This window comes from Niallia yueguangensis (assembly GCF_052663115.1).
Genome location: NZ_JBQTCX010000017.1, coordinates 1 through 57,671, shown reverse-complemented (window position 1 = coordinate 57,671; position 57,671 = coordinate 1). Strand labels below are relative to the sequence as shown.

General features: G+C 35.1%; 50 protein-coding genes, 1 pseudogene and 1 riboswitch. Of the genes and pseudogenes, 15 read left to right on the top strand and 36 right to left on the bottom strand.

What is annotated here, in order from left to right:
• Positions 1 to 406: 406 nt before the first annotated feature.
• Together ACTYA4_RS15465 and ACTYA4_RS15460 are read right to left on the bottom strand one after the other, a co-directional pair.
• Positions 407 to 1,990, bottom strand: a complete 1,584-nt coding sequence (locus tag ACTYA4_RS15465) for a peptide chain release factor 3 (protein WP_445505712.1) — start codon at positions 1,988 to 1,990, stop codon at positions 407 to 409.
• Between the two features lie 496 nt (positions 1,991 to 2,486).
• The gene (locus ACTYA4_RS15460) at positions 2,487 to 3,197 is read right to left on the bottom strand and encodes an NAD-dependent protein deacylase (RefSeq protein WP_443483051.1); all 711 of its coding nucleotides are present in this window, start codon (positions 3,195 to 3,197) and stop codon (positions 2,487 to 2,489) included.
• Positions 3,198 to 3,456: 259 nt separating this feature from the next.
• On the opposite strand from ACTYA4_RS15460, the gene ACTYA4_RS15455 reads away from it, so the two are divergent.
• Together ACTYA4_RS15455 and ACTYA4_RS15450 are read left to right on the top strand one after the other, a co-directional pair.
• Positions 3,457 to 3,747, top strand: coding sequence for a thiamine-binding protein (locus tag ACTYA4_RS15455; protein ID WP_443483052.1), 291 nt, complete (start codon positions 3,457 to 3,459; stop codon positions 3,745 to 3,747).
• Positions 3,748 to 3,756: 9 nt separating this feature from the next.
• The gene (locus tag ACTYA4_RS15450) at positions 3,757 to 4,524 is read left to right on the top strand and encodes a TatD family hydrolase (protein ID WP_443483053.1); all 768 of its coding nucleotides are present in this window, start codon (positions 3,757 to 3,759) and stop codon (positions 4,522 to 4,524) included.
• Between the two features lie 252 nt (positions 4,525 to 4,776).
• Here the strand turns inward: ACTYA4_RS15450 and ACTYA4_RS15445 are convergent, their stop codons facing one another.
• From ACTYA4_RS15445 to ACTYA4_RS15435, 3 genes are all read right to left on the bottom strand, one after another.
• Complete coding sequence (locus ACTYA4_RS15445; RefSeq protein ID WP_443483054.1) at positions 4,777 to 4,911, bottom strand: YjcZ family sporulation protein; 135 nt, start codon at positions 4,909 to 4,911, stop codon at positions 4,777 to 4,779.
• A gap of 40 nt (positions 4,912 to 4,951) precedes the next feature.
• Positions 4,952 to 5,050 carry a YjcZ family sporulation protein gene (locus tag ACTYA4_RS15440; protein ID WP_101177663.1) on the bottom strand — a complete coding sequence of 33 codons (99 nt, stop codon included), beginning with the start codon at positions 5,048 to 5,050 and terminating at the stop codon, positions 4,952 to 4,954.
• A 301-nt stretch (positions 5,051 to 5,351) separates the two neighbouring features.
• On the bottom strand, positions 5,352 to 5,894 hold the full coding sequence (locus ACTYA4_RS15435; protein WP_443483055.1) for a GbsR/MarR family transcriptional regulator: 543 nt from the start codon (positions 5,892 to 5,894) through the stop codon (positions 5,352 to 5,354).
• 280 nt (positions 5,895 to 6,174) lie between these two features.
• On the opposite strand from ACTYA4_RS15435, the gene proV reads away from it, so the two are divergent.
• From proV to ACTYA4_RS15420, 3 genes are read left to right on the top strand one after another with little or no spacing between them, the layout of a single operon-like run.
• Positions 6,175 to 7,416, top strand: a complete 1,242-nt coding sequence (gene proV, locus ACTYA4_RS15430; RefSeq protein WP_443483056.1) for a glycine betaine/L-proline ABC transporter ATP-binding protein ProV — start codon at positions 6,175 to 6,177, stop codon at positions 7,414 to 7,416.
• Positions 7,416 to 8,264, top strand: a complete 849-nt coding sequence (locus ACTYA4_RS15425; protein WP_443483057.1) for an ABC transporter permease — start codon at positions 7,416 to 7,418, stop codon at positions 8,262 to 8,264. The genes proV and ACTYA4_RS15425 overlap by 1 nt, the downstream gene beginning before the upstream one ends.
• Position 8,265: 1 nt before the next feature.
• Positions 8,266 to 9,141, top strand: coding sequence for a glycine betaine ABC transporter substrate-binding protein (locus tag ACTYA4_RS15420; protein ID WP_443483058.1), 876 nt, complete (start codon positions 8,266 to 8,268; stop codon positions 9,139 to 9,141).
• A 266-nt stretch (positions 9,142 to 9,407) separates the two neighbouring features.
• Here the strand turns inward: ACTYA4_RS15420 and floT are convergent.
• Both floT and ACTYA4_RS15410 read right to left on the bottom strand, forming a co-directional pair.
• Positions 9,408 to 10,924, bottom strand: a pseudogene (floT, locus tag ACTYA4_RS15415) (flotillin lipid rafts scaffold protein FloT).
• A gap of 20 nt (positions 10,925 to 10,944) precedes the next feature.
• A complete protein-coding gene (locus tag ACTYA4_RS15410) occupies positions 10,945 to 11,460 on the bottom strand; it encodes an NfeD family protein (protein ID WP_443483060.1) in 516 nt (171 codons plus the stop codon).
• 275 nt (positions 11,461 to 11,735) lie between these two features.
• Between ACTYA4_RS15410 and ACTYA4_RS15405 the strand changes: the two genes are divergently transcribed.
• The gene (locus ACTYA4_RS15405; protein ID WP_443483061.1) at positions 11,736 to 12,041 is read left to right on the top strand and encodes a hypothetical protein; all 306 of its coding nucleotides are present in this window, start codon (positions 11,736 to 11,738) and stop codon (positions 12,039 to 12,041) included.
• A 335-nt stretch (positions 12,042 to 12,376) separates the two neighbouring features.
• Here ACTYA4_RS15405 and ACTYA4_RS15400 read toward each other — a convergent pair whose 3' ends face one another.
• The 4 genes from ACTYA4_RS15400 to ACTYA4_RS15385 form a co-directional block, all read right to left on the bottom strand.
• Positions 12,377 to 13,153: an ABC transporter ATP-binding protein gene (locus ACTYA4_RS15400; RefSeq protein WP_443483062.1), complete on the bottom strand. Its 777-nt coding sequence runs from the start codon at positions 13,151 to 13,153 to the stop codon at positions 12,377 to 12,379.
• 133 nt (positions 13,154 to 13,286) lie between these two features.
• On the bottom strand, positions 13,287 to 13,553 hold the full coding sequence (locus ACTYA4_RS15395; RefSeq protein ID WP_443483063.1) for a phosphocarrier protein HPr: 267 nt from the start codon (positions 13,551 to 13,553) through the stop codon (positions 13,287 to 13,289).
• Positions 13,554 to 13,688: 135 nt separating this feature from the next.
• Positions 13,689 to 14,423, bottom strand: coding sequence for a gamma-glutamyl-gamma-aminobutyrate hydrolase family protein (locus ACTYA4_RS15390; RefSeq protein ID WP_445505711.1), 735 nt, complete (start codon positions 14,421 to 14,423; stop codon positions 13,689 to 13,691).
• An 808-nt stretch (positions 14,424 to 15,231) separates the two neighbouring features.
• Complete coding sequence (locus ACTYA4_RS15385; RefSeq protein ID WP_443483065.1) at positions 15,232 to 16,791, bottom strand: bifunctional metallophosphatase/5'-nucleotidase; 1,560 nt, start codon at positions 16,789 to 16,791, stop codon at positions 15,232 to 15,234.
• A gap of 330 nt (positions 16,792 to 17,121) precedes the next feature.
• Between ACTYA4_RS15385 and ACTYA4_RS15380 the strand changes: the two genes are divergently transcribed.
• From ACTYA4_RS15380 to ACTYA4_RS15360, 5 genes are all read left to right on the top strand, one after another.
• Positions 17,122 to 18,048, top strand: coding sequence for a phosphate/phosphite/phosphonate ABC transporter substrate-binding protein (locus tag ACTYA4_RS15380; protein ID WP_443483066.1), 927 nt, complete (start codon positions 17,122 to 17,124; stop codon positions 18,046 to 18,048).
• Positions 18,049 to 18,277: 229 nt separating this feature from the next.
• Positions 18,278 to 19,048 carry a phosphonate ABC transporter ATP-binding protein gene (gene phnC / locus ACTYA4_RS15375; protein ID WP_445505710.1) on the top strand — a complete coding sequence of 257 codons (771 nt, stop codon included), beginning with the start codon at positions 18,278 to 18,280 and terminating at the stop codon, positions 19,046 to 19,048.
• A complete protein-coding gene (gene phnE, locus ACTYA4_RS15370; protein ID WP_443483068.1) occupies positions 19,045 to 19,851 on the top strand; it encodes a phosphonate ABC transporter, permease protein PhnE in 807 nt (268 codons plus the stop codon). The genes phnC and phnE (ACTYA4_RS15370) overlap by 4 nt, the downstream gene beginning before the upstream one ends.
• The gene (gene phnE / locus ACTYA4_RS15365; RefSeq protein WP_443483069.1) at positions 19,848 to 20,651 is read left to right on the top strand and encodes a phosphonate ABC transporter, permease protein PhnE; all 804 of its coding nucleotides are present in this window, start codon (positions 19,848 to 19,850) and stop codon (positions 20,649 to 20,651) included. Before phnE (ACTYA4_RS15370) ends, phnE (ACTYA4_RS15365) begins: the two co-directional genes overlap by 4 nt.
• A 216-nt stretch (positions 20,652 to 20,867) precedes the next feature.
• Positions 20,868 to 21,830: a D-2-hydroxyacid dehydrogenase gene (locus ACTYA4_RS15360; RefSeq protein ID WP_443483070.1), complete on the top strand. Its 963-nt coding sequence runs from the start codon at positions 20,868 to 20,870 to the stop codon at positions 21,828 to 21,830.
• A 50-nt stretch (positions 21,831 to 21,880) separates the two neighbouring features.
• Here the strand turns inward: ACTYA4_RS15360 and ACTYA4_RS15355 are convergent, their stop codons facing one another.
• From ACTYA4_RS15355 to ACTYA4_RS15340, 4 genes are all read right to left on the bottom strand, one after another.
• Positions 21,881 to 22,732: a metal ABC transporter permease gene (locus ACTYA4_RS15355; RefSeq protein ID WP_443483071.1), complete on the bottom strand. Its 852-nt coding sequence runs from the start codon at positions 22,730 to 22,732 to the stop codon at positions 21,881 to 21,883.
• On the bottom strand, positions 22,678 to 23,385 hold the full coding sequence (locus ACTYA4_RS15350) for a metal ABC transporter ATP-binding protein (protein WP_443483072.1): 708 nt from the start codon (positions 23,383 to 23,385) through the stop codon (positions 22,678 to 22,680). The genes ACTYA4_RS15355 and ACTYA4_RS15350 overlap by 55 nt, the downstream gene beginning before the upstream one ends.
• A gap of 337 nt (positions 23,386 to 23,722) precedes the next feature.
• Positions 23,723 to 24,709 carry a metal ABC transporter substrate-binding protein gene (locus ACTYA4_RS15345; RefSeq protein ID WP_443483073.1) on the bottom strand — a complete coding sequence of 329 codons (987 nt, stop codon included), beginning with the start codon at positions 24,707 to 24,709 and terminating at the stop codon, positions 23,723 to 23,725.
• A 335-nt stretch (positions 24,710 to 25,044) separates the two neighbouring features.
• Positions 25,045 to 26,310, bottom strand: coding sequence for a coiled-coil domain-containing protein (locus ACTYA4_RS15340; protein WP_443483074.1), 1,266 nt, complete (start codon positions 26,308 to 26,310; stop codon positions 25,045 to 25,047).
• Positions 26,311 to 26,851: 541 nt separating this feature from the next.
• On the opposite strand from ACTYA4_RS15340, the gene ACTYA4_RS15335 reads away from it, so the two are divergent.
• Positions 26,852 to 27,973 carry an NAD(P)/FAD-dependent oxidoreductase gene (locus ACTYA4_RS15335; RefSeq protein WP_443483075.1) on the top strand — a complete coding sequence of 374 codons (1,122 nt, stop codon included), beginning with the start codon at positions 26,852 to 26,854 and terminating at the stop codon, positions 27,971 to 27,973.
• An 815-nt stretch (positions 27,974 to 28,788) separates the two neighbouring features.
• On the opposite strand, the gene ACTYA4_RS15330 is transcribed toward ACTYA4_RS15335, so the two are convergent.
• From ACTYA4_RS15330 to ACTYA4_RS15315, 4 genes are all read right to left on the bottom strand, one after another.
• Positions 28,789 to 31,065, bottom strand: a complete 2,277-nt coding sequence (locus tag ACTYA4_RS15330; protein ID WP_443483076.1) for an SH3 domain-containing protein — start codon at positions 31,063 to 31,065, stop codon at positions 28,789 to 28,791.
• A 501-nt stretch (positions 31,066 to 31,566) separates the two neighbouring features.
• A complete protein-coding gene (locus ACTYA4_RS15325; RefSeq protein WP_443483480.1) occupies positions 31,567 to 32,202 on the bottom strand; it encodes an FMN-dependent NADH-azoreductase in 636 nt (211 codons plus the stop codon).
• Positions 32,203 to 32,680: 478 nt separating this feature from the next.
• A complete protein-coding gene (locus tag ACTYA4_RS15320; RefSeq protein ID WP_443483481.1) occupies positions 32,681 to 33,547 on the bottom strand; it encodes a YitT family protein in 867 nt (288 codons plus the stop codon).
• Positions 33,547 to 34,551: an asparaginase gene (locus ACTYA4_RS15315; RefSeq protein ID WP_443483482.1), complete on the bottom strand. Its 1,005-nt coding sequence runs from the start codon at positions 34,549 to 34,551 to the stop codon at positions 33,547 to 33,549. Before ACTYA4_RS15315 ends, ACTYA4_RS15320 begins: the two co-directional genes overlap by 1 nt.
• A 649-nt stretch (positions 34,552 to 35,200) precedes the next feature.
• Between ACTYA4_RS15315 and ACTYA4_RS15310 the strand changes: the two genes are divergently transcribed.
• Entirely contained in the window at positions 35,201 to 35,524 is a 324-nt protein-coding gene (locus tag ACTYA4_RS15310) for a helix-turn-helix domain-containing protein (protein WP_443483483.1), read from the top strand.
• A gap of 223 nt (positions 35,525 to 35,747) precedes the next feature.
• On the opposite strand, the gene ACTYA4_RS15305 is transcribed toward ACTYA4_RS15310, so the two are convergent.
• The 14 genes from ACTYA4_RS15305 to ACTYA4_RS15240 form a co-directional block, all read right to left on the bottom strand.
• A complete protein-coding gene (locus ACTYA4_RS15305) occupies positions 35,748 to 36,233 on the bottom strand; it encodes a nitroreductase family protein (protein WP_445505709.1) in 486 nt (161 codons plus the stop codon).
• Between the two features lie 209 nt (positions 36,234 to 36,442).
• Entirely contained in the window at positions 36,443 to 38,269 is a 1,827-nt protein-coding gene (gene kimA / locus ACTYA4_RS15300; protein WP_443483485.1) for a potassium transporter KimA, read from the bottom strand.
• 132 nt (positions 38,270 to 38,401) lie between these two features.
• Positions 38,402 to 38,551: riboswitch (cyclic di-AMP (ydaO/yuaA leader) on the bottom strand.
• Between the two features lie 820 nt (positions 38,552 to 39,371).
• A complete protein-coding gene (locus ACTYA4_RS15295) occupies positions 39,372 to 40,556 on the bottom strand; it encodes an NAD(P)/FAD-dependent oxidoreductase (RefSeq protein ID WP_443483486.1) in 1,185 nt (394 codons plus the stop codon).
• Between the two features lie 267 nt (positions 40,557 to 40,823).
• Positions 40,824 to 41,249, bottom strand: coding sequence for a helical membrane plugin domain-containing protein (locus tag ACTYA4_RS15290; RefSeq protein ID WP_443483487.1), 426 nt, complete (start codon positions 41,247 to 41,249; stop codon positions 40,824 to 40,826).
• 374 nt (positions 41,250 to 41,623) lie between these two features.
• Positions 41,624 to 41,917, bottom strand: coding sequence for a Dabb family protein (locus ACTYA4_RS15285; protein ID WP_443483488.1), 294 nt, complete (start codon positions 41,915 to 41,917; stop codon positions 41,624 to 41,626).
• A gap of 335 nt (positions 41,918 to 42,252) precedes the next feature.
• Complete coding sequence (locus ACTYA4_RS15280; RefSeq protein WP_443483489.1) at positions 42,253 to 43,230, bottom strand: ring-cleaving dioxygenase; 978 nt, start codon at positions 43,228 to 43,230, stop codon at positions 42,253 to 42,255.
• A gap of 239 nt (positions 43,231 to 43,469) precedes the next feature.
• Positions 43,470 to 44,723 (bottom strand): ATP-binding protein, encoded by a 1,254-nt coding sequence (locus ACTYA4_RS15275; protein ID WP_443483490.1) that lies wholly within the window; start codon positions 44,721 to 44,723, stop codon positions 43,470 to 43,472.
• Between the two features lie 249 nt (positions 44,724 to 44,972).
• Complete coding sequence (locus ACTYA4_RS15270; protein WP_443483491.1) at positions 44,973 to 46,397, bottom strand: amino acid permease; 1,425 nt, start codon at positions 46,395 to 46,397, stop codon at positions 44,973 to 44,975.
• 164 nt (positions 46,398 to 46,561) lie between these two features.
• Positions 46,562 to 46,696 (bottom strand): hypothetical protein, encoded by a 135-nt coding sequence (locus ACTYA4_RS15265; RefSeq protein ID WP_443483492.1) that lies wholly within the window; start codon positions 46,694 to 46,696, stop codon positions 46,562 to 46,564.
• Between the two features lie 136 nt (positions 46,697 to 46,832).
• Positions 46,833 to 47,864: an NADH:flavin oxidoreductase/NADH oxidase gene (locus ACTYA4_RS15260; RefSeq protein WP_443483493.1), complete on the bottom strand. Its 1,032-nt coding sequence runs from the start codon at positions 47,862 to 47,864 to the stop codon at positions 46,833 to 46,835.
• 328 nt (positions 47,865 to 48,192) lie between these two features.
• Positions 48,193 to 48,633, bottom strand: a complete 441-nt coding sequence (locus tag ACTYA4_RS15255; protein ID WP_443483494.1) for a MarR family winged helix-turn-helix transcriptional regulator — start codon at positions 48,631 to 48,633, stop codon at positions 48,193 to 48,195.
• Positions 48,634 to 48,797: 164 nt separating this feature from the next.
• A complete protein-coding gene (locus ACTYA4_RS15250) occupies positions 48,798 to 49,583 on the bottom strand; it encodes a glucose 1-dehydrogenase (protein ID WP_443483495.1) in 786 nt (261 codons plus the stop codon).
• Between the two features lie 20 nt (positions 49,584 to 49,603).
• On the bottom strand, positions 49,604 to 50,455 hold the full coding sequence (locus ACTYA4_RS15245; protein WP_443483502.1) for a GRP family sugar transporter: 852 nt from the start codon (positions 50,453 to 50,455) through the stop codon (positions 49,604 to 49,606).
• A gap of 372 nt (positions 50,456 to 50,827) precedes the next feature.
• Complete coding sequence (locus ACTYA4_RS15240) at positions 50,828 to 51,868, bottom strand: 2,3-butanediol dehydrogenase (RefSeq protein WP_443483496.1); 1,041 nt, start codon at positions 51,866 to 51,868, stop codon at positions 50,828 to 50,830.
• Between the two features lie 233 nt (positions 51,869 to 52,101).
• Here ACTYA4_RS15240 and ACTYA4_RS15235 point away from each other — a divergent pair, with 233 nt between their 5' ends.
• On the top strand, positions 52,102 to 53,019 hold the full coding sequence (locus tag ACTYA4_RS15235) for a LysR family transcriptional regulator (RefSeq protein ID WP_443483497.1): 918 nt from the start codon (positions 52,102 to 52,104) through the stop codon (positions 53,017 to 53,019).
• A 415-nt stretch (positions 53,020 to 53,434) separates the two neighbouring features.
• On the opposite strand, the gene psiE is transcribed toward ACTYA4_RS15235, so the two are convergent.
• Both psiE and ACTYA4_RS15225 read right to left on the bottom strand, forming a co-directional pair.
• Complete coding sequence (gene psiE, locus ACTYA4_RS15230; protein WP_443483498.1) at positions 53,435 to 53,869, bottom strand: phosphate-starvation-inducible protein PsiE; 435 nt, start codon at positions 53,867 to 53,869, stop codon at positions 53,435 to 53,437.
• Positions 53,870 to 54,007: 138 nt separating this feature from the next.
• Positions 54,008 to 55,129, bottom strand: coding sequence for a TetR/AcrR family transcriptional regulator (locus ACTYA4_RS15225; protein WP_443483499.1), 1,122 nt, complete (start codon positions 55,127 to 55,129; stop codon positions 54,008 to 54,010).
• Between the two features lie 433 nt (positions 55,130 to 55,562).
• Here ACTYA4_RS15225 and dpsA point away from each other — a divergent pair, with 433 nt between their 5' ends.
• On the top strand, positions 55,563 to 56,438 hold the full coding sequence (dpsA, locus tag ACTYA4_RS15220; protein WP_445505708.1) for a dipicolinate synthase subunit DpsA: 876 nt from the start codon (positions 55,563 to 55,565) through the stop codon (positions 56,436 to 56,438).
• 74 nt (positions 56,439 to 56,512) lie between these two features.
• Here dpsA and mgrA read toward each other — a convergent pair whose 3' ends face one another.
• Positions 56,513 to 57,505: an L-glyceraldehyde 3-phosphate reductase gene (gene mgrA, locus ACTYA4_RS15215; RefSeq protein ID WP_445505707.1), complete on the bottom strand. Its 993-nt coding sequence runs from the start codon at positions 57,503 to 57,505 to the stop codon at positions 56,513 to 56,515.
• Positions 57,506 to 57,671 lie beyond the last annotated feature (166 nt).

Below are 57,671 nucleotides of genomic sequence, written 5' to 3'. Positions count from 1 at the left end.
TCTTTTATTATTCAACAAGAATTTCCGACAGTCGAAACCTTAATAAATCAACTACAACACTACAAAAACCTATAAAATCCTATAAATTATCTCGTTCTCCACACCCTATATTCGCTTAATTTTAGGATAAATATGTTAAAATAAAAAAAGAACAGAACAATTATAAATATTTTAATATAATTAAAAAAATTTAGTTTTGCAGAAAAATAGAAGCTTATCCTGCTAATTCTCAAAAGTGGACAAACTGGAGAACGGTTGGTTTTTTCTAATTGTTAGTATTTTCCCACTATACTTTACTTTCCTTTCGCAAATTTCTCCTAAAAAAGAAGCTTTCCTATAAGTCGATGACACTGACTTACAGAAAAGCTTCTTATCTTATTCACTGTTCCAGCTTGCTGAAACAAGTTTACTCATTTTCTGAATCCATTGGGTTATATAACTTCACATCTGGATTTTTATCTTGGAACCATCTTAAAGCAAAATCATTTTCGAATAAAAACGCTTTTTTCCCAAAGCGATCTTCTACTAATAAACTTCTTCCACTTGATAGGTTATCATTTACTTCTTCATCCACAGTCCAACGTGCAATTTTTGAACCTACATTCTCCATTAAAACATCTACATTGTATTCATTTTTCATGCGATGCTCAAACACTTCAAACTGTAGTTGCCCAACAGCTCCTAAAAGATAGTCTTCAGTTTTAACCGTTTTATAAAACTGAATCGCACCTTCTTGTACAAGCTGTTGAATTCCTTTATGGAAATGTTTTTGTTTTAAAACGTTTTTGGCTGTAACTCTTACAAAAAGCTCTGGCGTAAACTGCGGTAGTTTATCGTACTGATACGGAGTCTTGCTTGAGGTTAACGTATCGCCAATTTGATAGAAGCCAGGATCATATAGACCAATTATATCGCCACTTACCGCTTCATTTACGGTGCTTCGATCATCTGCCATAAATTGGGTAGATTGTGCTAATTTAATTTGCTTTCCGGTTCTTGATAATTGAACAGACATCCCTCGTTCGAATTTTCCTGAACATATTCGCAAAAAGGCGATTCTATCTCGATGTGCTGGGTTCATATTCGCTTGAATTTTAAAGATAAAACCAGAAAATTCTTCCGAAAGCGGATCAATTTTTCCAGAAGTAGAGTTTCTTGCTTGTGGTGTAGGCGCAAAATTTAAATACGTTTCTAAAAATGTTTGCACACCAAAATTACCTAACGCACTTCCAAAGAAAACGGGAGTTAAGTCGCCACTGTTGATTTTCTCTTCAGAGAACTCATTGCCGGCTTCATTTAAAAGCATAATTTCTTCTAATGTTTGATCATATAAAGAATCTTTTTTAATCGGATGTTCGCCGTCTATTTCTCCATCTTCATTTAAAGAAATATACTTATCGCCATCTTCTACACGGAATTGTTCAATTCGATTATAATAACGATCATAAATACCTAAAAATTCTTTCCCCATTCCGATTGGCCAGTTCATTGGATAAGACTCTATGCCCATTACTTCTTCCAATTCTGCCAACAATTCTAATGGCGGTTTCCCCTGACGATCTAGTTTATTAATAAAAGTAAAAATAGGAATTCCTCTCATGCGGCACACTTTAAATAACTTTAATGTTTGTGCTTCAATTCCTTTTGCAGAATCGATAATCATTACAGCACTGTCGACAGCGGTTAATGTCCGATACGTATCTTCACTAAAATCCTGATGTCCAGGTGTATCCAATATATTTACTTTTGCATTTTTATAATCAAATTGCATTACACTTGATGTAACAGAAATACCCCTTTGTTTTTCTATTTCCATCCAATCACTTGTTGCGTATTTACCTGTTTTTTTCCCTTTTACTGTTCCTGCATCACGAATGGCGCCACCAAATAATAATAATTTTTCTGTTAACGTGGTTTTTCCTGCATCCGGATGGGAAATAATCGCAAAGGTGCGACGAGATAAAACACTCTCATTAAAATTATTAGCCATACTACTTTCCTCTCTTTTGCACTTTCATTTTAAGAGGATGTTCAAAAAGTCACCAAATAATAAGCGGCGAATCTCTTCGTTGGCTTGCTTCTAATTTGTTACCTTTTTGAACACACACTTTTAGTCCATTCCCTTATATTAGCTTGATACGAAAAAGTTTGCAACGCTTTAAATAAAACCATTTACTCAAAAATCTTTTTTTCCATTCAAATACATGTTATTTATGAATACTAAACCTAGTTTCTTCTATAATAATAGACTCTTATTGATTTTTAAGGCTGTTTTCTCGAAGTTTGTTGTTTTTTACGTAAAAAAATGGGAAAAGAAGTACCCAGCAGACTGAATACACGTAGACTCCTGTGGGAATGCGAGAAAGACGAGACCCCACAGGAGCGTATGCGACGAGGAGGCTCGATGCTCGCCCATGGAAAGCGAAGTGTATTCAGGCTGCGTGTTTAAAAGCAACTATCTATACGAAAACAGCCATTTTTAAATATTATCCAATTGCTTTATTTATTTCTTCTAGTACATTTCCTATTTGCTTATGAATGACGATATCCGCCATCGCATCAAAATCCGTCTTTTCTCCATTAATAATAATTAATTTTGCACCTGTTTGTTTCGCAATCAAAGGAAATTGATTAGCTGGAGATACGGTTAATGAAGAACCTAACACAACAAAAACATCCGATTGAATAGCCGCTTCCTCTGCATTTAAAAACGGTTTTTCAGGAAGCATTTCGCCAAATAACACAATCGAAGGCCGTAATATTCCGCCACATTTGCATTTATACTCTTGATTTAAGTATTTTTTGCTAGAGAATTCTTCCCCGCATGTTTCGCAATGCAGCTTTTGTAATGTACCATGCAATTCATCCACCTTTTTATTGCCTGCTTCTTGATGAAAACCATCTACATTTTGGGTAATAATTCGTTTTAATAAACCTTTTTTCTCCCACTCAGCTAAAATATTATGCCCTTTATGAGGTTTATACTCCTGAATTCCTAATACTCTTTCTCGATAAAAAGCAATAAAGTCCTGTACATGGTTATTTAATGCATCTGTACTAGAAAGATACGCTTTCCGTTCTTTAGTCCATAATCCACTTTTAGTTGATCGAAAATCCGGCAATCCACTTTCCGTTGACATTCCTGCCCCTGTAAACACAACTAAATGGTTTGCCTGTTTTATCAAGTCAATTATCATGACGAATCACTCCACCCTTCCTATAAAAGAATGTTCAAAAAATCACCCAAGGATAAACAACTTGCATCTTAATGGTTCGCTTTTTGAACAGACACTAATACTTACTTTTATTTTAACAGTAGACAACGTTTTGAGAAATAGCGATTGACTGACTTTTTACAATTATAACCAAAAAGAATTGATTTGTTATATTCTGCGCAAAAAGATACAATAAACTTGAATTCAATATCGGTTTATTTCAAAATAAGGAGGAGAAAATATGGCTAATTCATTAATAAGTATTCAAATTATCCCAAAAACAAAAAATGGGGAAAATGTTATTCCATATGTCGATGAAGCGATTAAAGTGATTCAAGATTCTGGTATTAAATACGAAGTACATCCATTAGAAACAACGATTGAAGGGGAATTAGATGAGTTATTTTCCATTATCAGTAAAATGAATAAAAGAATGATTGAAATCGGCAGCAGCTCTTGTTTAACACAAATTAAAGTACTTTATCAGCCATCAGGCATAACAATGGAAGACTTAACAGAGAAGTATCGATAACTATCGACGATGAAAAAAATAATCGATGCTCATATCCATCTTGACCAGTATGAACAAAACGAAATTGGAAAGATGGAGCAAGATGAATCGCTTGAAGCAGTTATTACTGTTTCCATGAATAAAAATTCTTGTATAAAAAATAAGCTGTTAACGGAAAAATACCCTTTTGTTCATGCAGCTTACGGTTTTCATCCTGAACAGCTGCTGCCTAGTGAAAAAGAAACCACGGAATTGTTTCAATGGATAAATGAGCATCATCACCGTATGATCGCCATTGGAGAAGTCGGACTTCCCCACTATGCTCGAAAAGAAAACCCAGCACTTTATCCATTAGATCCATACATTGAATTAGTAGAACAATTTATTCTAATGGCAAAAAAATATACGAAACCGATTGTATTGCATAGCATCTATGAAGAAGCGCCTATTGTGCTTCGGCTATTAGAAAAGCATAATTACATGAATGCTCAGTTTCATTGGTTTAAAGGCGATGCTGTCACGATTGAACAGTTAATCAATAACAAATGCTATGTCTCTATTACCCCAGATGTACTGTATGAAGACGAAATTCGAAAACTTGTAAAAAAATATCCACTTGATCAATTAATGGTAGAAACAGATGGTCCTTGGCCATTTGAAGGTCCATTTCACCTAAAAAAAACAACGTCAAGTATGATCCATCATACGATTAACGAAATTGCCCTGCTAAAAAAAGAACAGGTGGACATTGTCTATACACAACTTTTTACGAACACCAAAAGGTTTTTTTCCATCTAATTCATCTATTAATAAGCAAAATTTCTAAGAACAAAAGCGCAAGCGCCTTGAACAGCTCTGAAGAAAAATGTTCACATAACTCAAAAAATGCTTTTTACTTTTAGAGGCATGGGGTTATTTTTCACAAGAGCTAGGCGCTGGAGCTAGATGCGGACACAACCGACGAGTTATCCACAATCCCATTTCGTTTATAATTTCCTAAACGATAAAAAAACTTGATTCTGAAAAAACAGAATCAAGCTTTTTTATTTATTACCATTTAAAACAAGCTGCACCAACAATAATTAAAAGTATAAATAGTACAACGATTAATGCAAAACCTCCGCCGTAACCGCAGTGACCGTAGCCATAGCTAGGATAACTGCAACCATAACCGTATCCGTACATACGTTATTCCTCCCTTTTTTCTAATGGAATTTTTTAATTTTTAAAAGCCACCGTAACCCCAAGAAGCACCGATGATCACCAAAAGAATAAATAATACTACCAATAAAGCGAAACCGCCGCCGTATCCAACTTCACCCATGAATCATTACCTCCTTTTTTTAATTCTGTATATCCTATTCAAATACCCCAATATGTGCGATAGTCAAATGCACATTTTTTAGGTTTTATCACTAGATCTAATGTTTATTTGCCTAATTGATTTATTCACCACGTAAAAAAAGCGCAGGCGCCTTGCTCAGCCCCGGAGCTAGACATCCATCTAACTTCAAAATTTTATACTTTCTTATCTTTTAAAAAAAGACCCCTTACTAAGGAGTCTTTCGGAGTTAGACAAAGTTTTTTTTTGAGGCGTATTCAACAGCCTAAAAAGATGTACATAACTAATTATTTTCTTCAGTTTTTGGAATAAAGTTAAAAATTTCGTGAGATTCTAAACTGTCAACAAAACGGTTTAACCAATTATAATATTCAAGTGCATGCTGTAATTTTTCGATGTCACTTTTGGCAGCAGCTTTTATTTCCTCTGCAGTCTCTTCTTGCTGTACTAATTTTTTTAAATCAGTTAAAGATCTTTCCATTGCATATACATTCATGGACACTCCTGCCCGCCATTTGATGGTAAAAAAATCAATAAACGTTTGGTACCAATCATCTTCTGCTTTATATAAATCTTTTCGAACACCCTTTTTCCAAACTTTATCGACCATTTTTAAATCTAATAATGTTCGAACAGACGTACTCATACTTGTTTTGCTCATTCCCAATTCTTCTTTCATTTCATCTAGAGTCATTGGGTTTTCTTGAAAAAGCAACATACCGTATAGTCTTCCAATTGAATCCGTTACTCCATATAAATTAATATTTTGAGCTATTGCATCAATAACTCTTTCACGAGCAACATCTAACTGCTCTTTCCCCTCCATGATTTACTTCACATCCATCATATTATGATATTTATAATTTTGTATGATTCATTTTCTGTTAATAGATTATCATGAATGAAAAATTTGTAAAGAATGATTTTGCAAAGCAATCGAGAGCATATAAGAGGAATATTAAGCATACTTATCGTTCTGTACGTTCAGTTTTTTCTGTACGTACTTTACAAAAGAATATGGCGAAATACCGGCTTTGCCTCTTGACAGCCTATCACCTTATACTTAGTTGGTGGCAATTCGGGCTGGAACTAAAAGAGGTGAAAAAATGAAAGAAACCGTAAAAGTAAAGATTGAAGATGTTACAAAAATCTTCGGGAAAAACAGTAAAAAAGCAATAACCTTATTAAATAACGGTCATTCAAAAGGAGAAATATTACAGAAAACAGGTTCAACTGTTGGCGTAAACAAAGCTAGCTTTGAAGTAAATGCCGGCGAAATTTTTGTCATAATGGGCCTATCTGGAAGTGGAAAATCAACGCTAGTCAGAATGTTAAACCGCCTGATTGATCCTACAATAGGCAAAATTTATATTGATGGAAAAAATATTGTTGATATGTCCAAAGAAGAGCTGCGTAAAGTGAGAAGAGAAAAAATCAGCATGGTGTTTCAAAAATTCGCCCTTCTGCCACATCGAACGATATTAGAAAATACCGAATATGGATTAGAAATCCAAGGTGTGGATAAAGCCACAAGAAAACAACGTGCAGAAGAATCGCTTAAACTAGTTGGTTTAGAAGGATATGAGAGCCAATATCCTGATCAATTAAGCGGCGGAATGCAGCAAAGGGTTGGTCTTGCAAGAGCATTGGCAAATAATCCGGACATTCTTCTAATGGATGAAGCATTTAGTGCATTAGATCCGCTTATCCGCAAAGATATGCAGGATGAATTGTTAGACTTGCAAGCGAATATGGAAAAAACGATTATTTTTATTACCCATGATTTAGATGAGGCATTACGAATCGGAGACCGCATTGCCCTTATGAAAGATGGATCCATCGTTCAAGTAGGAACACCGGAAGAAATATTAATGAACCCTTCTAATGATTATGTAGAACGGTTTGTCGAAGACGTTGATCTATCGAAAGTATTAACTGCTAATCACGTTATGAAACGAGCAGAATCTGTTCAAATGGAGAAAGGACCGCGTGTTGCCCTGCAAATAATGAGAGATTTAGGAATTTCAAGCATTTATATCGTAAATAAACGAAAAGTACTGCTTGGAGCTATTACTGCAGATGATGCCAAACATGCAATCGAGCACCATCAATCAATTGAGGATATTTTGATTGAAGACATTACAACCGTGCCTGGTGATACTTTATTAACCGATTTATTTGATAAGGTTTCGTCCGCAGCTATTCCAGTATCAGTTGTAGATGCAGAAAAGCGTCTAAAAGGAATTGTTGTTAGAGGTGCAGTCATCGGCGCTCTCGCAGGAAACAATGAAAACATTAATAACCATACGGAACTTTTGGAACAGTCAAAAATGGAGGTGAGTAAATAATGGGGAATTTATTGCCTAAACTTCCGATTGCTGATTGGATTGATTCATTTGTAGATTGGTTAACGACTACTTTCGCTGTCGCTTTTGATGGTGTTTCAGAATCACTTGAATTCGTTGTTGAAGGATTAGTTACACTGTTAGCATTTATACCTTCTTATCTCTTTATGATTATATTAGCGCTCTTAGCATGGAGATTTGCCAATAAAAAAATTGCGTTGTTTACCTTAATCGGGTTATTTTTAGTCGATAATTTAGGATATTGGGAACCGATGTTAAATACATTAGCCCTTGTGCTATCCTCTGTTGTTATTTCGATTATTATCGGGGTGCCGATGGGAATCTGGGCGTCTCAGAAAAATACGGTGAAACAAATCGTTGTACCTGTACTTGATTTTATGCAGACAATGCCAGCATTTGTTTATTTAATACCTGCCATCTTTTTCTTTAACATAGGAGTCGTTCCTGGTGTAGTAGCATCTGTTATTTTTGCCATGCCCCCTACTATTCGATTAACGATTCTTGGTATTCAACAGGTTCCTAGTGATATTACGGAAGCTGCTGAAGCATTTGGAAGTACAACTGGTCAAAGATTATTAAAAGTTCAATTGCCGCTTGCGATGCCAACCATTATGGCTGGCATCAACCAAAGTATTATGCTTGCACTATCTATGGTAGTTATTGCAGCAATGGTCGGTGCACCAGGACTTGGCGCTGATGTTTATCGTGCCGTTACTCAAATCCAAATTGGTCGTGGGTTTGAAGCCGGTTTAGCTATTGTTGTAGTCGCTATTGTTCTTGATAGAATCACACAAAATATAGGAAATAAAAAAAGTGGGGGAGTTAATTAAAATGAAGAAGTTTATTAGTTTGTTTTTAGCACTAACATTAACACTTGCATTAGCAGCATGTGGATCAAAAAAAGATGAAAATGCAACAGTTGGAGATTCCGTCGATTACAAAATCGTAGGTATTGACCCAGGCGCTGGTTTAATGACAGCTGCCAATCAAGCAGTAAAAGATTATAATTTATCTGATTGGAAAGTAGTGGAAGGTTCAAGTGCTGCAATGACTGCTTCATTAAAAAAAGCGTATGATAAAAAAGAACCGATCATTGTAACTGGCTGGACGCCACATTGGATGTTCGCTGCCTATGATTTAAAATATTTAGAAGATCCTAAAGGAACATTTGGTGCTGATGAAAATATCCATACTGTTACGCGTAAAGGCTTAAAAGAAGATTTGCCAGAAGCATATAAAGTATTAGATAATTTCCACTGGGATACAGATGCTATGGGTAAAGTAATGATGGATATTACAAATGGAACCAACCCTGATAAAGCAGCTGACAAATGGGTAAAAGACAATGCTGATAAAGTAGCTGAATGGACAAAAGGCGTTAATAAAGTAAAAGGCGATAAAATTAAAATTGGTTATGTAGCTTGGGACAGTGAAATTGCCAGCACAAATGTGGTTGCAAAAGTTCTTACAGATTTAGGTTATAATGTTACATTAAGTCAGGTAGAAGCAGGTCCACTTTGGACTGGTGTGGCTGATGGAAGCTTAGATGCACATGTAGCAGCATGGCTGCCAACAACACATGCAGAATATGCTAAAAAATATGAAGGTAAATTTGAAGACTTAGGCACAAACTTAGAAGGTACTAAACTAGGATTAGTTGTCCCTAAATACATGGATATTAATTCTATTGAAGATTTAAAAAAATAACGATTTAAAAAAGATCTCCAAAAAGTGTACACTTTTTGGAGATCTTTTATTTTCCCCGACCTAACGGACGCTTTCGCTTTTCTTTGTCTAGCTACGAAGTACAGGATGTACAAGTGCCGATGTTGCCACAGGACGTGGCGTTCTTAATCGGCCAGCGTCCAGCGACTATTGTACTTCGCTCTCCTCCTTACGATAAGTCAACATCGAATCGCTTCGCTCTTCGTGTTTCCTTTATCTCATACGGAACACTCCAGTCCATTCGTCGCTTAACGGACGCTTTCGCTTTTCTTAATTTCATTTGTTAATTCATCGATGCTGTGGCGGATATTCCCTTTACCTGAAAAATTTTCAAGCAATTCTTTTACATCAATTCCTGCAGAAGCTTTTAACGATTCCTGCATCGTGGACATTAAGCTTGTAGCATAACCAGATACTTTGTTGGCTCCACCATTACTGCTGTCACTGCCTGTATCGACAACGGTAATTTTATCAATATTCGAAAATGGACTTGCCACTTGTTTTGCATATTCTGGAAGCATTTCTAATACCATATCTAAAATAGCTGCTTGTCCATACTGTTCATATGCTTCAGCAATTTTCCGTTTTGCTTCTGCTTCTGCTAAACCTTTTAAGCGGATAATTTCTGCTTCTGTTTCCCCTTTTGCTTTTTCCGCTTCCGCTTTTGCCACCCCGTCGACGCGAACCTTTTCTGCTTCCGCTTTTGCTTGTGATTCAATACGATATTGATTCGCGTCAGCTTCGGCAATTTCTCTTCTTTTATTTGCTTCAGCTGTCTGTTCCATTGCATAACGATCCGCATCTGCTTTCTTTTTCACTTCAGAATCATACTGCTTTTCTCTTCTTAAAATCTCTTTTTCTTCTAATTCTATTTGTTTTTGTCTTTCAATAATTTTAATTTGCATTTCCTGTTCTGTTACTTCTTGTTTCGAACGTGCCGTTTCTAAATCGTATGCTTGGTCAGCACGGGCTTTGGCAATATCTTGTTCTCTTCTATAGTCAGCAATTTTCATTTGATTTTCTTTTTCTGCTTCGGCAATTTCCGTTGCTCTTTCCAATTCTGCTTTTTTCGCATCTTTATCCGCTTCTGCTTTTTTAATACGTGTTTCTTTATCCGCTTCCGCCGTTGCAATATCAGCATCTCTTTTTACTTGTGCAATTCTAGGCTTACCAAGTGAATCTAAATAGCCATTTTTATCACGTACATCTTTGATCGTGAAAGAAACAATCATCAATCCCATTTTCGCTAAATCTTGTGATGCAACCCTTTGCACTTCCTGAGAGAATTTATCCCTATTTTTATAAATTTCTTCCACTGTCATACTTCCAAGGATAGATCGTAAATGACCTTCTAATACTTCCCTCGCTTCATTTTCACGATCTTGTTTGGTTTTACCTAAAAATTGTTCTGCAGCTGTTGCAATTTCTCCAATAGAACCGCCAACTTTAATAATAGCCGTACCATCTGCCATTACGGGACACCTTGTTCTGTGTAAACTTCAGGTGTCGAGACATCTAATTTACTAGATAATAAGCTTAATGGTTCTGATTGCTGAAATACAGGAAGAATAAACGAACCTCCACCTCTAATAATTTTAATGCGATTGCCACCTTCATCAACATGGACATTTTTTGAACCTAAATAGCTTCCAGTTACAATCAATGCCTCATCAGGTCCGGCTGTTTTATATTTCGCAATAAAAATACTAATTAAGGCAACTAATAATATAACAACAACTCCAACAATAATCCAAATATCAAGCATATTCTGTTTCCTCCCTCATTTTATAAGTCCTCTTGTGGAATAACATAAGCAATATTGTTTTTTACTTCGATTACGACAATTTTAGTAGAAGCATTTATTTCTTCATTATAAAAACTAGCAGCGGTTTTTACGATATGGCCACTATAGCTCTCAATCATTATTTCCCCATACCCATCTATAGGGATTGGGGTAAGTACTTTTCCTTCTCTTCCTTTTAAGGAATCATCCGTATATACTAAAGACTCTTCCGCATTTGACAAAGGAATAAATACAAAAATATGTAAACATGCTGCTACAATAAATGCCGCCGCTGCTGAAATAACAAGGATCAACAAAGTATTCATACTAGCATACTTTTCCAGTAAGTATCCGCTTGCAGATAAAATCGTTAAAAATGCCAAAATTAACGTTGGATTAAAAAAGCCAAGATCCGCACTAAAAACATCCGCAATTAATAACGTTAATAAGATGCATATTCCCGAAACTATCAGGACAATTAAATAAATGGATGTGACAGAAAATCCAAACAACTCCATAAACATCATCCTCTTTCTGTTCAATTTAATTTTGGAAAGTTACCGATCCCCTTTCTTGTAAATCTTTTCGTTCAACCCCCCTCATTTCAAATTGTTACCATATATACGAAGTAAAGGAAAAAAAGTTTCATTTTTTTAACATTTAATACTTTTCAAAAAATAAAATAGAAGTAATTTTCGGTTTTTTATTCATCTTTTAATTAGCACTTTCATATTTTACTATTACTGAAATTTATTCCTAATAATCATGTCAACTATGTTTTTTGGAGGAGACTATGAACAGTTCAGATAAATATAACGATAAAAATACTCCTTTTTTTAAAAAAATGTATTTTTTAGTAAGTTTAATAATATTGGCTCTTTTTATCACTGTATATGCAATAATTGAACACTTTTTCACCGACCCATTCACTGCAAAAAAAGATTTAGGAGAAAAAGTGATTGTTACACTTCCCAACGGAAAAAAAGTGTATACGTATGAAAATTTAATCGTAGAAGAAAACGGAAAATTACTATATAAAGGAGAAAGAAATACAATTGATTTAACGGGTGGAGTAGTTGTGCAGGAAGACTGGAAATAAGAAAAGCGCAAGCCCCCTTGCTCATCAACGGAAAAAGCTGAGGTCCACAGGATGTGGATTACACAATCGTTGCCACAGGACGTGGCGGTTTTAGATTGTGTACCTTTCAGAGATAAAGGAAACACGAAGAGCGTAGCGATTCGATGTTGACTTATCGTAGACGAGGTGAGGGAAGCGTTGAAGTCGATAGGGCGCTGGAGCTAGACACTCGTCTAAGTTGAAAATTTTATACTTTCTTATCTTTGAACAAAAGCGCAAGCGCCTTGAACAGCTCTGAAGAAAAATGTTCTCTTGGCTCAAAAGGTGTTTTTTACTTTTAGAGCCAAGATTCTAGGTTATGCACGAGCTAACAACGGCCGTCCATTATTCCATATTACTTTTACTGGTAATTCGAAAAATTGCGATAAATTTTCACTAGTCATCATGTCCTCCGTTTTACCTTTAGCAAATACGGTTCCTTTTTTCAGCAATAAGGAATGTGAAAAAATTGGCAATATTTCTTCTACATGGTGCGTAACATAAATAATAGATGGTGCATTTTCTCTTTTCGACATATTCTCAATCGTTTCTAATAATTGTTCTCTTGCAATAAAATCAAGACCTGTAGCAGGCTCATCCAATATAATAAGTTCTGGATCAAGCATCAGCGCTCTTCCGATTAATACTCTTTGCTTTTCTCCTTGTGATAAACTGCTGTATTCACGGTCCGCATAATGAAAGCAGCCTAACTGTTTGAGTAAATCGATTGCTTTGTGTCGAATTTCATCTGTTGGTGTTTCATAAAGTCCAATTGATGCATAGGCTCCACTTAAAATAATTTCATAGGCACTATCTGAAACATATAAATTTTGCTGCAATCTATTAGATACTAATCCTATTTTTCTTCGCAAAGAGCCGCCTAATTCCGCCTTGCCAAACACCTTTCCTAATACTTCTACATTTCCTACTGTTGGATGGTAATAAGCACAAAGCATATTTAACAAAGCTGTTTTACCAGCACCATTTAAACCATATAAAACCCAATGCTCTCCTTTTTTAATTTCCCAATTAACGTTTTGCAAAATCCAGTGACCGCTTCTTTTTAACCCTACCCCTTCAGCTCGTACGATCATCTCTATCCCTCCATTTCTTTCCTTAGTTATTTTGTATAAAAATATCAGTTTATAAAGTTACATCCAGATTAATCAAAAGCGTTACTAACAGACTAAGGCCCTCTTTTTTAAGAGGGCCTCAGTTATTATTAACTTAACCAATTAAACCTTGAGTTTTTAGTGCACTTTCTAATCCTGCAACTGCTTCTGCTGCATCATCACCAGTAGCAGAAATAGTAATTTCTCCACCTTTAGGTACTCCTAATGACATAACACCCATAATCGATTTTAAGTTAACGGATTTTCCGTTGTATGCAATTTGTACCTCTGAAGTATACTTACTAGCAGTGCTAACCAATAAAGTAGCTGGTCTAGCATGAATTCCAGTTTCATCAATAATAGTAAAAGTTTTTTCGCTCATTACAAAGTCCCTCCGTGAAAAAAAATGTCTTACTTTTCTATTTTAGCTGATTTTCCTATGTATTACTAACTTTTTTCTTCTCTTATGCTATTTTCATTATTCCTCTTTCTAAAAAATCAATCTGATTGTTTTCATTTATTTAACTAGTTCTCTTTTTTTGGCACTTTGCACAAATTCAGCAAATAATTGATTCATTTGTTCATTCGTTGCTGCCATCGATTCGGGATGCCACTGAATACCTAATAAGAAATTGGAATAGTTAGTATGTTCGACTGCTTCAATAATGCCATCCGCACTTTGTGCAACAACCTGTAAATCATGTCCAACTTGGTCAATTGCCTGATGATGCAAACTATTAACCCTAACAGTCGTATCCCCCAAAATTGCAGCAAGTCTGCTGTTTTCATCTACTTTAATCCAATGTGTATCCCAGCTTCGATCCACTGTTTGACTATGTTTGATACTATCTTTTACAACACTTGGAATATCTTGAATAAGCGTGCCTCCAAGAGCAACATTTAATATTTGAACGCCACGACAAATAGCTAAAATGGGAAGGTTTCGCCTCATCGCAGCTTTTATTATATTCCATTCTACTTTATCTCGTAGAGGTGTGGTTGCTCCTAACATTTGGTGAGGGTCTTGTTTATACATAGATGGGTCTACATCTTCTCCGCCGCTTAATAAAATAGCATCACATTGTTCCACCATCTCTTCTGCTAATTCCTCCTGAACAAATGGCAAAATAATCGGCAGCCCTCCGTTTTTAGCAATTGTTTTTTGATAATCATGGTGCGTATAAGTACCTTCCATACACTTATTATGAAACACATATGCGCCAGTTATTCCAATTACAGGTTTTTTCCCCATTGTGACCGTCCCCTTCTATTGTAAGATTCATCTTAATATTTTTAATATTAAGACTAAAACACATAGGAATAAATGTCAATCTTTTGAATATTAATTAGAAAAGCGGAGGCGCCTTGCTCAGCCCCGAAGAAAAATGTTCTCTGGCTCAAAAAGTGCTCTTTACTTTTAGAGACAAGAGGTTATCTTTCACAGGGGCTAGACGCCGGAGCTAGACACTAGTCTAAGTTCAAAAAGTTATGCTTTCTTATCTTAAGAACAAAAGCGAAAGCGCCTTGAACAGCTCTGAAGAAAAATGTTCACATGACTTAAAAAGTACTTTTTACTTTTGGCTGTTTTCTCAAAGCTTGTTGTTTCCCACATGGAAAATTAGAGAAGTAGTACTCAGCAGACTGAATACACGTATACTCCTGTGGGAATGCGAGAAAGTCGAGACCCCACAGGAGCGTATGCGACGAGGAGGCTTGACGCTCGCCCACGGAAAGCGAAGTGTATTCAGTCTGCGAATTTAAAAGCAACAATCTATACGAAAACAGCTAAACTGCCTTACTTTTAGAGACATAGGGTTATTTTTCACAAGAGCTAGGTGCTGGCCGATTAAAGGCGCCACGTCCTGTAGCAACATCGGCACTAGTACGTCCTGTACGTCGAAGCTAGATGCGGACCCAACCACTAAATTATCCAGAACTCCGTTTCGTTTATAATTTCCTATAACAAAAGTATGATGAATGCTGTATCGTTAATAACGAAGTATTTTAATCGGCCTGAAAAAAATTTCTATTATTATCATTAAATTATTTTCTGAATCTCACTACCAAATAACCTTCCAATTATGATTACATGTTGCCGTTACTATTTTTCTCTCCCTTATATAATTCGCAATAAGCTCGGACATATCCATTTGAACTTCACGAACAACCGATTTGTTCTGGAACATCATATAATTTCCTCCGCCACCTGCACGATAATTATTCATAACTACTTCGTACGTTTTATTTTCTTCCAACGGTTTTCCTTCATAAGAAAGCTTGACTACCCTGCTGCCTACTGGTTTTGAAATATCTAATATATATTCAATTCCTTCCCACATATCGTAATTGTAGTGCTGTGGTTTCGGATAAACAAAAGAAGGATTCACGTCAGGTTCTCCCTTTTCGTTAACTGTAAAGTATTTTGCACTATGCTCTAAGGCTGATTTTATATCTTTTCCTTGTAACGCGAGGACCTTTAATGTATTCGGATATATATAATTGGAAACGATATCTCGCATCGTTACATTCGGTCTAAAACCTGGTGACTTATTGTTAAACAAAGCAGTATTAGCTATCTTTACATTCGCCGCTTCCATTTGCACTTTATTGATAAATTCAATCAAGCTGCTGTCTCCTAAACGTATAGCTAATGGATCTTCTACCATCATATCCCCATCAATAAACCCGATTGGTGTGTCTAACCAATGTTGTGTACTTTTTTCGTATTCCTTTGCAAATGCGATTATTTCTTCATCAGAATCAACCGCTTCAACCGATAATAATTCAGAAGATTTATCGATAATTTCTCCCTTTTCATTTAAGGTAATTGTAATCTTTCCAACCGTTTGGCCATTGTTGCTGGCTTGCATAATTTCTGTACCGTATAAAGAACCTGTTAAAGAGCGATGTTGATGACCTGTTAATAATACATCTAGGCCTTCTATTTCTTTACACATACTGTAACCCTGATTTTCCCCCGTTAAAACTTCTGTTGGTTCACCCGTTGCTATATCTCGTTCAAAACCGCCGTGATACGACATGATGATGACATCTGGCTGTTCTGTTTCTTTAATTTTTGTTATCCATTCCTTCGCACTGGCTAATGCATCTTTAAATGCTAATCCATTAATATGACTTGGGTCTTCCCAATTAGGAATATAATGAGTGGTTATTCCTAAAATAGCAATTTTAAATGCTCCGACATTTTTTATTATGTATGGTTTGCCAAGAAAGGGTTCCTTAGTATTGCTATCTACAATATTCGCACAAAGCCATGGAAAATCAGATTCATAAATAGCCTTTTTAAGAACTTTTAAGCCATAATTAAATTCATGGTTGCCAACAACAGCTGCATCGTATTGCACCATGTTTAAACATTCAATCATCGGGTTCTTTTTTTCAAATAAAAAATGTACATAATGATAGGTTAAGGGTGTTCCTTGAATTAAGTCTCCATTATCTATTACAATCGTATGTTTATTTTTTTTCCGCTCCTGTTCGATTAATGTTGCTACTTTTGCTAAACCTACATTTGCTTGCTCATTATTCCCATAATTTAATGGATATATATTTCCGTGTACATCACTTGTTACTAAAATAGTTACGGTTGTATTTGTCAAGATTTCATCTCCTTACAAAATGGTGATTTTCACTTTTCAACCTTTTTTTATTATAGTAGAAGAATTTATTTCTCTCACCAATTCTTCCAACCCTTAAATATAGTAAATAAACACTAATAAATATTTTACAATATATGTTTACTCCATACAATTATCTATTGATATTTCAATGTTTTAATAAATTTTTCGATATTAAAGTAATTTAAAAATGATATAAATTTTAAATTTACAAAAATAAAATAGTTTTTTTACCCGAATTTTTACCACTTTCCACCAATTACATGGTATATTTTACATGTAATAAAATATACATAAAATGGGGGTAGAAAAATGTTCAAAAAACTAGCAGCATTCGGTATTTCTTTATCATTAGCAGCTGGGTTACTAAGCGCTTGTGGCTCATCAAGTAATGTGAATGGCTCAAAAGCAGACGTATATGTTCCAAAAGAATTAACGGTTCAATTTGTCCCTTCTTCCAATGCTAGTACTTTAGAAGCAAAAGCTAAACCGTTAGAAGGCTTATTATCTAAAGAATTAGGAATTCCCGTAAAAGTTAGTGTTTCTACAAACTACAACACTATTATTGAAGCGATGGCTTCTAAAAAAGTGGATGTTGGTTTCTTGCCTCCAACTGCATATGTTCTAGCAAAAGAGAAAAAAGCAGCAGAGGTCATTCTGCAATCACAACGTAAAGGAATTAACGATGATGGATCACAAAATGATCAATTAGTAGATTTCTACAATAGTATTTTCGTTGTGAAAAAAGATTCTAATATAAACAGCGTTGCAGACCTTAAAGGGAAAAAGATTGCTTTCCAAGATGTAACATCTTCTGCTGGGTATGTTTGGCCAGCTGCTACTTTAATGGAAAATAATATTGATCCACAAAAAGATGTAGAAGGAGTCAATGTTAAAGGGCATGACCAAGCGGTTATTTCCTTATTAAACGGCGATGTAGATGCAGCAGTTGTATTCCAGGATGCACGAAATATAGTAAAAGCCGACTATCCTAAAGTATTTGAAGACACAAAAGTAATTGCTAAAACAGAAGCAATTCCGAATGATACTATTTCCGTTCGCTCCGATATGGACAAAGACTGGCAAAAGAAACTTCAAGATGCCTTTATTAAAATCGGTCAAAGTGATGATGGACACAAAATTATCAGTGAAATCTATACACATGAAGGATATGTTGTATCAGACGACAGCAAATTTGATATAGTTCGTGAATATTCTAAAAAGGTAAAGACTGAGTAGTTTGTTATTTTATTAGAGAGTAGATATAAACTTTGATGTCCTTTTTATATATGGTCATTACATATTAATAATGATTTTACTTCTAGATAAATCATTATTAACAATGTCTCTATCTCTCCTTATTTATCTGCTTAACCATTTTGTTTAGTTGAATGGTTGAGCTTTTTTTCTATTTAATCGTTTCCATACTTAAATGTTTTAAATAATACAATAGAAAGGTGGTTAACAATTGATTCAGTTTAAAAATGTAACGAAAATTTATCCAAATGGCACAAAAGGTTTAAATAACATTAACATAACTATTAATAAAGGAGAATTTATTGTTATTGTCGGGCTTTCTGGGGCAGGCAAATCAACTTTTCTTCGTTCCATAAACCGCCTTCATGAAATATCAGAAGGAGAAATACTCATTGATGGACAGTCAATTACTGCTGCCAAGGGCGCTGGTTTAAGAAAGATCCGCCGTGATATCGGCATGATTTTCCAAAGTTTTAATCTAGTAAAACGATCTTCTGTATTAAGAAATGTATTGTCTGGACGTGTCGGCTACCATAATACATTACGGACTATATTAGGTTTGTTTCCAAAAGAAGATGTTGAATTATCTCTTAGTGCATTAAAACGTGTAAATATATTAGAAAAAGCATATTCACGTGCTGATGAATTATCTGGTGGTCAACAACAGCGTGTTTCTATTGCAAGGGCTTTAGCACAAGAAGCACAGATTATTTTAGCAGATGAACCTGTTGCATCCCTTGACCCGCTTACAACAAAACAAGTAATGGATGACTTAAAACGCATCAATGAAGAAGATGGTATTACTACCGTTGTAAACCTGCACTTTATCGATTTAGCTCGAGAGTATGCCACAAGAATTATTGGTCTCCGTGCTGGAGAAGTTGTGTTTGACGGACCTGTAGAAGCAGCTACAGATGATGTGTTTGCTGAGATCTACGGAAGACCTATCCAAAAAGATGAACTATTAGGTGAGCCAGTATGAGTACAAACGATAAGAAAAAATCAACAACATTTTCTGTACCTACACCTCCAGCAAAAACAAAGAATATTTGGACAGTGCTTTTAATAGTACTTTTATTGTGGTGGAGCGCCTATAAAACAGACTCTTCCCTTAGCGATTTAACAGTAGGCTTTCCGAATATGTTTGATTTGCTTATACAAATGTGGCCACCAAACTGGGAGTATTTCGAAAAAATATTAGAACCTATGATAGAGACGATAAGAATGGCAATTATCGGCACTACTTTTGGGGCAATTATCGCTGTTCCTCTCGCCTTTTTTTGTGCAAATAACATCTTTCGTGTGTCTTTCATTTATTTTCCATTTCGTTTTATTCTTAACTTAATTCGGACTATACCAGATTTATTATTAGCCTCTATTTTTGTTGCTATTTTTGGATTGGGAGCTTTACCCGGCATACTTGCCTTATCTGTATTTTCTATCGGCCTTATTGCAAAGTTATTATATGAAGCAATAGAAGCCATTGATCCAAGTCCTTTAGAAGCAATGACAGCTGTTGGGGCAAATAAAGTACAATGGGTATTTTTTGGTGTGATTCCTCAAATTACTGCTCATTTCTCTAGTTATGTATTATATACATTTGAAGTAAATGTCCGTGCAGCTGCCATTCTTGGATTGGTTGGTGCAGGAGGGATTGGTGAATATTATGATAAGACGCTTGGTTTTCTTGAATATGATAAAACAGCATCAATTATTATATTGACACTAATCATCGTGCTGGAAATAGATTACTTAAGTACGAAATTACGGGAGAAATTATTATGAGCCAATCAACAACTAATTTAACTAAACCGAAAAAGAAATATATATTAAGAACTGTCATTTTCGTGTTGTTGGCACTAATCTATATTTGGGCGTTTTCAGGTTTCACTTTAGATGGTATAAAAGACTCCGCTAGTCAAATATCAAAAGCTATTTTTTCTGGGATTTTTCATCCTGATTGGGATTATGTTTATTTGCCGGATGGAGAAGATTTACTTCGCGGCTTATTAGATACGCTGGCAATCGCAATACTGGGTACATTTACTTCTGCTATACTATGTGTCCCATATGCGTTTTGGGCAGCAAATAATATGAGTAAAGGAAAAACTATTTCAGGAACAGGCAAATTTATTTTGAGCTTTATTCGTACATTTCCTGAAATTGTAATGGCTATTCTTTTTATTAAAGCCGTCGGTCCAGGTTCATTTGCTGGTGTCCTTGCACTTGGTCTTCACTCAATCGGCATGCTTGGAAAACTATTTTCGGAAGAAATTGAAAACCTTGATACGGGACCGACGGAAGCATTAATTGCTACTGGTGCAAATCGCTTTCAAATTTTATGGTTTGCCGTCTTGCCGCAAGTAATGCCAGGATTTTTATCTTATACGCTGTACCGCTTTGAAATTAATATTCGTTCTGCAGCTATACTTGGAGTAATCGGCGCAGGGGGAATAGGTACTCCACTAATCTTCGCATTAGCTTCTAGAGACTGGGATAGAGTTGGGATTATTTTATTAGGCATTATCGTGATGGTAACCATTATTGATGCCCTTTCAGGAATTTTAAGACGGAAAATCGTATAGTGTTGCTTTGATTTAATGAAGAAAGGCTTAAGAATTTTTGTCAAAGATAAAGCTTGACATTCATCTAACTTCAAAAATTTTAAGTTTCTTCACATACAAAAAAGGGGACTTTTCCTTACGTCGTTAAAATCTCGACTTGGACCAGTCCCTTTTATTCGCTTCCCTAAACTCTAATTGATACAATAATAAATAAACAATTAACACGAGGTGAAAACAATGACAAACCGCAAGCTACTCGTTACACATGATTTGCAGCCTGCTCTTCTAGATCAAATTAAGTCTGTTATACCAAATTGGGATATTTATGCTTCTGCAGAGGCAAATAGATGGGAATCACATCTATCGGATGCAGAAATTATTCTTGGATGGCGTGGAAATTGGGATAACAAGCTAGTATTTAATAATAAAGAATTAAAGTGGATTCAAACATGGAGTGCCGGTGTTAACTCTCTTCCCTTACATGAATTGGCCGAAAAAAATGTATTGGTTACAAGTGCAAATGGAGTGCATAGTTTTCCCATTTCAGAAACCGTATTTGCTCTTATGTTAGCACTTACAAGAAAAATTGATACATATGTTAAAAATCAGCAAAATAAAGTATGGGATGACAGTAAAATCGAACTCGAAATCCATAAAAAAACGGTTGGAATTATTGGGGTCGGTGCGATTGGCAAGGAAACAGCAAAAATAGCAAAAGCATTTGGCATGAAGGTATTAGGTGTTCGCCATTCCGGGAAACAAGCTGAGTTTGTTGATGAAATGTATAAACAATCAGACTTAAACAAAATCCTTCCTCACTGTGATTATATCGTAGTTACATTGCCCCTTACCGACGAAACACATTATTTATTTCAAAAAGAACAGTTTAGCAAAATGAAAGATACTGCATTTTTTATTAATATTGGTCGTGGAGAAATTGTAAAAGAAGAAGATTTAGTTTCAGCATTAAAAGATGGAGAAATAGCAGGTGCTGGATTAGATGTATTTGAAACAGAACCACTACAAAAAGAAAGCCCACTCTGGGAAATGGAAAATGTCATTATAACTCCCCACACTTCCGGTTCAACAGCACAATACGATAAACGAGTAATAGAAGATATTTTTCTTCCTAATTTAAAAACCTATTTAAAAGACGGTTCTCTTCCATATAATCTAGTGAATTATCAAAAAGGCTATTAATAAACGATCACATCGTAAATAAACAGGATGAGGAAGTTTAAAAAAACTCCTCACCCCTCTAATTTACGATGCTGTCTCTGTTTTGCTGCTCTTCTAAAATAAAAAAATAACTTCTGAAATAAGAACCCTGCAACCAAAATCATGACCATTAACAACGTAATCGTTGCACCAGGGGGTGTTCCTAACTGATAAGATGAAAATAACCCAGTAAAAATACTAAAAACAGCGACACTTATTGCCGTAATAAAGACCCATTTAAAGCCTTTAACAAGCTTGATGGCAAACGCTGCTGGTAATACTAATAAAGCAGAAACTAGTAACACTCCAATAGTTGGAATAATTACAGATATTGCAATACCAGTTAACACACTAAAAGCAACAGATAATAGATTTGTATTAACACCACTAGTTGCAGCAGTATCTTCGTCAAATGTCATTAAGTACATTTGCCTTCTTAAAATGAGGAAAAAAAGCAGAATAATAACGGACACAGTCGCCAATACAGCAACTTGCTGGTCTGTAATAGTAATAATGCTGCCAAATAAATATTGATCGATACTCGCAGTTACCCCGCCCTTTGAAATACTCATAAGAAACAATGCTAATGACAATCCAGCAGCCATCAAAATAGCAATCGATACTTCTGAATAAGTATGATAGGCTCTTCTCATCACTTCGATCCCTAACGCCCCTACAATAACAATTAACATGCTAGAAAAAGTAAGATTTTGGTGGAAAAAGAAACCGATTGCTACTCCAGCTAATGATATATGAGACAGCGTATCTGCCATTAAAGCTTGTCTTCTTAACACTAAAAATACCCCTATAATAGGTGCAATAATAGCTATCATTCCGCCTGCCCAAAACGCTCTTTGCATGAATTCAAGGTCAAACATTTCCATCCACCTTTTTCTCCTTTCTCTATATGAATTATTTTATCTAAATAATCCTCTACTTCATCCTGGTCATGTGTCACCATCACTACGGTACGATTATGCTCCGTTACTTGATGCTTCATAAATTTATAAAAGCCTTTTCTGCTTTCAGTATCCATGCCTGTAGTCGGTTCATCTAGAACTAATAAATCTGGTTCAGAAGACAATATTCGTGCAATAATAATCTTTTGTTTTTGTCCTCCAGATAAATCCCCTACTTTTTTATGACGATACTGCCACATATCAACCATATCTAACGCTCTTTTTACCGCTTCATGATCCTTTTCTTTTAAGCTTTGAAACCATTTCTTTTTTTGATATCTTCCTGAACGAACAAGTTCTAATACGGTGCTTGGAAAACCGACATTAAAAGAAGAAATTTGTTGTGGAACATATCCAATTGTCAGCTTTTTCCCACTGCTGTTTATTTTACTAATATGTATTTGACCAGACCACGGTTTTAATAAACCTAATAAAAGCTTTAATAAAGTAGACTTTGATGCACCATTAGGTCCGGTGACTCCAACAAACTCGCCGCTTTCTAATTCAAATGAAACACCGTCTAATGCTGGTATATGATCATACCCAAACTTAATATTTTTTATTGTTGCAAGTTTCATTTTTAACGCTCCCTTCTTTTCATTTGGCTATTTTCCTATAGAATGTTGCTTTTAAACTCGCAGCCTGAATACACTTCGCTTTCCGTGGGCGAGCGTCGAGCCTCCTCGTCGCATACGCTCCTGTGGGGTCTCGTCTTTCTCGCATTCCCACAGGAGTCTACGTATATTCAGTCTGCTGAGTACTACTTCTCCCATTTTTTTACATAAAAAAAACAACTAACTTTGAGAAAACTGCCTTTCATTTTTACCATGAAATTTTTATATAAACAGCCTAATACATATAGAAAAAGCGTGTGAGTACAACTGTCACACACGCCAACTTATTATACCACATGAATTATTTAAAAAGAGACTTTTTAAGCTGCGCTAGATTTTCTTCCATTACAGAGATATAATCTTTACCTGCCTTTTGATCTTCTTCACTTAATCCTTCTAACGGATTTAATACTTCTGTTTTTGCTCCTACTTCATTTGCTAACGTATCAGCAACTTTTGTTGATGCTAACTCTTCAAAATATATCACTTTAATTTGGTGTTCTTTCGCAAAATCCTTCAATTCCGCAAGTTTTGCAGCGCTAGGCTCTTCTTCTGGTGAAAGACCAGCAATCGGTACTTGAGTCAGCCCATATTCTTTTGCTAAATAAGAAAATGCCGTATGCTGTGTAATAAATTCATTGCTGCTTTTGTCTGCAAGCTCTGTTTTATATTTATTATCTAGATCTTTTAGCTTTTGCAAAAATGTTTCACTATTCTCTTTATAATACACTTCATTGTTTGGATCCGCTTTTATGATGGCGTTTGTAATAGTTTTCACTTCTTGTTGCGCAAGCACTGGGCTTAACCACACATGAGGATCTAATTCATGAGAATGTTCATGATGTTCTTCCTCTTCGTGATGTTCTTCTTCATGAGCTTCTTCTTCATGAGCTTCTTCTTCTGGCTCTAATCCTTTCATTAACGTAATATCTTTACTTGCTTCAACAAATGAAACATTATCACCCTGGATTGTTCCCTTTATATCCGGTACCCATGTTTCCATTTCGGCACTATTATAAATAAATAAATCAGCACTTTGAATATTGCCTATATCTTTTGGAGTAGGCTCCCAATCATGTGGTTCGATCGTAGAAGGAATCAACAATGTAACATCTGCTTTATCCCCTGCTATATTTTTCGTAAATTCATACATAGGATAAAACGTTGTGACAATTTGAAGTTTATCCTTTTGGCTGGAATCTTTTGTATCAGCATTCTTTTTACTGCTGCAGCCTACTATTAAAATAAGTACTGAAAAAGTAACTAGTATAGTTTTTAATAGTTTCATCTTGATTTTCCCCATTTCTTTTTTATGTAGTAGTTCGTACTCATTCCGATTTAATACGTAAAGAAATATATGATGATTGAATAGAACGGTTCACTTTAATCAAAACGATTACGATTATTGATTCTATACTATTTTTTTTAATAAAGCAATAGATTTTCTTAAATTAGCTTATTTTCCTCTAAGCAGGTTACATACAGTATTTCCACTAAAAAAATTCATAAACATATGCATATTTATTTTTATTGTGGATATACTATTAATAATCATAATAAAAAGCATTACCTAATTTATACATTATTTTAGGTAATGCTTCTATAAAAATAAGATGTAAAGAATTAAAATCTTACTACTCTTCCATTAAATACTCCTTGCCAATAACCGCTTGTCATAGAAGCGATGGCAACACCTGTAGAGCTTTGTGAACCGATGAATTTCCCTCCACCTACGTAGATTCCAACATGTCCATCTTGTTTGTAAGTATCAAAAAATACTAAATCTCCTGGCTGCATATCACTTGCAGAAACTCTTGTACCTTGATTTTTTAGTGCATCTGTACTAGAACCAATATTGTAGCCAGCTTGAGCGTATGCCCAATGAACGAAACCAGAGCAGTCAAATAACCCATTTGCAATATCTGAAGCTGTTCTGCCTCCTCCAAATTTATAAGTTGAGTTTCCAATATATTTATATCCAGCTGTAATAACAGACGATTTACCGCCGCCAGCACTTACATTGCTAGTATTAACAGCTGCATTATTATCACTGCTGTCAATAGAGCTTTTTGTTTTATTACTTGAAGTGTTTGCTCCTACTGTTGAGCTAACTAATGTATTTAATTCAGCTTGCTTTTTCTCTGCAAGCATTGCTTTAATGGCACTTTCTTTCGAAGCAAGCGAGCTGTCTTTCTGTTCTAATTGAGCTTTTAGCTGTTTATTTTCTTGTTCTTTTTGCTTTAATTCTTTTTTAGACTTTTCGTTTTGTTCTTTTTGTGCAAGGATTTGCTTTTGCATTTCTTCTAAATCAAGTTTCATATCATTTAGACCTGCTAGTTTTTCCTGCACTTTGTTTTGTTTTTCTTCCAAGTCTTTTTTATCTGCTTCATTGCTTGCAATTAAATCTTGATCTGCTTCCATAATAGTTGCAACCGCACCAACTCGGCCTACAAAGTCTTTAAAACTTGCCGCTCCTAATAAAACGTCAATATAATCGACACTTCCGCCATTTTCTTGGAAAGTTCGGGCTCTATCTTTTAATATTTGATTTCTTTTTTCAATTCTTTCTTGTAAATCTTTTATTTCCGTTTCTAAATCAGCAATTTCTTTTTTTGTTGCAGCAATTTTATCTTTTGTTTCATTAATAAGCTGCGTGTTTTCTTCTACTGCTTTATCCACTCGTTTAATTTGTTCATTTAATGCTGTTAATTTTTCCTGTGCTTCGACTATTTTAATTTCCGCATCAGATATTTGTGATTGTAATGCTGTCCGTTGTTGTGAAATATCTGATTGTTTCGATGCACTCGCATTATTTGCCGGGAAGACAAAGCTGCTGCCAAGTCCAAGCAAAATAGTGGTGTTTAATACTATTAACTTCTTTTTCAACATTTCATTTCCTCCTGAACCTTCTAAATATCTCTTTATCTATCGATCACTTTATATATGTATATGTAAATTATTATGTAGTAATTATGTAGTGAAAAGACTTTATATACTATAACATATTTTATTAATAGGACCAATTCATCTTTTCAAATGATGCTTTGTAACTATCAACTTTTGTCACAAATAGAAGTATAACATCATAATTTGTCATTTAAGTAATAAGAATATTACAGTTATATTTCAAATTGTTATTTTCGTTAACTATTCACAATTTGTTCAAATCCCTATTGATAGCCTTTTCATAAGTTGGAAAGCGTTTTATTTACCATTTACCCCGTATTAATTTGTTGTAACCTTTGTTATAAACAAACATCAGCGGATAAAATATAATTATTACAAAGCTATTTTACTACAAACCGTAATATACTTTTTTCTGCATTATTCGACATTTTGTAGAAATTTGTATTTAAGATATAATAGAACTCCATTGACTTATTTAGGACTAATAAAAAAAACGATTACTTATGTTAGGATGTATAAAATAATGAAAAAAATAATTGTAGTCGGTGGTGGTATATTAGGTGCTTCCACCGCATATGAATTAGCTAAAAATGGAGCAGATGTAACCATTATAGACAGAGAAGATGCTGGAAGAGCAACAGCTGCTGCTGCAGGAATTATTTGCCCTTGGATATCACAGCGTAGAAATAAAAGATGGTATTTATTAGCAAGTGAAGGTGCGAAGTATTATCCTAGATTAATAGAGGATTTAGCAGAGTATGGAGAATTCTCAACAGGATATGCAAAAGTTGGCGCATTAAGCCTTCATTCTGATCACCATAAATTAGAAGCGATGCTGGATCGGACGATAAAAAGAAAAGAAACAGCACCTGAAATCGGTGATGTTAACATATTATCTCCGAATGAAGTACAAAACTTATTCCCCCCACTTGCAGATGGCTATGGAGCCGTTTATGTCAGCGGTGCAGCTAGAGTAGACGGATTGGCCCTTCGCAACGCGCTTATTCGCACCTGTGAAAAACTAGGTGCGACATTTTTGAAAGCAAACGCTTCACTACTTTTCGAAGGAAAAAAAATTATAGGTGTTCAAACAGAGGAAAAAACGATATTAGCAGATGAAACAATCATAACTGCTGGGGCTTGGGCTAATGAATTATTACAACCTTTACAGCTTTCCTTTCAAATACAGGAACAAAAAGGACAAATTATCCATTTGCAATTACCAGACACAGACTGTAGCAGCTGGCCGGTAGTAATGCCACCCCATGATCAATATATACTTTCACTAGATAATAACCGTCTAGTTATTGGTGCAACACATGAAAACAATACCGATTTTGATTGTCGATTAACAGTTGGCGGCATAAAGGAAGTGTTTGATAAAGCATTACAGTATGCACCTGGTTTATTAAACAGTACTTTTCTGGAAGCAAAAGTTGGCTTTCGTCCATTTACTGCTGATTTCCTGCCAGTATTCGGTAGAGTAAACGATTATGAAGGAATGCTTATTGCCAACGGTTTAGGGGCATCTGGATTAACAATGGGGCCATTTATTGGCCAGCAGCTTGCTAAATATGTATTACAAATAACACCAGATATTAACTTTGACGATTATTCAGTAGACGACTGTATTTTAAAAAAATAACCGATCAGAAAAGAGCAAAAGAGGAAAAATCTACTAACTACGCCACGGCCTTATGTCTTCGTCGATTGACTCACATCCTGCGAGCCTGTGCAAAACTCATTAGTCTATTCTCATGGGTTGTTGCACAGCTCTTTTTTTCTATGGCTGTTTTCTCAAAGTTTGTTGTTTTTTTACGTAAAAAAATGGGTGAAGAAGTGCTCAGCAGACGGAATACACGTAGACTCCTGAGGGAATGTGAGAAAGACGGGACCCCACAGGAGCATCTGCGACGAGGAGATTCGACGCTCGCTAAACGGACGAAGTGTATTCAGGCTGCAAGTTTAAAAGCAACAATCTATACGAAAACAGCCTTTCTATTTTATTAAACTAGTTTATTTCCATATTTGGTGTTTATTGCAAAAGAAAAATAACACAAACCGTACAGATATAGTATGATAAAGGTGCATGGGAGAAATTATTTCTAGGAAGAGGGACGTCTAATGATAAAACTTGTACTAACTGTAGTTGTCATTGTACTTATATGGCTATTTACACGCATTTTATTAAAAAATAGAATAAGATTAACAAATAAAAAAAGATTACGTGCAAGATTATTGCAATCTCTTGAAGTTAATCAGCATCAACATAAAAAAAGGTGATTGATCATGATAATAAACGCCAGATATTATATCATAACGTTTTGCAATAAGTTATTACAAGAAATATAGATAAATGAACGACTATTTTACAATGAAAATAGCCGTCCTATTGCACTGATTAGAAGCTATTATTTAAAACAATAAGTAAAATTTTTAAAACATATTACATGATAACTTCTATTTATACACTGGTACTTCAACATTTATCGTATAAGAGTTTAATAAATTATATAAATTGTATATTTGATTCACTTGCTTCGTAGCCCAACCGATATCTGATGCATATTGATGTGTTGCCACCCCTTTGTTAACTGCAGCAGTGGGATTCCATCTCATTTTGTAAAGTGTATCTTGACCTGAATTGATATATCCTTGAGCAATAAATTTTGCCCCACCAATAATGGCCGCTTCTGGTGTAAACCATCCTGAATTATAGGCATATTCCGCTCCACTTGTTATAGCATTACCATCATAAGCTCCGATTCCGTACATATTATAAACGGTTTTTCCATTATAGCTTACACCACTAGCGAGTGTAGAGGTCCCGTTACCTGTTTCAAGTAAAGCGTGAGAAATAAGATATATTTCATTAATACCGTATGCATTTGCAGCTGTCACAAATGATGATGCTTTGCCAGAAAGAATTCCTTTACCAGCTAGTATATTTTCATTTACCTCTTCCTCATGAATCTTTGCCGCTTCCGATAATTTCAGAAACTGCATCGCATGTATATTATTTGCCACAAAATTTTGTGGGTTAATATAATAGCTTGTATCTTCCTTACTTGCACTTACCCATGATTGATTATTTTTAACTTGATACCAATAATAGCCGTCTGATCCTTTTACTTTTGCTACAACATTTAATTGATCGCCACTTTTTACATTATTGGTCACCCAGTATTCTGTCCCTGCTCCCCCTCTTAATCTCCATCCATTTCCGATTACAGTTCCTTTTGTAGCATCAGCAGTTTTAAACACAAGCCCATCTTCTCTTATGTACGTATTATATTTTTTATCTGTTTGAGGATTCACTCCCATTTGAATGGTTGTCATATCCTCAAGTGTCATGTCGTAATGTTGATAAATTGTATTTACTGTTTTATTGCTTGGTTCAGGATTTTTTTCTGATCCCTCTGATATGTATTGTGCACTTACATATCCCAATTTCCCATTTACAGAAACTTTTGCCCAGCCATCTTCTTCAGAATAAACGATAACAACTACACCTGATTCCAGCTTGTTTATAATTTTTCCAGAAGTGGATGGTTTTTCACGCATATTCAAACTAGATCCTTTATATATATTTACATATTTTGTAATTGTATTTACGTCTGTGTTCTGACTATTATTCGATTCAGCCGCCTGATTTATATTTGTATTATTATTAAGATCAGAATTGGCTTTTTTATTAGTTAGAAAGCTTGTACTAACATATCCTATTGCATTTTCAACGTTAATTTTGGTCCATCCATTTGCTTCAGATAGTACATCAACTTTTGTTTTATTAGAAAGCTTTTTCATAATAGCTGCACTAGTTGATGGCTCTTTTCTTACATTTAATGATGAGTTTTTGCTGACATTCACATATTTAGTTGCAATTTTTTTTTCTTTTTTATCCTCTAAACTGTTTTCGTTCCCTGCATTAGAGGAGGAATCATTATTTATCTTAGCAGTTGTTAGAAAATCCGCACTTACATAACCGACCCTATTATTTACCTTTATTTTCGCCCAACCATTTGACTGTGAATAAACCTCCACTTTCATTCCTCTTGTTAGCTTTGCCAAAATTTCACTTGTAGTTGTCCCGCTGCTGCGTAAATTTAAAGAAGACTTCCCCACTACATTGACATATTTTATTTCTGTCTTATTGCTTGAACTTTGTTTAATTGGTGTTGAATCAGCTGTGGATGTTTTTGAGTTTGCCAAATAGTTAGATGAAACATAGCCCTCTTTTCCATAAACCTTTACTTTTGCCCATCCATTTGCTTCCGAATAAACAGTAACAGAAACCCCTTTTGCGAGTTTAACAATAATTGATGAATTTTCAGATGGTTTCGTACGTAAATTTAAACTAGATCCTTTGTTGACATTTACGTATTTGATTTTTGGCTTTACCGGTGCTGTTTTAACGCTTTTAGCTGTTTGTTGATTCTCAGTACTCCTTGTTGTACGTAAGTAATTTGATGCAACATATCCTGTTTTTCCGTTAATAGAAATCTTTGCCCAACCGTTTGTTTCAGTAGTGACGAATACTTCGTCTCCATTTTTCAAATTAGTGATTATTTCTGTAGAAGTGGAAGGTCCTTTTCTAACATGAAGAGTAGAGTTTTTGTCTACATTTACATATTTTTTTATTTCTTTGCCTTTTATTGAATCTGCATGCACTTCATGAACGAGAAAAGGTGCAGATAATGCAGTTAAGAAAACTCCTGGTATAACGACCTTTTTCAATTTTATCTCTCCCTTAATCAAACTATATTCTATTTTATGTATAAAAAAATCGATGAATTTACCATTAATTAATACCTATACTATTACCAAATATCTTCATCGTATATCATACTATTGTCATATTTTTGTTCACAAAAGGTTAATATGAATGAGTAATAATATCGAAAGATTTTACAAAAACACTTTCTACCATTATAAAAAAAGAATCTTTATGTAAATATTTAATTTTCTTTTCAAATATATTAAGAAGTTTACAAAAAAAAGACCCGTTGCTTATTTAAAGAAACGGATCCTTTTATTTTTACTTTTTTTAGACTCTGTTAAACTTGCCTGTTGATTTCCGCTTCAGGCGTTCGCTTTCCGCGGGCGGTCCGGGAGCCTCCTCAGCGCTGTGCGCCTGTGGGGTCTCCCTCCGACTCGCTTTTCCCGCAGGAGTCTCACGCCTTCCACTCCAATCAACATAGTGCCAAAATCAACAATGAGCTTTAACATAGCCTTGTTTTAAAATGTATGTGCTAATTCTTTTGCTCTGGCAATTCCATTTTCTTTAATTTCAGCCGCTTTATGTGACTGTGCATTTTGACCTTCTATAAATAATCCTTCAAAAGACGGTACTCCAAAGAATTTCATAATTACAGAAAGATACTTATGCCCCATTTCCAATTCAGCTGCTGGCCCTTCCGAATAAATTCCTCCTCGAGCTTGAATATGAAGTGCCTTTTTATCTGTTAATAAACCAACGGGACCTTGTTCTGTATAGCTGAAAGATTTTCCTGCAACTGCTACAGAATCAATATATGCTTTCATTACTGGAGGAAATGAAAAATTCCAGAAAGGTGTGACAAAAACATATTTGTCAGCGGAAACAAATTGATCACTTAATTCACCTAAACGAGCAACTTTTTCTTGTTCTTCGGCAGATAATGTTTCAAACGCACTTCCTGATTGTAATTTTCCCCAACCACTAAAAACATCTGCATCAATATACGGAATCTTTTCCTTAAACAAATCAATATGAACCACTTCATCATTAGGATTTACTGCTTTATATTCTTCAATAAACGCTTTCCCTGCCGCCAAACTGTAAGAAACTGTTTCATTAAGAGGATGTGCTGTAATATATAATACTTTTGCCATTATAATCTTCCTTTCTTTTTTAAAAAATTATTATAAGGATAAGCCTTTTAATCATATATTATGTATGAATATATCTCCGGATAATATATCTCAAAATAATATATCTTTAATTAAGTATAAATTTATACGAAAATCTTTAGATTGTCAATCATTTTATCTTTTTCTTTTTTTAAGGCTGTTTTCGTGAAAATTGTTGCTTTTAAACTCCAGCCTGAATACACTTCGCTTTCCGTGGGCGAGCGTCAAGCCTCCTCGTCGCATACGCTCCTGCGGGGTCTCGTCTTTCTCGCATTCCCACAGGAGTCTACGTGTATTCAGTCTGCTGAGTATTTCATTTCCAATTTTTTATGAGAAAAACAACAAATTTTGAGAAAACAGCCTTTTTAAATGAGGAAAATCTTCTTTTTAATCGAGAACAGCTACAAAGAAAACAAATTTTTTGACAAAAAAAAAGAAGGGGCTTGTCTTCCCCTCCTCTTTAAATAGCATTTTTAAAACCACTGCCCATTACTACATTCATATTATGCACCGTGATAAATGCCAGTTTATCAACTTTATAAATATACTTTTTTAGTTTAATAAATTCCTGTTTTTCTAGCACAATCGTAATTACTTCTTTACGATCATTCGTAAAAGCACCTTTTGCGCTATGAACAGTTGCACTTTTATTCAAACTTTTTATGATAAATTCTTTTATTAGTTCACATTCTTCACTTATAATAACCACTTCTTTTTTAGTGCGAAATTGGCTGCTAAAATATTCAATCACAATTCCTCTAAAGAAGATGCCAAAGCAAGCATACAAACCTCGTTCTATACCAAAAGTGAATATAGCAAGGAAACAAATGGTGCAATCTGCTAATAAAACAGCCTTTCCAATATCAATTGCAAAATATTTATTTAATATCATGGCAATTAAGTCCATGCCGCCAGTTGATGCATTTTGATTAAAAACAATGACTAATCCAAGTCCTGCAATTATTGTTCCGATTACTAGTTGTAAAAATAAGTCGTGACTTAAAGCAGCCTCTAATGAATAAAATTTCTCTAACATCCATACGATAAAAGTAAGTAAAAAACTTGCATAAATGGTTTTAACGCCAAACTGAAACCCCAAAAAGGCAAAACCTAAACTAAAAAAAATAATGTTTAGAGCTAACATTAGTATTCCAAGTGAATACTTAGGAAAAAGTGCATGTAATACAATACTTAATCCACCAAGTCCCCCTGCAGCAAAATGATTAGGTTGTAAAAAGAAATGAATATTCACAGCAATAAGAAAAACCCCAACATGTAATAAAAATAAATTCCAAATACTGCTTGCGTTTACTTTTTTCTTCACCATTATTTTTCCTTTTCCCAATCAACAGATAAATCCCATGCTATAGGCTTCTCCATCCATTCTTTTACTTCTTTTATTTTAGTCGTTTTTCCTAACACCCACATTAACTTTGCCACAATTGCTTCCGTATTCATATCTGCCGATAAAATAACATCATATTGTGCTACCTTTCTACCCACTTCATATAAGAGTAGATCCTGCCCTTCTTCTAAACACTGTGTAGAAATCGTAACAGCAACACCTGCATCTACAAGTTCTTGCAGCTTAGGCAACAGATTTCTTTCTTCAAACGGCAAGCCTCCATTTCCAAAGCTTTCAATAATTATCCCTTTATAAGCTGTTTTAAGATAATCAAATATTTCTGGTTTTGTGCCTGGATGAAGTTTTAACAAAAAAACATCCGGGCATAAGCTTGTATCCATTTTAAAGGTTTCTTTTGAATCATTTGGATTCCAATAATAAGTGATGTTATTTCCTTGAATAGATGCTACATATGGATGATTAATACTTTCAAAAGCATCATAGCTTTTCGTTCTCATTTTCATTGCTCTAGTACCAATGATGACTCTTCCATCAAACACGACAAACACTCCGCCGACATTTTCCATTGCAAAGTAAATGCTGTCAGAAACATTTTTTTTCGCATCTGTTTGTTTAAAACTGATTGGCACCTGTGATCCTGTAATGACAACCGGCTTTTTTAACCCTTGCAGCATATAAGACAATGCCGCAGAAGTATATGCTAAAGTGTCCGTGCCATGTGTAATAACAAAACCATCATACTGATGATAATTTTTAGCAATAGCTTCAGCAATAATGCCCCAATGCTCCGGCTGCATATTCGTACTGTCTCTATTCATCAGTATTTCACATGTTACATCCACTGTTTCGGAATCACCTTCAAAATATTGCAAAAGATCTTCAGCAGACATACCTGGTACCAAGCCTTCTTTTCCTTCCACTGAAGCAATAGTACCACCTGTTGCAAGCAATAATATTTTCTTCATTTCCATCCTCCTCACATATTAGAAAAGCGCAGGAGCCTTGATCAGCCCCGAAGAAAAATGTTCATTTGACTCAAAAAGTGCTTTTTACTTTTAGAGGCAAAGGGTTATTTTTCACAGGGGCTAGGCACCGGAGCTAGACATCTATCTAACTTCTAAACTTTATGCTTTCTTATCTTTTACAAATATGTACGCGAAACGCGTTTTATTTTTAGTTGTATTATAGTATAATCATGAGTAATAAAGCAATAACTGTATTCGTTTTGCGTATTTTTTCTGTTAAAATAAAAATACCCATGCTATAATTAGAAAAGCGCAGGCGCCTTGATCAGCCCCGAAGAAAAATGTTCATTTGACTCAAAAAGTGCTTTTTACTTTTAGAGGCAAAGGGTTATTTTTCACAGGGGCTAGGCGCTGGAGCTAGACATAGAAAAGCTCCGGCGCCTTGATCAGCCCCGGAGTTAGACAGTTATCTAACCTTAAGAAATATTAATTCTGATACTTTAATATAAAGTGAGACTTTCGTCAGTCGGTTTTATTTATACCATGACGGAAGCCTGAGTCCTTAGGATATAAGCCACATAGACGAGGAAATAAAGACGTGGTGCAACTGCCGGTTAATAGTGGAATAAAAGGATAGGAGTGTTCGTATTTGCTGCAAATATTAAATGAACTTAGAAAACAGAAAAATTGGTCTTTACAAGAAACAGCTGATTTACTCGGTATTGCTAAAAGTACATATGCAGGCTATGAATCTGGATATCGAGAACCATCCTTACGTGCCCTAATTCAAATTGCGGAATTATTTAATGTTTCTGTCGACTATATACTTCATCGCAAAAACAATCCCTTAACAATAGAATTAACAACATATAATAAAGAGAATATTACTCTTACAGTAGACGATCAGCCTTTAACATCTACAGAATTAAAAAATATTATTGCATTTACAAAGGTTAATAGAGAATTAGATTAAGAAAACTCTTATGGAGTATACACCGTTTTCTTCATGAAAAAAAAGCTTTCCTTTAGATAAGATCTCCTACCCATAGGTTAGCTTAATATCTCGCCTAATTCATTTTCAATTTAACTTGATGAGTTCTCTCTTATACTTAAAGAATGTTTTCATTTCTTCTGTCTTATGTATCTTTTATTTTTTCCCTTTTCTGTGGAAAAGGGGACGGAGCTCCGTCTAACTATTATTTCAGTTGTTTGATTTTAACATCAATAGATGTTCTTTCTTTCGCAGTTGCTATCTCCGCTGGATAACCCGCTGCTATTACACCAACAATATCATATTCCTCCGTCACTTGAAGAATCTTTTTCCCTCTTTCAGATGCACCAATGGAACACCAAAAGGCTCCTACCCCTTCTTCCCATGCTAATAACATGAAATTTTGGATAAAGCATGAAACTGCTGCAAGATTTTCTTCGCGTTCCAATTCATTTCTTCCCTTATGAGAAAGGACAGCAAACAATACCGTCGCATCGCCAAAATTTAGTTTATGATTTAGTTCTGCCCTTGTTTCAGGTCCAATAAATAGCACTTCCCATGGTTCTGTTAGTTTATGATTCGGAGCGAAGGCAGCTATTTGAAGCCATTCTTTCACTTTCGCAAGATCTAAAGCCTCTGCTTTAAATTTTCTTATTGTTCGCCGATTTTTTATTATTTCGGAAAGATTCATGGTTTCATCTCCTTTTCTTTTTCCTTTTATTATATTTTAGTACTCCCCTATTATACCTGTTATTTCTAACTAACCGCAGTATTCTATTTTTTTAGAGAAAAATAGCACAAAGTCCTGAACTGACTGAGTGGGATAAACAAAAACCCTCATAAACACCACTAGTACAAAAGGGTTTACGAGAGCTTTAACATCCAAAATTAATTTGGCTCTTACTTTTTCAAACGAAATGGAACGGTCGTTACAATAACGTTTCTGCGATAAAGAAGATGTGCTTTTAATAAAAGGCTTGATTGATTGTGCAATATATTATGCCAGCTTTTTTTCGTAATAAACTGCGGAATAATAACGGTCACACTATTATGATTTTCCTCCCCTTTTTCTTCAATCACATCTATAAATCTTCGCAATGGTCTAATTAAACTTCTATATTGTGAATGCAATGTTACTAAGCGAATATCCGGTCTGTAAGATCCCCATTTTTCTTCCATCCTTTTTTCACTTTCACGATCAAATGCAACATACACCGCAATAATGGTATCACCAACCGTTTCAGCATAGGCTAATGAGTTTTCCACTACTTTTGTTATTCCAGCAATAGGCAAAATCACAATATTCCCTTGTAATTTTTCTGTTTTATAGTGATGATCGAGACGTAATTGATTCGCTACATTATTATAATGATTATTAATACGGTGAAAAACATACACAATGATAGGTAAAAATAATAGTACCGACCATACTTGTGTAAATTTAGTTGTAAATAAAATAGCTAAGACAGTAAACGTAATAATTGCTCCAACTAAATTGATGCTTAATTTTAGTTTCCATCCTGTTGGTTTTTCTTTCAGCCATTTTATTATCATGCCAGACTGCGATAAAGTAAATGGAATAAACACCCCTACTGCATATAACGGGATTAGCATTTCTGTATCCCCGCCAAAAATAATAATTAAAAGTATAGAAGCAATGCCCAATGTTACAATCCCATTTGAATAGCCTAACCGATCACCGCGAATAGCAAATATCCTCGGCATATATTTATCAGCTGCCAAGTTCACTGCAAGTAAAGGAAATGCTGCAAAGCCGGTGTTAGCTGCTAACACCAATATAAGAGCAGTTGTTACTTGGATAAAATAATAAAAAACATTTCTTCCAAATACTTCTGATGCTATTTGGGAAACAACTGTTTCTTCTGCTTTAGGTGAAATTCCAAGGTAATACGCTAAAAACGTAATACCTGAAAATAATACAGCAAGAATAATTCCCATCATTGTTAACGTGCGAACAGCATTTTTTGCAGACGGTTCTTTAAAATTCGGGACTGCATTCGAAATAGCTTCTACTCCTGTTAGTGCAGAACAGCCAGAAGAAAAAGCTTTTAATAATAAAAACAAGCTCAAGCCAGGCACAACGGTACCAATTGGTGTATGTACTGAATCCGGCACTTCTCCATTCATTATTTTCCACAAACCAGTTCCTAATAAAATCAATAAAGCAAGCACAAATAAATAAACAGGATAGGCTAGAATCGATGCCGATTCGGTAACTCCTCTTAAATTTAAAATCGTAATAAACAAAACAAGCAGACAAGCAATCGGGACATTATAACCATGCATAGATGGAAATGCTGATGTGATTGCATCCGTTCCAGCAGTTACACTTACTGCCACTGTTAAAATATAATCAACTAACAATGATCCGCCTGCAATTAATCCCGCATTCTCTCCGAGATTATTTCTTGAAACAACATAAGCACCACCACCATGTGGATATGCATAAATGATTTGGCGATACGATAATATTAATGCGGTTAATAGAACAAGCACTCCCATTGCAATCGGAAGAGAATACCAATAGGCTAAAGCTCCAATACCTGCTAAAACTAGTAAAATCTGTTCTGTTCCATATGCAACTGAAGATAATGCATCGGAAGAAAGAATAGCTAATGCTTTTAATTTATTTAATTTTTGATCTCCTAATTCCCTTGTTTTCAATGGTTTGCCAATAAGTATTCTTTTTATTACCGTTTTATTCATGTTTCTTCCCCCATAAAACTCAGATTATAACCCATTCTTTCTACCCTACTCGAATTTTCATTTCTCTTTTTTCCCAACAAAAAAAGACCACAGAGGATTACCCGTGGTCGCTAATAACGATCATACGAATCATTCCCCTCTCTTAACGCTTACGGAGTTAGCTGTCGGATTCGGGCAGTTTGAGAGTTTACCCTACCTTTGATTTCAAAGGATTCACCCCAAGTACAATTTATGTACAAATGGTGGGTCCTCCGTTCCAATTGGACTCAGCGATTAAAGAACTTATTTTCTATGCAAGATATTACTCCTGAATACACCGAATGTAAAGGACTCAAAAACGGAAAAAAACGACAAAAATCTTCAAATTAAGCGATTAAAGGTGATTTATAAGGAATAAATAAATCAAATCTCTTTCTTACTCATTATTTCAATGTTTCTATAAACTTTATTAGTAAATAGTGAAAAATTATTAAATTTTTTTCACAGAAAACCCACATGGAAAGTAATTACGGAGATTAGAATAAAAGGCTGTTTTCTAAAAGTTTGTTGTTTTTGAATAAATAATAAACATTGTGAAAGCACTGAGCAGCCTGCATACACGTAGACTCCTGCGGGAAAAGCGAGAAAGACGAGACCCCACAGGAGCATAGCGACGGCAATGAAAAAGTGTTTTATTAGATAAATTATAGGTGAAACACTTAAATTTATTAGGGTAAAAATGGTATAGAGAGTTTGAAAATGACTATCATTTTGGTTAGGAGAGGCGTCCGCACGACTCCTGCGGGATTAGCGAGACAGGCGAGACCCTGCAGGAGCGTAGCGACGAAGCGGCTCGGCGCTCGCCCCGCGGAAAGCGTGTGGTAAGCCTCGGAAAACCGAACGAAAACCTCTTCGTTGCTTGGATTGTCACTACCTATATTTTGTAGCATTCACTTTTTCAGTGGCCTCAGCATAGCGACGAGGAGGCTCGGCACTCGTCCGCGGAAAGCGAAGTGTATTCAGGCTGCGGGGTAAATAACAACAATCTATACGAAAACAGCCAAATAAAAAGAGGGATTCTAAAAGGTAGTATACATCCTTTTAGAATCCCTCTAATTGAAAATTAATATGCTAGGCTAAATAAACCTTTAATATGAGTTAAGTAACGAACATTACTTGCTTCTTTCATTAAAGTTGCTGGCAGCCCTTTTAATGGTGTAGAGCTTGCACCAATGATCGCAACTCCGTCTTTACGGCCAAGACTTGCTAAAGTTCCTGAATTGATTGGACTAAATGATTCAAATGATTTGCCTTCAAGATAAGCAAATAGATTGTATCCAATTAATTCACCCATTTGCCAAGCAATTTGTGCTGTCGGTGGCGCTGGACGACCATCACCATCTGCAGGGAAGTATACAGCGCTATCTCCAGCTACAAATACTTCCGGATGTGATGTTGACTGTAAGAAATCGTTTACTGTTGCGCGGCCGCGGTTTACTTCTAAACCTGATTCGCCAACTAATGGGTTTCCTTGAACTCCACCAGTCCATACAAATGTATTTGTAACAATTTTTTGACCATCTTTTAAGTCAACTACATTGCCGGCTACATTTGTTACAGGCAATCCTGTTAAGAATGTTACACCACGTGCTTCCAAGCTTTTTGTTGCACGCTGAATTAAATCATCTGGAAGAACAGGAAGAATTTTCGGTCCTGCTTCTACAAGCAATAATTTAATTTCTTTGAAGTCTACACCATATTTTTTTGTTAAATTCGGAAGGATATCAGCAAGTTCACCAACTAGTTCTACACCAGTTAATCCGCCGCCGCCGATTAAGATTGTAGCATCTTCTTCTTTTTTTGTTTTTGCATATTCTTGAATACGCTCTTCTACATGCTTGTAAATTTTGTTTGCATCTTCAGCAGATTTTAATACCATGCTGTTTTCTTCCAAGCCTGGGATTCCGAAATATGCTGTTACGCTGCCTAATGCAACCACAAGTGCATCATAAGTAAGTTTTGAGCCGTCTGTTAAAACAATCTCTTTATTGTCAACAGAAAAAGAATCAACCGTTGCGATTTTTAAATCAACGTCTTTACCTTTTAATAACTTTTCAAGAGGCATTGCCACTGCTTGTTCTGCAACATTTCCAGCAGCAAGACGGTGTAATTCTGTAATAATTTGATGTGTTGGATATTTATTAATAACCGTAACTTTTGCCTGTTCTTTCGTATAAAATTTACGAACATTTTGAGCTGCTAAAAGTCCACCGTATCCAGCACCTAAAATAACGATATGTTTTGACATAGTTTAATCCTCCGTCCTTATTCCTTATCAAAAATAATGCTTACAGGCTGTCGACAAACGCTCGATTTCTTCGTTGTTCGCCTTACTCGGATGCTCATTACTGGGTAACAGAGGATGAACGACTAAGTACGTCACGTCCTGTGACAACGTCGTTCTGACCAACATCCTGTTGCCCGCCGCTCCTCCCAAGGCTTCACGCCTCGAAATACAAACGTTTTCGATCACCCTGCAGCTCCTGCAAAATATATTTTGTCTACCCTCTAATATTTACTTTTGCTGTTCTTTTTCTGACATAATTTGAAGGTAGCTTTGAGTAAATCGGAATAATTTTTGTGCTTGTGGGTCTTTTAACAATTTTAATAATCCAAATACTCCAATTGTTTCATTGCTTTGTTCAGCACGGTCTTTTGCTTCGATTGCAGTCGCAGCTACACCTTTAACTGAATGCACAACAGGCTCCATAATTTCTGTAATAGCGCCAACTGTGTCGCTTTTTAACACTTCGTCTGTTGAAACAGATTGAGCAAAATCATACGTTTTTGTTAAAACATTTACTAACTCTGTTATTTTTGGAAGTTGTTCTACTAACGTTGTCAATGATTCTTGAACTTCTGGCTTAAGTAGCTGATCTAACAAATCTTGACTTACTGTCAGTTGTTTTTCAGCACTAGTTTGCGTAGTTGATTCTGACATATACTAATTCTCCTTTTCCATAAGCATATTAAATGCCTAAATAGTTTTGGTTTTGTTTTACCGTACTTTTGTGATTTTATGCACAAAAGTTCGCAAACGAGAAGTATTACATTTTAAGGCACGAAAGCATTCCGTAAATAATAAATGGATAATAATACCAAACTATTAAATAGACTCTAACATAGGGCCCTTATTTAACTCCTTTAATATAATACCACTTTTTTATTAAAAATAAATGTGAGAATGACAAAATTTTAGATATTTTTTAGTAATTAAGACTTAAATCACTTTAGATTAAATTTTTGACATATATTTAGCACTTCTTACCCTATATTAGATGCGCACCAGTTTTCAGCTAAACTCCTCTTTTAATATCAAATTTCAATATCTACGACAATGCTGTCTATTCTGCCTACTTCTCGAATATACGCTGCCACTGCTTGATGCTCAGGGTTTGGTTTGTATAATTCAAGTGCTTGTCGATCTTCAAATCGAACCTTTAATACGACTTGATATTCTTTACTGCTGTCAGCAAAATTTAAACCTGCCTGCAAGTCGATTATACCCAACATTTTATTTCGTAAAGCCCGAAAACGTTTTATTACTTCATGTAGTTGTTCTTTCGTTGTCGTTTCGCTAAATTTTACAAGAACGATATGATCTATCATAATGTACCTCTTTCTTCGTATAAGTTTTCTTGTTTATTTTAACGAAAATTTTCAAGTCCATCAAATTAAAAAATAATTTGTCCGTTTTTTTTTGCCTTCGTATTTGTTTTTCCCGCCGCCGTTCCTCTCATTTGTACTGATTACCATGCAAGGAACTGGCAATATCGGATAAAAAAATCAATTAAGAAAAGCGCAGGCGCCGGAGCTAGACACTAAACTAGGTTCAAAATTTTATACTTTCTTATCTTTTGAAAAAATCCACAAGAAATATTTCCTGCGGATTTTTCACTTTCATGGAATTTACTTCTTGTCACTTAAATGGGATCCATGCTCAATTATTCTTTTGTAAATTCGATTGTACTTCTTACTGTATCTATCGGTCGAACTAATTTTTCAATTTGATCTCGTTTTGGTTCTAAAAACGGTGGTAAAGATAATTTTTCTCCGAGTGTTTCATATGGTTCATCTCCCATAAAACCAGGTCCATCTGTTGCAAATTCAAATAAAATATGTGGAGCTACTCTTACATATAAGGATTCAAAGAAATATCGGTTTACGTATCCAGATGTTTGGAATCCAAAGTTTTCCATCCTCTCAATCCATGATTGTAATACTTTTCGATCTTCCACACGAAAAGCTGCATGATGTACTGTTCCAAACCCTTGATGAGCTTGAGGAAGTGCAGCATTATGCTCAACAATTACTTGAGCACCATTTCCCCCTTCTCCTACTTCAAATAAATGAAGAGAATCTTCTTGTGCAATCTCTTTAAATTGCAGCACTTTTTCCATTATTTCTTTAAAATAATCGAAATTTGCAATGGTAATAAATACAGGCCCTAAACCCGTTATTGCATATTCTAAAGGAACAGGTCCCTTTTGCCATGGCGTGCCCGAAACAACCCCTTCATTTTTTTCATCTGAAATTAACTGATACTGTTGATCATCAAAATCGACAAATGAAAGTGTTTTTTTGCCGAACCGCTCCTTTATGCCACTGTGTTTTATTTCTAACCGATCGAAACGTTTCACCCAATAATCGATTGCTACATCCGTTGGAACACGGAAAGATGATTTCGAAATTTCGTTCGTACCATGAACACCTTGAGGAATTCCCGGAAAATCAAAAAAAGTCATATCCGTACCTGCATTTCCCCTATCATCAGCAAAAAACAAATGATACGTTTGGATATCATCTTGATTTACTGTTTTTTTTACTAAACGCATCCCTAAAATATTGGTGAAAAACTGATAATTTTTTTCCGCACTGCTTGTAATAGAAGTAACATGGTGTATCCCTTTTAATCCATTCATCGTAATTCCTCCTAAACTTTATTTACTAGAATTATTCCCTAAATCATTCTTTATGTTTTCAAATTCATATATCTTTAATTAAAATATTTTTATTTCGAGATAAATATATCATGGTGAATTATTCCTTGTCAAGAAAACGAAATAATTAATTCTGTGTTGAACCTTATATAGTTTATTCTTCGATAAAAATAGATAGAGTGCTATCCACTTTGTAGGAAGCACTCTAAATGTATGTAAAATTATGAAGACAGTAATGGAATGGTAATTTCAAATGTTGTACCTTGATTTATTTTACTGTGTATTTTAATGTCTCCATGTAAATTATGAATGATTTTAAAACAAACCATTGTGCCTAAACCGGTCCCTTGATCTTTAGTTGTATAAAAAGGCGAACCGAGTCTTTTTATTTGTTCCTTTGTCATTCCCTTTCCTGTATCTGTTATTTGAATTTCAATATTACCTCCTCTTTTTTCGGCATTTATAATCAGCTCTCCTTTCTCTTCAATTGCTTCTATGCCATTTTTCATTATATTTAAAAGAACTTGACTAATTTCATTACTATTTGCTTCTATATAAAAGGATCTATTCACTTTATTTATTATCGTCACATTATTTAAAAGAGCGAACGACTCTGCTACTTCTACGACATGAAAAATAATTTCTTTCATATCAATCTGTTCTGGAGATGACACTTTCGTTTTAGCAAGAGACAAATAATCATTGATAATGTTTTCAGCTCTTAATAATTCTGACTGAATTAAATCAATGGAACTGACCTGTTTTGTCGTTAAATTCGTGTCACTTTTCAACAATTGAATAAACCCTTTGACAACCGTTAGTGGGTTGCGAATTTCATGGGCAACGGAAGCCGCCATTTCTCCAATTATTTTTATCCTTTCTGATTGTTGTATCTTCACTTTATTTAGTTCTTTTTCTTGCAACGTTTCGATAATATAAATAACTATAATGATCGTTACAATATGAGATACGTAAAAATAGGCAATAAAACTTGGCAATACCTCTTCTTGTACTTTTCCCGTGTACAAAACAGCCAGTATAATGAGTGAATTACTTATTAATGTGAAAATTACACTGGCGATTAATTTATTTCTGAAAAGAAGGAGTTGATATTTTTTTATAAAAAAAAGAACAAAAAAAGATGCAAACGAATAACAAATGATCGTAATGAAAAAACCTGCATTAACGCCCAATAAAAATCGATACACAAAAATAACAATGGTAGTTATTATCCCGACCTCATAACCGCCATAAAAGAAAGAGATTAGCCATGGGATGGCACGCAAGTCATAAAAATGGCCTGGAGCAAGCTTTAACGGAAAACTCATAGAAAGAATAACTGTTAACGAGCAAAATAATCCTAATATGTACTTCTTATCTTTATCTAACTCCTTTTTGTAAAAATAATTATAATAAAGCAAAGCAGGCACTAGGACAATTAACAAAGTTAATAAATAATTATCAAATCTAAACATTTTGCCTCCTCTTTTTCAACATTATTGCTGGTTTATATTCACCCATATTCCTTTATATCGTATCGCTATTTCTATCAGAATTTAATAGAATCGTTTCTTTTTATACAGATAAAAAGCCATTCTTACATTAAAATGGCTTTTATCAAATATATACGCTTTAGAAATAAATTTTTCCTGCTTTTTCATTTAAGAAACTAATAAAATATATCACTGCCAATAAACAGCTGCTCATCCTATTATAGGTTATTGCTACTTTTTTTTCTTAAGATGCCATTCTTCAGACGCTTCCATCTGCATATTTGCATGAACGTTTGTCAACAGTTCTTTCTGCTTTTTAAAAATTTCTGATTTCGTTGATACAGCTCTTATTTTTTTTACAAATAAATAGATAACAGTATACATCACTACTAAAATAATTCCTGCGACAAGTCCTGCTCCTTGACCTTTCACTAATGGCATGCTGCCAATAACGGCTAATAAGCTTATTAACACAAGGTAGGAAGAATAAGGATAGCCTGGAAACTCCTTTATTTCACTTATCCAATTGCCTTTCCTCCGATATTTATAATGCGTGGCCATAATTACGACATACGTAAACAATAAAGCAAATCCACCTGAACTGACTAAAAAAACATAAATTTTTTGAGGAAGAAAGGTACCTAATCCCAATCCAATGAGCATACCTACTCCTGAAAATAATATTCCTCTATATGGAACATCTTTTTTACTTTTTATCCAAGAGGGAGCATGACCTTCATCAGCAAGAGAGCGAATCATTCTGCCAAGACCAAACATCGATGCAAGCATGGTAGACAATATCGCTGTTACAAGTACGATATTGATGATCAAGCCTGCCCATCCGAGACCATATCTTGATAGCGCTGCAACCATCGGACTAACCTCTTCCGTTAAAGAAGCAGTTGGTATTAGCGGCAATAATACAGCAATCGTTAAAATATAAAGGCCAATCAACATTACCACTGTATAAAAAATAGCTTTTGGCACTGTTTTATGTGGATTCTTCGTTTCTGATGCTGCTAAACCAATTATTTCAAACCCCGCATATGTAAAGATAACAATTAACATACTTCCTGCAATGCCGCCGATTCCAGCAGGAAACCAAGCCTCCGTTGCTAAAGCACCAACCCCGACTCGTGGAGCTCCTGGCATGAAACCAACAATTAGTAAAACAGCAAATATAATAAACCCAATTAGAGCAAGAAGTTTAATCGCAGCAAGACCGCTTTCCAATTTGCTTAATCTTTCTGCACCTAATAAGTTTACTAGCGTTACAGCAATGATTACACCTGAACCTATCAGCAGCACGCTTGCTCCAGGAAGCCATTCTCTTAAAAGGATGGCGACTGCCGTTGCCTCACTCGACATTGCTAAAACTATTCCTGTCCAGTAAACCCAACCGACTACAAATCCGACACCAGGTCCAAACGCCTTTTCTGCAAAAGTCCGGAAAGAACCTGGAGCAGGATCTGCTATAGTCATTTCAGAAAGAGCAGCAAGGATAAAATAGACTAAAATGCCTCCTACTATATAAGAAATAAGGATAGATGCACCTGCCTGCTTTATTCCAATCGCTACTCCTAAAAAGAAGGAACCTCCTATGACTGTTCCTAACGCCATCATTGTCAGCTGCCATGCTGAAATCCCTTTTTCCATTCCTAAATCCCCCTTATTTCGATCGTTTGTTTAGATTATTTCCATTTACGCATCGAAATATGAGGATAGGAATATTTTATTAATAGTTAAGAGTGTAGACAAAGTATAAAACTGCAAACTTTCAAGCCGATTAAAACCAATTGTTTGTTGACAGCTTATATTGTTTATTTACTTCCCTTTTTCTTATTAAACAAATACATTTGCATATCCTCATACTCTTTCTCTCCAATAATGCCTAAGCATTTAAAAAGATAGGAGTATGCATAGATTTTATTTTGAATACGTCCGCTTTGTTTCATTAGTATCACCCCTACTTTATTAATATTAATCGGAAGCAAAAAAGTTTCCTTAATACAAAAAAATAGGCTAAGATAGACAACACATGCCTACCTTAGCCTATTTTTTTATTAATTTTCTATTTCTATTTTACACTTTTTATCTAGTTGGGAAACCAAATACATATTGCGGCGGAATTGTCGTTTCTTTTTGAAGCTGCGCTGCTGCCTCTAATGTCCAATAAGGATTTCTTAGCATTGCTCTGCCTACAGCTACAAGGTCTGCTTCTTCGTTTCCAACGACAGCATTCGCAAGCCCTGGTTCATCTAACCTTCCTACTGCAATAACGGGAACATTTAATTTTTCTTTAAAAGCTCGTGCTAATGGTACTTGATATGCCACATGAGTGCCTGGTTTTCCTGCCGCTGCGATTGGACCCTCTCCTCCAGCGCTAATATGGAAAAGATCTACGCCTGCTTCTTTATATTGTTTCGAAAACTCGACGCTTTCATGAATATCATAACCACCTTCTACATATTCTTTTGCAGATACACGCATAATTAATGGCATGTTTTCAGGCATCACCTTTTTGGCGGCTTTAATAACTTCTACGCCAAATTTTGTTAAGTCTTCACCATATTCATCCTTTCTTTTATTTGTTAACTTCGAATGAAATTGATGAATTAAGTAGCCATGTGCACCATGCAGCTCAATTGTATCCACTCCCGCTTTTACAGCACGTTCAACTGCTTGTTGAAATTTCTCTACCATCCCTTTTACTTCTTCTGTTGAAAGCTCTTTAGGTGTTTTTGACTTTTCGTCAAAAGCAATCGGAGATGGTGCAACAGGCGTTTCTGCATCTTCTGCTTTGCGGCCTGCATGGGCTATTTGAATACCAACTTTTGCACCGTATCGATGACATGCATCCACAATACGAGCTAATGCAGGAATTTGCTCATCGGACCATAAACCTAAATCAAAATCAGTTATGCGGCCATCTGGCTCGACATCAGTCATTTCTATAATTATTAAACCAGCACCGCCAATTGCTCGGCTTACATAGTGCACATAATGCCAATCTGTTGCAATGCCATCTTTATTTGCAACAGAATATTGACACATCGGCGGCATAACGACACGGTTTTTTAATTCCAATCCTTTAAAAGAAAACGGGCTAAATAAATGTTCCATTTTTATAATTCCTTCTTTCTTTCATGAATGTATGCTCATGCATATAAAATATCATCGATTTACAAACGAGTCAAATGATAACACTTAATGTATGCTGTTCAATTTACAGAAAGGATCTTTTGGTATAGATTGTTTGTTATCTAACCGCAGCCTGAATACACTTCGCTTTCCGCGGACGAGTGCCGAGCCTCCTCGTCGCTATGCTCTGCTTAAGTCTCGTCTTTCTCGCTTTTTCCGCAGGAGTCTACGTGTATTCAGGCTGCTCAGTGTTTCAACCATGTTTATTATTTTATTTAAAAACAACCAACTTTTAGAAAACAGCCTTCGTTTATACATTTTCCGTTAATTGCTGCGTCACCTCTTTAATATCTTGCTGAAGTTTTTTTGAGGAAAGAGCAGTTGCAAGCGTCTGATGAAAGGTTTCATTTGCTGCTTGTAGTTTTTCTTGTCCATAAGATGTCAACGAAGTGTAGATTCCTCTTCTGTCATCTTGACAAATATGCCTTTCTAGCGCCCCACAGCTTTTCGCTTCCATTCTTGCAACAAGCCTCGATAACGCACTTTGACTTAATCCAACCATTTCATGCAGCTGCTGCAGCCTTAATTTTTTATCAGGAGCTTTTGATAAAAATAATAGCACATAAAATTCCCTTAAGCTTAATGTATGTGCTTCTTGTAAAGCACTTTCCAACTCATTTGCCAAATTGGCCTGAATTTGTGTAAAAGACAGCCAGCTTTCTAGTAATCGATTTTGCTCGTTTAATTTCATGTTATCTCCACCTGTATTCGAATAAACTATTGCAAACGGTCTTATACCGTTTGCACCTTGTTAATAATTAATTGTAACCACTAAAACTTTTACTAGTCAAATACAATATGAAAAAAGAGGATATTCTAATTATTTTCATTAGAATATCCCCTATCCTTCAATTTTTACCCTCTACCTGCTTGAAAAGATGGATATTTTGTCATGCCTCCGTCTGCAAATAAAGTAATGCCTGTTACATAACTCGATTCAGTGGAGGCCAACCATGCTGCAACAGCCGCAATTTCTTCTGGTTCTCCAATATAGCCTAAAGGAATCATACTTTCTACATCTTTACGTTTTTTTGGATCTGCAAATTTTTCTGCATTAATCGGTGTATTAATGGCACCAGGACCTATACCATTTACGCGGATTCCTTTTGGAGCATATTCCAATGCTAATGTTTCTGTTAACATTTTTATTCCGCCCTTACTTGCAGCATAATGAACAAATGTCGGCCATGGGATTTTTTCATGAACACTAGACATGTTAATAACATTTCCTTTTATTTCATTTTCGATAAAGTATTTTATTGCTTCACGACTTCCTAAAAATGCGCCTGTGAGATTGGTTTTGATCACTTTTTCCCAATCCTCTATAGACAATTGATGAGACGGAACAGCATTTTCGATTCCAGCATTATTAACAAAAATATCTAGCTTTCCAAATTGCTCTATTGCAGTACTGACAAGGTTTATAACATCCTCTTCTTTTGTTATATCTCCTTTTGCAATAACAGCTTTTCCTCCAGCTTCTTCTACTTCCTTTTTTACAAGCAATGCTTCTTCCTTTTTTGAGAGATAATTTATCACGACATGACATTTTTCTTTTCCAAAACGAACTGCCATTGCCCGACCCAGCCCTGTAGAACCGCCAGTAATGACAACTACTTTCTCTTGTAGGTCTGAATACAAAATAAATCCTCCTCCATAAATTATCTTTTAGCTAGTCCTAAACATACTACCCCAATAATAATGAAGATAATCCCTATTCCGATAAAAACTAATTGACGCTTCGTTTTCTTTTCTTTTAATAAAAAAATTCCACCTAGTGTTGAAATGACAACACCTGTTTGCGATAAGGAAAAGCTGATTGCCACCCCAACCTTTGGTTGAGAAATAAATAAAAACATATTTCCTGCTGCCCAAAAAAGACCAGGGAAAATATTAAAAATCGCATACTTATTATAAGGTTTATGTTTATATGTAATAATAAAACCGCCTATAAACATTCCGATTGCTTGTGGAAATAATGCAGACCAGCCATCCACTTCAAAAAAACGAGCAATTACTGCATAACCTAAATATCCTACCGTTGAGAAAAGAAGCGTAATCACGCCCTTTTTAAACGTAGTATTTTCTTCCTTGCTTCTATTTTTATCATAAGAGGTGAGAATAATTCCACTTAAAATACATATAATGGCGATTACGCCAAATAGAATGGTTTTTAACGTTGTCCATTCGTGAAAAATCAAGACTCCAAATAGTGTAGTTGAAACAATTTGCAACCCAGTAGAGATAGGCATCGTTTTGGATACACCGATATACTCAATTGATTTGAATTGATTACTTTGTCCAAAAGCCCAAAAAATACCGGAGATCACCCCAACAATAAAAATAGTTGTGTTTAATTGAGGTTGGGCGAATAGATAAATAATAGTAGAAAATAACAACGCTCCTATCGTTGTACCTAAAGTTTGACTATAAGCTCCCCCTCCAATTTTTACATTTAGTAACACAATACTTCCCCAAAAAATGGCGGGAAGAATAGCTAAAAATAAATCCACTGTCATCTAACCTCTTTCTATCCTTATACTTTAGTTATTACCTTTGTTCATCTACTTTAATCAGATGAAAATGGTACAAAATATGATTATTTTACTATGTTCCACTAATAAAAACATAACATAGAAAGCGGTTAACGAGTAGCAATTTTTGCAATTATTCTATTATATTCGACATAACTTTCCAAATTACCCATGTTTGCTTATTGCATCGAGGAGAGTGAAATATATATTAAGGCTTGGGACTGGCACTAGCACATCCATCAAACTACAAGCATTAAAAAAAGGCAGTATTTTTCCGATAACATCGAAAAATACCGCCCATTATATATTAGACTACATGAAAAGAGATTTATTCTATCAATCTAGCTATTTTTATTCTGCACTAACTAATATTTTCACTTGATTTTTTTCGGTAAGTAAAGCTTCGAAACCTTGATCTACTACATTATCTAACTTTATTTTTTTTGTTACTAATGTATCTGCAGAGAAATAGCCTTTTCTCATTAAGTTCATAACAGATGGGAAAATATCACGATAAGCTATAGTTCCTTTTACTGTTTTTTCTTTGATAACAATGTCATTGGGAAGGATTTCTGCTGGTTTTTCCCAAATACTTACGATTATTGTTTCACCAGCAATTTTTGTTGCTTGAATTGATTGTTTTAAAACAACTGGCACACCTGTTACTTCAAATGAAACATCTACTCCACCATTTGTTCGGCTTGCAATCTCTGCAACTACATCTTCATAGTCTGCTGGACTAATAACTGTTGCTCCAAGTTCTTTTGCTTTAACTTGACGTTCTGGAGATAGTTCAATAGCATAAATATCGGTTGCTCCTGCTGCTTTTAATGCTTCAATAGTAAGCAACCCGATTGGTCCGCATCCAAACACTGCAGCAGTATCGCCTGCTTTAATTTTACTTGAGCGAACAGCATACAATGCTACTGCTGATGGTTCTACTAAAGCACCTTGCTCATAAGATAATTCATCCGGTAATTTATGTAAAAGCTCTTCATCGACGGTTACATATTCAGAAAAACCGCCGCCTCCGCCAGAAAGGCCTATAAAGCCCATATTATCATCTAAATTGTATGCACCTTGATGGCCATGTGTTGCAACAATTGGTTCTACTACGACGCGGTCACCCACTTTATAATTTGTAACACCTTCTCCAATTTCCAACACTTCACCAGAAAATTCATGTCCTAAAGTTATTGGTGCTATATCCTTTGTTAACGGATGCGGCTTATCAACTGGAATAAAAATAGGACCGCCTAAATATTCATGTAAATCACTTCCGCAAATTCCACACCATTTTACTTTTAATTTCACTTTTCCTGGTTCTACTTGTGGTTCCTCTATTTCTTCTAAACGTATATCCTTCTGCTTATACCATCTTAAAGCCTTCATGTTCTTACATCTCCTTTGCTTCATGCTATATGTATATTAAAACATATATAGCATATTAAAACGCTTATTTTCCATAAAGTTACTAATTTTGACACAAATTCTCTATCACTTAAAGGCCTTTAAGTCTTTTCATCATAACGAAACATTTTTATTATATTATATATTACAAGTATGGTAAATTTAATTATAATTAACTTTAATTACCTATTACTTAACTACAGGTGGGGATTTAGATGAATATGGAACAGTTGTATTACATTGTGGAAATTGCTGAAACAGGCTCCTTAAAAGCTGCTGCCGAAAAACAAAATATAACGTTGCCAGCGTTAAGTCAGGCAGTAGCAAAACTAGAAAAAGAGATAAATATTGAATTATTTCACCGATCAAGAAATGGATCGTATCCAACAGAAGAGGGTCAGCGTCTTATTAATATCGCCTCAGAAGTAATAATGAAACTACAAGAGTTTAGGAACGAAGCGGAAAGCTATACAAATACGTTAAAAGGTGAAATCAAGATTGCAACGTTTCCAGGTCCAATGGAAGTATTAGTTGAGTTAATAACTGCCTTTAAGAAAGCATATCCTTTTATTCGTGCTTCCATTGATGAAAATAATTCCCAAACGATTATGGATAGGGTATATCACCAAGAGGTTGATATCGGCTTGCTTATATATACAGACGATGATATAGAAAAAAATAAACAACTTGTATTTAATAGACTGCTAGATGGTCATATGATCGTTGCAGTTAACAAAAAATCACCACTAGCTAAAGAATCGCTTATTACAAAAGAAATGTTAAAAAACCAGTCTATTATTCTTTACAATGATCATTGTATTACTGAATTTATAAAAAACTGTGACTTTCTTGCAAATAACATGGAAATTCTATTCACCACAAATAACGTTGAAACGATTCGCAACGCGTTGGAAAAAAATACGGCTATAAATATCGGCTTTGATTATTCCTTTGAAACGGTTACAGGATTATCCAATAGTGACAAATATGTCACCATTAACTTTGCAGAATCACTAGATAAAACATACTATTTCGGATACGTTTATGCGAAAAACAAAACGTTATCACAAATTTCAAAAGAATTTATTTATCGATTAAATAAGTCTATTTGCGGACTGATTACAAATAGATAGAGGCAGACTATATTATTTAGTCTACCCTTAAAAGAAGTTCCGCAGCGTGAATACACTACGCTTCTTGCTTAGCGAGCGCCGAGCCGCTTCGTCGCTACGCTCCTGCAGGGTCTCGTCTGTCTCGCTTTCTCGCAGGAGTCTTCGTGTATTCACGCTGCTCTGCGCTATAAATGTGGAGGCTGCTTCTTTCCATGCGCCATGGTGCAAATTTTGCATGGGTGTCTACCCCGAATTATTTCGTGCTTTGTATAAAATATGTTTTTTTCGTTAACAGAAGTATTGGTTTTCATTAGGAACGTAAAACACTGCCGATAAAAAATGACAATATCCTGATGTCTTCGACGGCAATGTTCATCTAAAACTTCGAAGCCCCTTTATCATTCTGTTAAATGATAAAGGCGCTTCATTCTCTTTTTTATAACTTTCTCCTTTTTGATGGTGCTGATGAAACAATAAAATAACTAATCACTAATACTAAGATTGCACATGTATATAACAGGGTATGTACAGGATTATCATGGTACACAATAATTAAACGCACCATCGCCGTTATGCCAATATAAAGAAAATAACGCAGTGGAAAATGATAATTTTCTTGAAAATATTTAACAATCATCGCGATAAACTCAAAGTATAAAAAGAATATCAATATTCTTTCTAACAGCTCGTAATGGCTTTTCTGTTCTTGGAGAAAGATAGAAAAACGAACAAAATAATAAATTTCTCTACTCATTAAAATACTTAATGTAACGGCAAGCAGCACTAATGATATATTAAGGATCAGTTGAAGAATGAATGAAAGCTTTATCTGTCTTTTTGGTGATTTTTTTTCCACTTTTCTTGATTCCACAATATTCCTCCAAACTAGATATTTTTTCTATATTGTTATTTTACATATAAATGACTTTTCATCATAGAAAAATATACTGAAGGTCCATTAATCCTGAAAAGTTTTTTATTACAACTGAAAATAATTCTACTTTGAAATTTAATCCTCAAATAAATGAATCAACTGTTCTGCTGTATAGGTTGGCGGCTGTTCTATCGCATCTTGTAGATGATAGAGAATAATGGATATTACAATTCCTGATACATAATAACCGAATAATATCTTATCTTCCTTTTCTTCAACTGTATATGCATAATAGTCGGTGAACTGATAAAACATTTCTGCTAGTGGATTTGGCATGCCGCAATCTTTATGAATAAAACTGAAAATGCTAGTATGATCAGATAAGTATGTAAATAATTGATCCAGCTTTTGTTCAATTTGTTGTGTTGTGATGCTTTCTTGGTTGGCGGGAACAGCACAACATTCTATTAATTCCGAACATTCTTTTTTAATAATTGCTTTAAACAAATCTTCTTTACTAGCATAATAGTTATAAATAGAGGCTCGGCGAATGTTACTTTTTTTTGCAATATCTGAAATCGTAATAGCAGAATAATTTTCCTTTTCGATCATTAATTCTATAAATGCGTGATGCACTGCTTCTTCAAATGGATTGCATGGATGATTACTTGTTTTCTTTGTACAGACTGGATTTCCAATTATCCAATCCAGTTGATTTTGATATTGTAATTTGTGAATCTTTTCACAAATGTATTCAGGTGACAAAATCCTTTCTTCGTTCAACCAATACAAACAAACGGAATAATAATATAATGCATGATAATGGGCAGATAAATCATGTTTTTGTGCAAGGGAATCACCTTGTTCTTCTACACAACTTTGCAGGAAAAATTGATGAAAATTAACAAACGGAGCTTTGTTTCTATTCATTAATGTTTGAAAAAAGAAACGGTGTTTCATGATAAAATGGAGAACAGATTTTTCTCTTTTATTTTGCTGATTTACAGTTTTGCTCTTTTTCTCTTGTAGAGATTTAGCAATTGTTTGCTTTAATTCTTTTTTCATACCTTCAATAATATCATTAAACAGAGCATATTTATCTTTATAATATTGAAACATAATACTTCGGCTTACATGTGCTTGTTCTGTAATTTCTTTTGTTTTTATATAGCGTATATCTTTTTTCATTAGCAAGTCCATCATCGTTTGTTTTAAATTCATAATTGCTCGTGAGTCTATTTCATTTGTACATGACATTATTCTTCCCCCTATTGATAATAAAACACTTTTTCATTAGGAATATGTCGCAACACTCTTCTTTTCTGTTTTCTTTCATAAGGAAAACTATAATTGTTTAACATCCAATATATTCTATAAAACGGAAGAAACAGGTAAATACTCCACCTTATTGTTATACCATAATATACCATATTAAAAAATGACGATTTTGTGAACACAACTAAAAATTTATTTGGGATATGTACGTATTCAAGTATAATCGCAAAACGAGACGAGAAGTTAAAGTAAGGGTAGAATGATATTTATAGTTTAAAATAAAGGCTCTGTTAATGCTATTGTTGATTTTCAAAAGGTCAGGGAATCCACTCCCTTTCCGCGGAAAGCCTAGTGTATTCACGCTGCGGAACTTCTTTTCAAGGTAGCCAAAATAATCATTTTGAGGAGGAATTTTATGCTGACAGGCAAAAATATTTTATTGATGGGAGGAGATTTCCGCCAAAAAGAAGTCATAAAAACATTAGCTTCATTACAGGCAACCGTTTATTTAATTGGTTTTGATGAACTAGAATATGTAGCTGACAATGTCATTTATGTAAAAAACACAGAGGCCGCTTTCAACATCATGGATGGGATTCTTTTACCTATTCCTGGCGTAAATGACAGCGGGGAGATTGAATCAAGTTTTTCATCGTCAGAAATTTTTTTTACCAACGAAATGTTGGAACAAACAAAAGAAGACTGTGTTATTTATACGGGAATCATCACCCCTTTTTTACACCAATTAGTAGAGAAAACCAATAGAAAACTAGTAGCTCTTTTTCATAGAGATGATGTTGCCGTTTTAAATTCTATTCCAACTGCTGAGGGTGCATTAATGCTTGCTATTCAGCACACAGCTTTTACTGTGCATCATGCAAAGGTGATGGTTTTAGGTTTCGGGAGAGTCGGCACAACAGTAGCGAGAGTTTTTTCGGCTGTTGGTGCGAAAGTGAGTGTATGTGTGAGGAAGCCTGCTGATGCTGCCCGAGTGAAAGAAATGGGATTAACGCCTGTATTCATGCAGAATCTGTCTAATATTACAGCAGAAATAAATATTTTCCTAAATACAATTCCTTTTTGCATTTTAGATGCTGCTATTATTTCCCGCATGTCAAAAGATACCCTTATTATTGATCTTGCTTCTAAGCCAGGAGGAACGGACTTTGCTTTTGCCAAAGAAAAAGGAATCAAGACGATATGGGCATTAGGGCTGCCGGCAAAAGTTGCACCAAAAACAGCTGGAGAGATTATCGGGAATGTTCTGTCTGAATTAATGCAAGAAGCATAATCTTTAGACAGCTCAGTAAATAAATAAAGGAACGAACATATTTACTCAATGATTCGTTCCTCTTACTTTACCTATCAAGATTTTAAGATATCATCAATTTTTAAAAGCTCTTCTTCGCTAAAATCAAGATTTTGTAAAGCTGCTACATTATCTTCAATTTGGCTGACTTTGCTTGCTCCAATTAAAGCAGATGTGACTTTTCCTCCGCGAAGCACCCATGAAAGGGCCATTTGTGCAAGACTTTGACCTCGCTCACCTGCAATTTCATTGAGTTTTTTTACACGATGAATGATTTCTTCTGTGACTTGATTTTCTCCTAAGAACCCTGTTGGTTTTGCTGCTCGCGAATCAGTTGGCACTCCTGACAAATATTTATTTGTTAATAAACCTTGTGCCAACGGGCAGAAAGCGATAGATCCGACGCCATTTTCCTCTAAAACATCCTGCAGTCCATCTTCTATCCATCTGTTAAAGATGGAATAGCTAGGCTGATGGAGAAGCAGAGGAGTTCCTAATTCATTTAATATTTTTACTGCTTCTTTCGTTTGTTCCGTACTATAACTGGAGATGCCTACATACAATGCTTTTCCTTGACGCACGATCTGATCAAGCGCTCCCATTGTTTCTTCCAACGGAGTATCAGGATCTGGACGGTGAGAATAAAATATATCAACATAATCTAGACCCATTCTTTTTAAGCTTTGATCAAGGCTTGCAATCAAATTTTTTTTAGAGCCCCATTCACCATAAGGACCTGGCCACATATAAAACCCAGCTTTTGAGGAGATGATCATTTCATCTCGATAAGGAGCAAAATCTGTTTTTAACATTTTTCCAAACATTTCTTCTGCAGAGCCTGCTGGGGGACCATAATTATTGGCAAGATCAAAATGCGTAATGCCTAAATCAAATGCCCTTCTAAGCATGGCTCGGCCATTTTCATATGTATCTACTCCGCCAAAATTATGCCAAAGTCCTAATGAAATTGCCGGAAGCAATAAACCTGAACGCCCAGTCCGATTATATTTCATCGATTCATAGCGATTTCCGTCTGCTTTATAAACCATTGTATCCTCTCCTTATTTTAAACAAATTGGACATAAAATGAACTTTAAAATCAAGCGCTTTCATTTCTTCTATCATACTATGCATCTTTCATTTTTACTAGCAGGATAAAAAAAGTAGCACAAACCATGCCTTGGTCTGTGCTACTAACTTAGTATGTTTTGTCTA

Bases quoted from the DNA above. Each gene is read 5' to 3' on its own strand.
- ACTYA4_RS15315 (WP_443483482.1), bottom strand. From the start codon at position 34,551: ATGAAGAAAATATTATTGCTTGCAACAGGTGGTACTATTGCTTCAGTG.
- ACTYA4_RS15240 (WP_443483496.1), bottom strand. From the start codon at position 51,868: ATGAAGGCTTTAAGATGGTATAAGCAGAAGGATATACGTTTAGAAGAA.
- ACTYA4_RS15325 (WP_443483480.1), bottom strand. From the start codon at position 32,202: ATGGCAAAAGTATTATATATTACAGCACATCCTCTTAATGAAACAGTT.
- ACTYA4_RS15450 (WP_443483053.1), top strand. From the start codon at position 3,757: ATGAAAAAAATAATCGATGCTCATATCCATCTTGACCAGTATGAACAA.
- ACTYA4_RS15390 (WP_445505711.1), bottom strand. From the start codon at position 14,423: ATGGGGAAAAAACCTGTAATTGGAATAACTGGCGCATATGTGTTTCAT.
- ACTYA4_RS15400 (WP_443483062.1), bottom strand. From the start codon at position 13,153: ATGATCGTACGAGCTGAAGGGGTAGGGTTAAAAAGAAGCGGTCACTGG.
- ACTYA4_RS15290 (WP_443483487.1), bottom strand. From the start codon at position 41,249: ATGTCAGAATCAACTACGCAAACTAGTGCTGAAAAACAACTGACAGTA.
- ACTYA4_RS15355 (WP_443483071.1), bottom strand. From the start codon at position 22,732: ATGGAAATGTTTGACCTTGAATTCATGCAAAGAGCGTTTTGGGCAGGC.
- ACTYA4_RS15425 (WP_443483057.1), top strand. From the start codon at position 7,416: ATGGGGAATTTATTGCCTAAACTTCCGATTGCTGATTGGATTGATTCA.
- ACTYA4_RS15435 (WP_443483055.1), bottom strand. From the start codon at position 5,894: ATGGAGGGGAAAGAGCAGTTAGATGTTGCTCGTGAAAGAGTTATTGAT.
- ACTYA4_RS15275 (WP_443483490.1), bottom strand. From the start codon at position 44,723: ATGTTTAGATTTGATAATTATTTATTAACTTTGTTAATTGTCCTAGTG.
- mgrA (WP_445505707.1), bottom strand. From the start codon at position 57,505: ATGGTTTATAAAGCAGACGGAAATCGCTATGAATCGATGAAATATAAT.
- ACTYA4_RS15335 (WP_443483075.1), top strand. From the start codon at position 26,852: ATGAAAAAAATAATTGTAGTCGGTGGTGGTATATTAGGTGCTTCCACC.
- ACTYA4_RS15235 (WP_443483497.1), top strand. From the start codon at position 52,102: ATGAATATGGAACAGTTGTATTACATTGTGGAAATTGCTGAAACAGGC.
- ACTYA4_RS15340 (WP_443483074.1), bottom strand. From the start codon at position 26,310: ATGTTGAAAAAGAAGTTAATAGTATTAAACACCACTATTTTGCTTGGA.
- kimA (WP_443483485.1), bottom strand. From the start codon at position 38,269: ATGAATAAAACGGTAATAAAAAGAATACTTATTGGCAAACCATTGAAA.
- ACTYA4_RS15285 (WP_443483488.1), bottom strand. From the start codon at position 41,917: ATGATAGATCATATCGTTCTTGTAAAATTTAGCGAAACGACAACGAAA.
- ACTYA4_RS15410 (WP_443483060.1), bottom strand. From the start codon at position 11,460: ATGGAGTTGTTTGGATTTTCTGTCACATCCATTTATTTAATTGTCCTG.
- ACTYA4_RS15445 (WP_443483054.1), bottom strand. From the start codon at position 4,911: ATGTACGGATACGGTTATGGTTGCAGTTATCCTAGCTATGGCTACGGT.
- ACTYA4_RS15255 (WP_443483494.1), bottom strand. From the start codon at position 48,633: ATGAAATTAAACGAGCAAAATCGATTACTAGAAAGCTGGCTGTCTTTT.
- ACTYA4_RS15270 (WP_443483491.1), bottom strand. From the start codon at position 46,397: ATGGAAAAAGGGATTTCAGCATGGCAGCTGACAATGATGGCGTTAGGA.
- ACTYA4_RS15380 (WP_443483066.1), top strand. From the start codon at position 17,122: ATGTTCAAAAAACTAGCAGCATTCGGTATTTCTTTATCATTAGCAGCT.
- phnE (WP_443483069.1), top strand. From the start codon at position 19,848: ATGAGCCAATCAACAACTAATTTAACTAAACCGAAAAAGAAATATATA.
- ACTYA4_RS15405 (WP_443483061.1), top strand. From the start codon at position 11,736: ATGAACAGTTCAGATAAATATAACGATAAAAATACTCCTTTTTTTAAA.
- ACTYA4_RS15260 (WP_443483493.1), bottom strand. From the start codon at position 47,864: ATGGAACATTTATTTAGCCCGTTTTCTTTTAAAGGATTGGAATTAAAA.
- ACTYA4_RS15305 (WP_445505709.1), bottom strand. From the start codon at position 36,233: ATGAATCTTTCCGAAATAATAAAAAATCGGCGAACAATAAGAAAATTT.
- ACTYA4_RS15280 (WP_443483489.1), bottom strand. From the start codon at position 43,230: ATGAATGGATTAAAAGGGATACACCATGTTACTTCTATTACAAGCAGT.
- ACTYA4_RS15320 (WP_443483481.1), bottom strand. From the start codon at position 33,547: ATGGTGAAGAAAAAAGTAAACGCAAGCAGTATTTGGAATTTATTTTTA.
- phnE (WP_443483068.1), top strand. From the start codon at position 19,045: ATGAGTACAAACGATAAGAAAAAATCAACAACATTTTCTGTACCTACA.
- ACTYA4_RS15295 (WP_443483486.1), bottom strand. From the start codon at position 40,556: ATGTCAAAACATATCGTTATTTTAGGTGCTGGATACGGTGGACTTTTA.
- ACTYA4_RS15225 (WP_443483499.1), bottom strand. From the start codon at position 55,129: ATGTCATGTACAAATGAAATAGACTCACGAGCAATTATGAATTTAAAA.
- ACTYA4_RS15440 (WP_101177663.1), bottom strand. From the start codon at position 5,050: ATGGGTGAAGTTGGATACGGCGGCGGTTTCGCTTTATTGGTAGTATTA.
- ACTYA4_RS15265 (WP_443483492.1), bottom strand. From the start codon at position 46,696: ATGAAACAAAGCGGACGTATTCAAAATAAAATCTATGCATACTCCTAT.
- ACTYA4_RS15345 (WP_443483073.1), bottom strand. From the start codon at position 24,709: ATGAAACTATTAAAAACTATACTAGTTACTTTTTCAGTACTTATTTTA.
- ACTYA4_RS15395 (WP_443483063.1), bottom strand. From the start codon at position 13,553: ATGAGCGAAAAAACTTTTACTATTATTGATGAAACTGGAATTCATGCT.
- ACTYA4_RS15455 (WP_443483052.1), top strand. From the start codon at position 3,457: ATGGCTAATTCATTAATAAGTATTCAAATTATCCCAAAAACAAAAAAT.
- ACTYA4_RS15350 (WP_443483072.1), bottom strand. From the start codon at position 23,385: ATGAAACTTGCAACAATAAAAAATATTAAGTTTGGGTATGATCATATA.
- ACTYA4_RS15420 (WP_443483058.1), top strand. From the start codon at position 8,266: ATGAAGAAGTTTATTAGTTTGTTTTTAGCACTAACATTAACACTTGCA.
- dpsA (WP_445505708.1), top strand. From the start codon at position 55,563: ATGCTGACAGGCAAAAATATTTTATTGATGGGAGGAGATTTCCGCCAA.
- proV (WP_443483056.1), top strand. From the start codon at position 6,175: ATGAAAGAAACCGTAAAAGTAAAGATTGAAGATGTTACAAAAATCTTC.
- ACTYA4_RS15465 (WP_445505712.1), bottom strand. From the start codon at position 1,990: ATGGCTAATAATTTTAATGAGAGTGTTTTATCTCGTCGCACCTTTGCG.
- ACTYA4_RS15360 (WP_443483070.1), top strand. From the start codon at position 20,868: ATGACAAACCGCAAGCTACTCGTTACACATGATTTGCAGCCTGCTCTT.
- ACTYA4_RS15460 (WP_443483051.1), bottom strand. From the start codon at position 3,197: ATGATAATTGACTTGATAAAACAGGCAAACCATTTAGTTGTGTTTACA.